Genomic DNA, 57671 nt, shown 5'->3' on the forward strand with positions numbered 1-57671 from the left:
CCCCTTGTAGAAGACAAGGTTGATAGGCTGGAGGTGGAAGCGCCGCGAGGCGTGCAGCTGACCAGTACTAATCGGTCGAGGGCTTATCCTAAGTATTCTTTGACTCACACTCGCTATTCAGTTTTTGAGGAACACAGCGGTAGATCGCCTAAAATCAGCGACGTCCTGTCGCAACGGCGATCGACTGTACATCCTGTATGTCTGGAATCGTAGCTCAGAGGGAGAGCACCACCTTGACACGGTGGGGGTCGGAGGTTCGATTCCTCTCGATTCCACCAGAAGCAAGACCGAAAGACCCGATCATTCGATCGGGTCTTTTTGCATGCGTATCATCAAAAAAGGCGATTCACACCGGTGATCCGCACAAGAGAGCACAGTGGAGACAAACATACAATATCCCAAACTGTTCTTTCAGGGGAGGATCTAACAGGTGCGAACAATCGTCTTCATTGGAAGCAACAAGTCAGGATCCAGTCGGGAAGCGATACGGGCGGCCGAAGGATTGGGATTTTTTACGGTGTTATTAATCGATCGGCGCTCGTTTGTCAATCAACGGCTGGAGTTTCCCGACGTCCATCGGATGATTCATTGTGACAGCTTATACGATCTGGAAGACTTGCAAAAAAAGATTGATATGCTAAAGGAACAAGGCAAAGTCATCGAAGCGATCGTTTCATTTCTGGAAGCCCATTCGCAAACGGCTGCCGTGATGGCCGAGCGCAACGACCTGCATTATGTCTCTCAGGAAGCGATCTTGCGCATGTCCGATAAGATCGCCACCCGTGAAGCGCTATCAGACACCCCTTACTGTCCCTACTACACCGTCTATGATGGGTCGTGCAAGCTTGCCGATTTCATCGATGATCTTACCCCGCACTTGCCGCTCGTCGTCAAATCCCCGCAATCGACAGGCTCCAAAGACGTGCTGAAAGCGAACACCTCAGACGAACTTCTTGTCCACCTGACGAAGCTCCGCGACAAATATCCGGAGAAGCCGGTGCTGGTTGAAGAATATCTGGACGGACCGCAATATCTGGTCGAAGTGCTTGTCGATGACCGCGGCATTCATCTGGTCGCCGTCATCGAGCAGGAGATCATGAAAAAGCGGCGTTTTATTGTGATCGGCTACATGGTGCTCGCTGAGATGCCGCGCTCCTTAGAAAGATCGCTCACTGAGGCCGTCTCTGAGATCGTGAAGCAGATCGGACTGGAAAAAGGCGCCTGCCATCTTGAACTGCGTCTCGTGCACGGCGAGTGGAAATTGATCGAAATCAACCCCCGCATCTCAGGTGGCGCGATGAATCGGATGATCGAAGTGGCGACCGGCATCAACCTGGTGCAAGAGACGATCCGCCTGATGGTCGGAGAGCGCCCGCGCTTAAAGCGGGAGCACAACCATTACGTCTACACCCACTATCTGACTGTACGGGAGACCGGCTATCTCGAACGCGTCACCGGCAAAAAAAGGGCCGCTCGCCTCGACGGCGTGCGTGAGGTGTTCGTCAAGCCGCGCAAAGGGCAGAAGCTCTATGTACCGGAATCGATGGGGCACCGCTATGCCTATATCATCGCCGTCGGGGACAGCAAAGAAGCAGCCAAAGCAACGGCCAAACGCGCCGGAGATGAGATCAAGTTCTCGCTGACAAGGAAGTGGAGCGGATGACACTGGTCGGATTTTTACACACGCGCAAGGACCCGCGCAAGATCTTAAAACTCTATGCCTTCGCTGCCGCAGCCAAAGCGGAAGGGGTCGAATTCTTCTACTTCACCGCCGGCCGCGTCAACTTGAACGAACGGACGGTCCGCGGACTCGTGCTGGAAAACGGCACCTGGGTGGAGCACAATTTTCCGTTACCCGATGTTGTGTACAACGACAGTTCGCCCAGCGGTCCGGGCGAGGACATCATCGACGAGCTGCGCGAGATCATCCCCTTCACCTCCCGCTCGGTCGGCGACAAAATGACCGTCTACGAACGCATTCAGGATGGCAGGCGCTTCGAGCAGTACTTGATTCCGTCGCTGGAGGTGCGAGACCCGCGGGAGGTGCTGCGCTATCTGAACAAGCACGAAACGGTGATCTTCAAGCCGGTCTGGGGGCACCAAGGCATCGGTGTGGTGCGCTTGGAGAAAAAAGGCGGCGATTATACGTGCCTGGAGAAGGGCGTATCCGTCACCTGCAACAAGCAGGAGCTCACACAGTTCCTGCAAGAGCGGCTTGATGAGGTCGTCCACCTCGTGCAGCCGTTTATCACCACAAAAACGCAGTCCGGCCATGCCTACGATTTTCGTCTGCACGTTCAAAAAAACGGCTCGGGCAACTGGGTGATCACCTCGATCTATCCCCGGGTCGCGCCGTCGGGAAGCATCATCGCAAACTTGAGCAGCGGCGGGTATGCGGCGATCCTGCACTCGTTTTTAGAGCGTGAGTTTGCAGAGCAGGCGTACGACATTCAGCGCGACTTGGAGCAGTTTGCGCTGGGGATGGCGGAGCATATGGATGAGATCTACGAGGAGTCGTTTGACGAATTGGGCATCGACATCGGGCTCGATGAAAAACAAAAGATCTGGCTGTTCGAGGTCAACTGGAAGCCAGGCGTGCCGCCCGTGTTTTATCTGGAGCTCGATGTGGCGAAAAACTCCATCGGCTACGCAGCATACCTCGCGAGAAGGAAGGGACGAAAGTGAAAAAACGTCAGCCCAAACCGGCCTCAAAATCCTTGCGAGCAACACCCGCCCAAAGCAAAAAGAAAACTGCTGCCCAGCCCCCAACCCAGTCCATGGCCCGCCTGCATTTTCGTCCGCGCACAGATGAAGACGACAGCTTCATCTCCAGCATCACCTTGCTCACCCTAAAAGACGTCTTCGAAGCGTCCACCAACCAGCCGCTCACCGAAGCGATCATCCTGCAACTGGTCAACCAGACCGACACCTGTGTGATCATCGAACAGCGTGGCAAACCGATCGGCTACTACTGCTATGACAAAACGTCGGCCGACCGCATCTACTGGGGATCGCTCGTCCTCGTGCCGTCCAAGCAGGCAAAGGGCCTTGGCAGAAAAGTCGTTGAGCATTTCGTCGCCGAAGCGAAAAAACAAGGCGTGCGCCGCATCGACGGCCATGTGCAGGTGAAAAATGAGGAAGCCTACCACTTCTGGATGAGCAACGGCTTCCAAGTCGCCGGCCGGGAGCAAAACGGCTCGGTGCCAATCCTGTTCCAAATCAACTAAAAATGTCGGTTGGAAGAAAATAATGCAAGATACACTATTGTCCTTTTCGAAGCCATCCATTAAAATCTTCTATAGATATAAGGGGGTGGCTTCACATGGCACAAATCGGCAACCCGAACCCGGTAACCGATAACACGGCGAAGCAAAAAGGTCTGCTGGACGTTGTTCTCGCACCTTTGCTCGTTGTTGGCGTATCGATCGGCCTCATCGCGATCTTCGCGCAAAACGTTTCGCACGTATCGACGACTGTCGGTCATTAATTCAAAAATCCCTGGTGGCAGATTGACAGGAACGTGCCAATTTGCCGCCAGGGATTTTTTTGTGAAAATTAGCCTTGCAGTTTGCGGGCGGTCGGGCTGAGCTCGACGCCTTTTTCTTGTTTGAACGTGCCGATCAGGTAGTCCATCGAAGGATTGCTCACGCCAAACCAATAGTTCTCGTTTTTGTAGTGGTGCCATTGATGCACTTTCTTCATCCACCGGCCCCATGCCGTCAACGGCTTGATCGGGCGATGTGCCACGAAGTGCACCCACTCGTAATACAGCAGCATGCCAATCGCTCCGCTCACCACGGCAAACGCGGACATCGGGTCGCTCGTCAGCAAATAGGTGATCACGCCGAGCAGCCCGTAGTTCGGAATGCTGTACCAGACCGGCAAGAACAGCAGGTTCAGGTCGTTCGGCAGCTCATGATGATCGTAATGCAGCTTCTTCATCATTTTCAAAAGAACGGGATGTTTCGGCGGCTTCATATGGAACAAAAAACGGTGTGTCAAATACTCGCTGATCAAAAAAAGCACGGCGCCGAGCGCAATCAGCAGCCAGACCGAACCGGCAGCCAGACCTCCTCGCCCGGCCACAAAAGCGAAACAGGAAAGAAAGAGAAGTCCCATGATCCAAACGCTGGAATGGCTGACAAAGTCTCGAAGATGTTTCATCTGCGCTGTCCCCCCTTGCTTTCATTATATTGGCTCCTATATTAAAATGGGAAGAGATAAAGGAGCGTGAGGGCAGGTGCAACAACAGGAAGAGATCGTGCAGGCAGCGACGGCTGTTTTTGTGCGGGACAGGCAGGCGGGCGGCGGTGTGGAGACGTATTTGACCAAGCGGCCGGACACGATGCGGTTCTTGCCGGGGCATTATGTGTTTCCGGGCGGCACGATGGACGAGAGCGATAACGATCCGCGTTTTGCGGCGCGCGCCGTTCCCGTCACGGCGGAGCAAAATCCGGCCGGGCTGCCCCTCGGCTACTGGGTGACCGCTTTGCGCGAGTCGTTTGAAGAAGCCGGGGTCCTGCTGGCGCGCGATGCGAACGGACGATTTCCTGCGCCGGATGAGCTGGCGGAACAGCGCGAGCAACTCTTGCGGGGCGACATGTCCTTTTACGACGTGATCGCAGCGGCGGGTCTGGTGCTGGCGACCGATCGCCTGCGCTATTTCGGCCATCGCATCACGCCGCGCCGCCTGTCCAAGCGGCGCTTTGAGACGCGCTTTTTCCTGCTGGTGCTGCCGGAGGGAATGGAGCCAGATCCGCACGCAGGCGAAATCGCCGAAGCAGGCTGGACCGATGCGGCTTCCGCTTTGGCCCAATACGACGCCGGCGCCTACGACATGGTGCCGCCGACGGTGAAAGCATTGCAGACGATCGGGAGTTTTTCGGACGCAGCGAGCCTCTTTCGCTCCACGGCAGGCGTCGGCACTCCGACGGCGATGGAACTGGAATAAGCAAAGGAACCGTGCGTGCAACAGGCACCCGGTTCCTTTTTTGCTGATCACAATCAGATCGCTTCGTACCGATCCCCGTCCGTTTTCCGCACGCGGCCGTCTCCGGCCAGCTTCAGCAGATGCCCTTGGATCGTCCGCTCCGCCACCCAGATCACGCTGGGATGCACCGTGTCGCGATAGACCGCCTGCACCAGATCGTCCACCGTCCGCGGGCACTCCGCGACCAGGGTGTAGATCTGCTCTTCACGCTCCAGGCGGCGGCCGATGAAGAAATCGATCTTCTCCTGCACCTCGGCGATCATCTCGCCATGCCCGGGAGCAATCAAGCGGGCCGGGTAGCTTTTCAGACGCTGAAGCGTATGCAGATACGCCCGCAGATCCCCGTCCGGGGGCCCGATCCACGTCGTGCCCTCACCGACGATGTTATCGGCGGTGAACAGCACCTCATCTTCCGGCAGCCAGAAGTTCAGGCAGCCGTGCGTATGCCCTGGCGCGTGCAGCACCTGCAGCGCGAGCCGTCCGACCTGCACCACATCACCGTCGAGCAGTGTATGTTCCACGCGCACAGGCGCGATCTCCTTTTCGATAAAAGCCGTTTCGGCCGGATGGGCGTAGACCGGGCAGTCAAAATGCGCCGTGAAAAATTTGGCACCCGGCGAGTGGTCGCGGTGGTAGTGAGTGAGCAGGATGGCTTCGACAGTTGGCGAGCCGATTTTTGCCAAGTAGTCGACCACCGTTTGATGTGCACCTTCGAATTCGTAGCCGGCGTCGATCAATACGGCCGAGCTCCCGTCGGTCACCACATAGACGTTGGTGGTGGTAGCCGGAAACAGCGTCGGCGTCGACACCGGCAGGCGGTGTACGTGCTGGGTCACTTTCATCTGAGCAGCCCCTTTCGATTCCCCGATTTCTGTTTTCCATTATATCGAAAACGTTCCATTTTCGTATATGATAAAAGGAGATGGAAGGAGAGTGGCAGTTGATGAAAATCTATACCCGTTCTGGCGATAAAGGGGAAACCAGCCTCATTTATGGGCACCGCATTCCGAAGGATTCGATCCGCGTGGAAACGTACGGCACGATCGACGAAGCCAATTCGATGATCGGGCTTGGCGTCTCGTACCTCCGCGACGCAACCTTTCAGGCGGACGACCTGATCGAGCAGCTGTTGATCATCCAACGCGAGCTGTTCGACCTCGGCCGCGACCTCGCGACACCGGTGGAAAAAGTGCAGGAGAGCGGCTACCATGTCGGCAGCGAGAAGACGGCGCGTCTGGAGACGTTTATCGACTCGTTTGACGCAGAAGTGCCGCCCTTGACCAAGTTCATCCTGCCAGGCGGTCACACCGCCGCGTCGGCTCTGCAGACGGCCCGCACGATCACCCGCCGCGCTGAGCGCATCGCCGTGTCGCTCAGCAAAGAGGAGCAGGTCAATCCGGAGATTCAGCGCTATCTCAACCGCCTGTCCGACTACCTGTTTGTCGCAGGCCGCGCGATCAACTATCGGGCAGGGATCGTGGAACCGGAGGTTGATTTTTCTTGAGCGACACCGCTTGGTTACAAGAGACGGAGGCGTTTCTGATCGATTTGGACGGGACGCTGTACCGGGGCAAAGACGTGATCCCCGATGCGCCCGCCTTCATCCGCTGGCTGGAAGCGACCGGCCGCAAGTACCTCTATGTCACCAACAACTCATCTCGCCGTCCGGAGCAAGTGGCCGAACATCTCCGCGCGCTGGGCATCCCGGCGGAGACGGAACACGTGTTCACTTCGAGCATGGTCGCCGCCCAGTACATCAAGGAGCATGGCGGTGCAGGCAAGAAGGCGTTTGTGATCGGGGAAGAAGGGCTTCGCGATGCGCTGACCGACGTGGGGATCGAGCTGACCGATCAGCACCCCGACTATGTGGTGCAGGGCATCGACCGCTCGTTTTCGTATGACAAATTGAAAACCGCTTCGCTCAGCATTCAGGCGGGCGCCGTCTATCTCGCCACCAATGTCGACAAAGCCCTGCCGACCGAACAGGGCTTGCTGCCCGGCGCCGGGTCGCTGCTTGCCGCTGTGAAAACAGCCTCGGGCGCCGACCCGGTCGTGATGGGCAAACCGGAGGCGCGGATGATCGACTACGCGGTGGAACTGCTAGGCGTGGCAAAGGAGCGCGCCGTCGTCGTCGGCGACAACCTGGAGACCGACATCCTCGCCGGTGTCAACGCCGGGGTGCGCACGGTGCTCGTCCTGTCCGGGTTTTCCAAACAGGAGCACGTGGGAGCCGCGGAAGGCAAGCCGACGGTGATCGTCGACAGTTTGACCGATTTGATGAGAGTGGCCGAGTAATGCAAACAACCGTCCCGTTCGCACTAGCGAATCAGGGACGGTTTTTGATTCACGTCGAGCGTGAGCAAGGTGCTGGCGGAGATTGAGCGCCATCTGCGGACCTGGCGACCGCGCTGTATGGACCGGGACTTTTGAAGAATGCCCATGCGGTCGATGAGCATTGCGATTTGCAGGAGATCGTGAGCACAGCTAAAGTTCTGGCGCATACCATTTCACAGTGGTGCAATCAAAAACGAGACCCGACCTGAATTGGCCGGGTTTTTGCGTGTAAATAGGGGATTTGGGACTTGTTTTTTGCCGTCTAGGTCTTTCTTCCTGAATTGCAATGTCGAAAAATTTTTCTCATTTGTCGAAACTGAGCCCTGATGCGGTCTCCTCTCCGTCAATTACCTCTACTAACCGCCACAGTCGAAATAGAGGATTTAAGGCGAGTCTGGCAAGGATACCTCCAATCTAGCACTCTCTCAGACGTTATTTCGCCGTATTTGGTTATCTTGACCAGCTCAAAATCTAGTGGGTATAATCACCTTTGTTGTCTACCGAGACACTATATATAGTGTTTGCTTAGGAGAAGGGAGTTGTCGGGCACCATGAATTGCCCCTACTGTTCGCATGACAGCACAAGGGTGATCGAATCCCGCTCGACAGACGAAGCGGTACGACGCCGCCGGGAATGCGACAATCCTGAGTGCCAGCGCCGCTTTACTACATACGAGAAAGTAGAGATGGCGCCGCTTTTGGTAGTAAAAAAAGATGGCAAGCGGGAGGAATTCTCCCGGGAGAAGCTCTTGCGGGGCATCATTCGCGCCTGCGAGAAGCGTCCGATTGCCGTCGAAGAGATGGACAGTCTGGTCGATGCGGTCGAGCGCGAAGTGCGCCGGGAATTTGAAAAAGAAGTCCCGGCCGATCGAATCGGCGAAAAAGCGATGGACAAGCTCCGCACGATCGACGGGGTCGCCTATGTGCGATTCGCCAGCGTATATCGTCAATTCAAAGACGTAGAAACTTTTGCACAAGAAGTGCTGGGGCTCTTAAACCATAAATCATAGAAATCGAGGGGATACGGTGATGACAGCAGAGATTCAAGGCAGCATACTTCCGTTTAACGAAGAGGACTACTTGGCGCCCACCGGGGAGCGTATCGTGTCGGACCGCTATTTGCTGAAAGACACCAAGAAAGAAACGCTTTCCGTCGGCTCGCTGGTAGTTGCGGTCATCGACAAGAAGCGCGCGTTCCATGAACTGGCGCGCGTGATCGAAGTCGATGCGGCCGGCAAAGAGGTCAAAGTGGAACTGCGCGACGGCTTCCAGTTGGAGCTGCCGGTCGATCAGATCGACGTGCTGCAGGAGACGGTGCCGCGCCAGATGTGGCAGCGCATCGCCCGCGGGGCGTCGGTGGTGACGAACGATCCCAAGCGTTGGGAAGAGCGTTTCTACAACCTGCAAGCCGGTTGGAAGTATGTGCCGGGCGGCCGCATCAACGCGTCGCTGGGTACGGGGGTGCAGACCACCTCGTACAACTGCTTTGTCATCCCGAACGTCGGGGCAACCCCGCGCGACTATGCGAACTCGTTCGGCCAGACGCTGGAGATTCAAGCGCGCTCCGGCGGCGTCGGCATGAACCTGTCGCAAGTGCCGCCGCAAGGGTCGCTGACGCCGGTCCGCGACGTGCGCAAAGCGGATCTGCAGCTGGTGCTGGACGTTTGGCATGCCGATCTGCTCGACTTTTTGAAGGAAGGCTATCAGAACTCGACCAAGGTCGTCCGCGTTTCCCGCGAGTTTTTGCGTGCCGTGGAAGAGGATGCGGAGTGGACGTTCGTCTTCCCGGACACGAGCGTCGAGAACTATGACGAGCTCTGGAACGGCAACCTGACCGAATGGCAGGAAAACGGCTACCCGGTGCAGATCGGCGAAACGGTGCAGGCCGAATACCTGTACGAGCAGATCTTGGAAAGCGGTGTCATGGTCGTGCAGGACGTGATCGGCATGACGCTGGTGCCGGGCGACCGCCGCGGCACGATCGCAGGCACCTTGGCCGACATGTGGGAAGCGCTGGAGCGCGGCAAGCGCGTCTCGGTCATCCTGTCTTCCTTGCGCCCGCGCTACAGCTATGTGCGCGGCGTCAATGGCCGTTCTTCCGGGGCGTACTCCTGGGGCAACCTGTTTGACAAAGGGAACTACGTGTTTGCGAACGGCTTTGGCCCGGTCGGCGTCGGCGAGATCATGAGCGTCGGCTGCCAGCTGACCCTGCAGGGCGGTTCCCGCCGCGGTGCGCTGATGCTGATCCTGAACGACCGCCACGCGGACATCAAGAAGTTCATCACCTGCAAGCAGGTCGACGGCGTGATCACCGGAGCGAACTTGTCGGTCGGCGTTTCGGAAGAGTTCATGGCGGCGAAGGCGAGCGGCAGCACGTGGCAGATCGGGTACCCGCATCTGGAGGAGATGTCCGGCTTCGACGGCGACTTCCACAAGTGGGAAGCGAATGGCCGCGAACTGAACGTAAGCGAAGAGATGAAAGCGGAAGACCTGTGGGATGAAATGATGGAATCGGCGTGGAAGTCGGCTGAGCCGGGCGTCGTGTTCCTGGGCCGCTACAATGCGATGTCCAACTCCAACTACTTCAACCCGATCATCGCGACCAACCCGTGCGGCGAGCAAGGCTTGCCGGCATACGGCATCTGCAACCTCGGCGCGGTGGTGCTCTCCCGATTTGCAGCGGGCTTCAAAGGGGCTTCCGCACCGGTGGCGTTCGGGAACCCGTTGCTGGAAGCGCAGATTCGCGACGAGCTGAAGAAGCAGTTTGCGGACGAACAGGCTGAATTTTTGCTGCATCACATCAAGTGGGAAGAGCTGGAGACGGCGATCCGCACCGGTCTGCGCTTCCAGGATGCGGTGATCGATGCGACCTACTATCCGTTTGAAGAGAACCGCGAGAACCAACTGGCTGAGCGCCGCGTGGGCCTGGGCATCATGGGTCTGCATGACCTGATGATCTTCAGCGGCATCACGTATGGTTCGGACGAGTCGACCCGCTTCATCGAGGTGCTGCTCGGCATGATCGCAGAGTGGACGTATCTGGAGTCGGTGGAACTGGCGAAGGAGAACGGTCCGTTCCCGATGTTTGATGCCGATCTGTACCTGCAATCCGGTTACATGCAGCAACTGGCGAAAGAGAAGCCGCATGTGACCGATGCGATCCGCAAATACGGCGTGCGCAACGTCACGACGATGACGATCGCCCCGACCGGGACGACCGGCACGATGGTCGGCTGCTCGACCGGCTGTGAGCCGTACTACGCGTGGTCGTACTACCGCAACTCGCGCCTCGGCATGTTTGAAGAGAACGCGAAGATTGTGGATGATTTCTACGGTGCGTTCCCGGGCGTGGAACAGCTGCCGGAGTACTTTGTGACGGCGATGGATCTGTCGCCGGTCGACCACGTTCGCGTGCAGGCGGCGCTGCAGAAGTGGATCGATTCGTCGATCTCCAAGACTTGCAACGCGCCGAACTCCTACACGGTGGAAGACACGAAGAAGCTGTACGACCTCGCCTACGAGCTCGGCTGCAAAGGCGTGACCATCTACCGCGACGGTTCCCGCTCGGAACAGGTGCTGTCGCTGAAAGAGGAAAAGGCGGACGAGCAGGAACAAGCGGGGGAAGAGCAGAACGTGCTGTCGCCGGAAGAGATCCTCGCGCTGACCAACCAGACCTACAAGCGCCAGCCGCGTCCGGACGTGCTGTACGGTGCGACGTATAAGAAAGACACGCCGCTCGGCTCGGCGTACATCACGATCAACGACGACCCGGAACTCGGCCTCGCGCGCGAAGTGTTCGTGAACATCGGCAAGGCCGGCTCCGACGTCTACGCGTCCAATGTGGCGCTGGGCCGCGCGATCACCTTGTATCTGCTCGACTCCCAAAACCCGAACAAAGAAGCCGAACTCGTCAAAACGTTCTCCGGCATTGGCGGTTCCTCTTCGGTCGGCTTTGGCGAGCGCCGCATTACGTCTGTCCCGGATGCGATCGCCAAATCGCTGATCGAGCACTCCGAGACCTTCCCGCTGCGCCATCTCGATGAGCTGCTGGCCGGGAAAGAAGTAGCATGCGGGCATGATCACCATGCGAACGGCAATGGCAAGTCGCTGCGCGAATACAACGTGGGCAAAGACTACTGCCCGCAATGCCACCAGCATACGTTGGTGCGTCAGGGTGGCTGTTCTGAGTGTGAGGCATGCGGGTTTAGCAAGTGTTAGGCTTTCGAAAATAGGTTGCAGGAATAGGGTTTAGGGCATATGCACATGCATATGCCCTTTTTATTTTGTAGTAGGGTGGATACAATCGAAGATGTCTCGTAGATCCGAGTTGTTGAAATAGACTTGCATTGGGTATGATTTACAAAGGAAGGATGTGCAGAACGATGGATCTCGAAATGGTGATGCAGGAATTGGAGTCGCTCGGCAAGGAACGTATCAAGAAGACGTATCTAAACAATGGTGCACACGAGCCGCTTTTTGGCGTGGCGACAGGCGAAATGAAGCCACTTGCAAAGAAAATCAAGAAAAATCAACCTTTAGCCGAACAGCTTTACGCCACCGGGAACTACGATGCCATGTATTTTGCTGGTATCATTGTGGACCCAATGGCAATGACGGAGGCAGATTTTGAGCGCTGGATGGATGCGGCGTATTTTTATATGTTGTCCGATTTTGTGGTTGCCGTAACTTTGGCAGAAACCGATATGGCGCAAGCTGTTGCCGATAAATGGATCGCAAGCGGTGAAGAACTTAGAATGTCCGCGGGCTGGAGCTGTTACTGCTGGCTGTTGGGGAATCGCCCGGATGGTGAATTTACCCTCAGTAAGTTGGCCCGTATGCTTGAGCAGGTGGAAAAAACGATTCACGATTCTCCTGATCGAACGAAGTCGGCGATGAATACTTTCATCTACACCGTCGGGATTTCATATGTACCGCTCCATGAGCAGGCAGTTGAAACCGCAAAGGCAGTAGGCCAAGTCGAAGTCAGGCGGGGCAAGAAAAAAAGCAGTCTCGCGCTCGCTTCTGAAAAAATTCAAAAGGATGTAGATCGCGGGCAGCTTGGTTTCAAACGCAAACATGTAAGGTGTTAGCTCGTTTGTAGTGGAGTCAGTAAGAACCTTAACGAAAGGTTGTTCGTGCAAAAGAGAGGCCGGGCAGATGACGCTCGGCCTCTTGTTATTGACAAATACAAACATGATCATATAATGTCTATATAAAACCAAACGAATTTGAGGTGCGTCTATTGGAGTCTGTTTCGGATTTGTTTTGGGAGGCCTCGGTGGAAGAGATGAAGCGGGGGTACAGGCACCGGGCGGCAGACAGCGAATACGTGTGCCTGATCTGCGGGGAGACGTTTGAGGAAGGCTTGATCTACCCGTCTGACGGGCGGCTGTACGAAGCGGGCAAATACGCCGGGGTGCATGTGGAGCGGGAGCATGGGTCGGTGTTTGAATTTCTGCTGGGACTTGGCAAGAAACTGACCGGCCTCACCGACTTGCAACGCAAGCTCCTGCACTATTTCTACTATGGCTACACCGACAGCGAGATTGTGGACGCGATGGATGGCGGGAGCACGTCGACGATTCGCAATCACCGCTTCTCGCTGCGGGAGAAAGAAAAACAGGCCAAAGTCTTTCTGGCCATCATGGCCGCGATTGACGGCAAATCGCAAAAAGAGAGGAAGGCGGAGCTGATGTCTCGGGAACGTCGCGCGAAATTGAAACAGGAATATTTGAACACACCGAAAAAGATGGGGATCTTCCAGATTCGCAATCTGGTCAACGGGAAAATTTTTCTCGGCAGCTCGCCGAACTTGCCCGGCAAGGAGAACTCGGTGCTGTTCCAGTTGCGCATGGGCAGCCATTACAACAAAGCCCTGCAGCAGGAATACCAAGAGTTTGGCGCGGACAATTTTGTCTTCGAAACGGTGGCTGAGATCAAACACCGCGAGGAGGCGACGCAGGAAGAGTATAAGCAGGAACTTGAAGACTTGCTGGAACTGTGGATGGAAGAACTCCAGCCGTACGGGGATCGCGGGTATCATAAAAAGTAAAATCCTTACAAAAAGACAGGTATTCCATGCTGAATACCTGTCTTTAATGATGTGAATATGCGATGTTGTGAAGGGCAAGCTACGTGTAGTTGGGCATGGTATTGGAGGTACATACAGGATGGCACATACTCATGTAAAACTCACTTCGGCTGAAATTTCGCTCTTATGGGGCAGTTACATAAGCGACAGCATGACCAGGCAGATGTTTGATTATTTTCTGGGGAATGTGGAAGACCCGGATGTGCAACAGCTTCTGCAACAGGCGCACACCCATTGTGAGGAAGATATGTGCGCGGTGGCAGCCCTTTTTCGCGAGGAAGGGATTCCGGAGCCGTTGGGGTTTACCGCAGCGGATGCACGCCGGGATGCGCCGCGGCTGTATTCGGATGTCACGCTGCTGTTCTTTTTGAAAAACAGGACGATGATCGTGCAGACGCTCAACGCGATGTCCGCCTCGCTGTCAGCCAGGGAAGATGTTCGGGAGTTCTTTTCGGAGCGGCTGCTGCGGTTCAATGAGATGAACAACCGGCAGATTTCGATGATGCTGGAAAAAGGTGTCTATACGCGCCCGCCGTTCGTCACGTTGCCGGAAAAGGTGGACATGGTGAAGGATGACAGCTTCTTGAGCGGCATCTGGGACAAGCGCCCGCTGCTCGCTCAGGAGGCTGCGAATCTGTTTTTGAATCAGGAGATCAATGCGCTGGGCGCAACGGTGCTGAAAGGGTATCTCCAGACCGCACAGGACAAGGACGTGCGCAAGTATCTGGAGCGCGGGTATGAGCTGGCGATGAAGTTTGCCTCGTTGTTTGCTGATGAACTGCGGCAGGCAGGAGTGGTCTTTGCGGTCAACCCTTATTTTGAAGTCACCAACTCAAACGTGCCGCCGTTTTCAGACAAGCTGATGCTCGCTCATGTGGACGCGCTGAACACGGCCGGGATCAGCAATTACGGGGTCGGGCTGTCGTCTTCGATGCGGCGGGACTTGGTGTCGATGTACACGAAATGCATCGCTCAGACGCTGGAGTTCGCTTCGGACGGTGCACAGCTGGTGATCGAAAAAGGCTGGCTGGAGCAGCCGCCGCAAGTGTGAAGCAAAAAGGCAATGTACATTATCGTACATTGCCTTGTTTTTTATGGAAGTAATAGGAGCTGACCAAGATCAGCAGCGAGCTGCCGAGGACGAGGATCAGCAGGAACGGGAACATCCACGCAGCGGGCAGGAACAGGCTGAGCAAAAGCAGCGCCCCGGTGATGACAAACACGCGGCCGGCGAAGATATGGGTCTTGCGCCAGACTTCCGGGCTGGACAGGGTCCACGGCGTTTTGATGCCAAAATAATAGTTCTGCTGGAAGCGCGGCATATAGTTGCCGAGGAGCAGGAACAGCAGGCCGATCAGCCCCGGGACAAAGCGCGCTATGTTGAAGTCGTAGCCGAGCCAGTTGGAGATCACGACCGCTTGGATGCCGAGGAAGAAGAGCATCAGCAAGTTGTTGACGAGGTACAGGCTCGAAGCGAAACGCGGGTAGTTGGCGCGTTTGGGGTCGATCTTCGGCATCAGTTGGAGCACGGCATAGACGATGATCATGAGCACCGGAGCCAGCCAGATGCCGGTCAATTTGGAGGAGTAGTCGTCCGGTTCTCCATTCACTCCCCAGTGCGTGGGAATCTGGTCGGGCAGCTGCGGGTAGACCCAGATGCTTGCTCCGATGGAGATGAGGATGATCAGAAACGGAAGAATGTGTTTTTTCATCACGGTATCAGTCCTTTCAGTCCTTGTCTGCAGAAAATTGGAGAACCCATTTGAGCAGGTCTTGGAAGACGGTGGTATTCAAGGAGTAGTAGATATGCTGGCCTTGGCGCTCATCCCAGACGAGGTCGGCCTGTTTGAGCAGGCTGAGGTGGTGGGAGATGCTCGGTTTGGTCATCCGAAACTGGTCGGCGATCTCGCCGGCCGTCATGTCCCGCTCTTTGAGCAGATCGAGGATCTTGCGGCGGGTCGGATCGGACAGAGCCTTGAAAGCTTGGTTTAAAGTCAATAGGTTCGCTTCCCTTCGAGATTTAGAAAAGTGTCTAAATGTCTAATTCCATAAAAACATATTTTCTGCAAAGTGTCAAGGCGGGAAGTGGCGAGGCGATCGTCGGTACGGGAGCAATTGCAAGGCTGTTCATAGGGAGCGGCCTGATGTGATGCCTATTTTGGGGGGACAGGTACAAGTGCCTTTCCGAAAAGGCGGGTTGACGCATTAGATAGCAGTGTGAAGTGATACACAAACATTTTTGATTGAAGGAGTGTTGTGAAATGTACGGTGCTTTTGGCGGTTACACCCGTTGGGCGGTTGTATTCCTGATCATCTTCGTTCTGTTCTTCCTGCTCGTACCTATCTGCTACCCGGTGCAAACTACGCAAGTTCGCTGCGACTAATCCATCCATCTTCCTGCGGGAGTCCCCGAGTGATCGGGGGCTCCTGTTGGTTTTTGGGAGTGATAAAGATTATCAATGTCAATTATCGACTGAAAATGACGATGACAATCATTCTCGGTTGAAAATATAGGGTCTACCTTTTGTTTTTGTGGAATTACGGCTGTTATCGTGGTAATATGATGATAATAAGGAGTTGGGATGAGGAGGTTGAGGCAGATGCAGCTGTCGGCAAGATCGGAGAAGTTGATTCGGTACGGAATGATTCTGACATTTATCGTGTTTTTGATTAAGATCATCGGGGGTTATATGACCGGCTCATTGGCCTTGATTTCGGACGGATGGCATCTGGCCGGGGATCTGGTCACACTTGCGCTGTCGTGGTGGGGGCTGAAGCAGTCGGTGAAGCCGGCGACCCGCAAGCAGTCGTTTGGCATGTATCGGGCGGAGATTGTGACGGCGTTTATGGCCAACCTGCTCTTGGTCGGTGTCGGAGTCTATATTGTGATCGAAGCGGTGCAGGCGTTCTTTCATCCGGTCGCGGTGCAAGGCGGCTGGGTGTTTGGGCTGACGGCGGTCGGGTTGGTGATCTATACGGCGCTGACCTGGCTGCTCGGTCAGGAGAAGGACAATATGAATGCGAAGTCGGCTTGGCTGCACTTTTTGGGCGATGCATTGGCTTCGGTGGCGATTCTGATCGGTGCGGCGGTGATCTATTTTACCGGCTGGTATTGGGTGGACGCCATTTTGGGCGGTCTGGTCGGCGTGGTGATCATGGCCGGAGCGGCGAAGATGGCGTGGGAAGGGGCTCATATTTTGCTGGAGTTCGCTCCGCAGCACATCGAACCGGAAGAGGTGGAACGGGAGCTGCTGGCGATTGAGGACGTGACGGCGGTGACCGACCTGCATCTGTGGAGCTTGACGCCGACGCAGCATTTTATGAGCGTGCATTTGGCGGTCGCTGTGGAAAGGATTTCCGAAGGGGAACTGGTGATCCGCAAGGCGCAGCAGATGATGCTGGAAAGGTTTGGCGTGCATCATGTGACGGTGCAGTTGGAGACGGGGTCTTGCCGAACTTGTTTCCATACGGTGGTGGAGATGAACGGGCACTGTGTGGCTTGTCCGGAGATGCGCGATGAATTGATTGTGATGCAGTAAACGGTCGCAGGAAGGGGTGAGGAGCTCCTCCCTGCGAGGGAGACCCCATGTGCTGCTGAGCGGGAAACGTCGCGCATGGGGTGCCGGGAGAGGGCAACTTCGTGCGTTGCTTATTTTTGATAAGTGAAGGTGGCGCCGTCATGTCGGGTGATGCCGGGGACTTGGGACAAGTCTTCAGCGAGCCGCATGGCGGCGTCGTCTTTTTGTTTGGCTTCGACCATGATGTCGAGGTCGCTGCCGCCGAGCTCGTGGACGAGGTCGAGGAAGGGCAGCAGGTCGCCTGGGTCGATGTAGTCGGCGTGATGTGTGGGCTTGTCCGCGTCCTTGGGGGAGGAAACGTGGATTTTCGGCGGCAGGCCGGTGTGTTCCCAGAGACGGAAAACGCGGGGGACGAGGTCGCGCAGGTCTTCGTTCCCCGGATTGCAGCGGTGGTGGTGGATGTCGAGCACCATCGGGATGTTGAGCTGCTCGCACAGCTGCAAGGTCTCCGCGGCCGTGTAGGTTTTGTCGTCGTTTTCGAGGGTGAGGCGGGCTTGGACGTGTGGCGGCACGAGCTGCCAGTTGGCGGCGAAGCGGGCCAGCGATTCGCTTTTGTCTTTGTAGCTGCCTCCGACGTGCATGACGAGCTTGGCCCGCTCGTCGAGGCCCATCATGGTGAACATGCGGACGTGGCGCTCGAGGTCGCGGACAGAATTGGCGACCACATCTTGGGACTTGGAGTTGAGCAAGGTGAAGTGGTCGGGGTGGAAGGAGACGCGCATCGCTTTGGCTTTGATATAATCGCCGACTTCGGCGAATTCGGGGCCGAGCTTGCCCCAGAAATCCCAGTCGGCCGTCAGCTCATGGCCGAGCAGCGGGATCAGCTTGGAGGTGAAGCGGTAGACGTGCAGACCGTGGGCATGGGCATGGCGCAGCACGCGCAGGGAGTTCTGGATGTTGGAGGCGGCGATGCGGGTGAGCTTGCGCAGGCCCGCTTCGCGGTTGATGATCTTTTGGAAGTTGGTCACCGTCATCGTCTGGGACGGCGAGGCATTTTTGAGATGCTGGGACATGGCGACAAAACCTAAGCGGATTTTCATAACGTTTCCCCCATTTTGGTTGTGAAAAAAGGAACATTCTGTGACAACGCTGTGTATATTGGTAGTGGGTGAATGATTTCACAAGTTGATACGGCATGACTTTTCTAGGATGATGCAACACTAGATGATAGAGAGTCTTGACGGATAGGAGTGGTGTGTGATGGCGAAGATCGTGATTCTGGGTGCCGGCTATGGCGGCATGGCCGCAGCGGTGGAGCTGGAGCAGGCCGGGCTGCCGTTTACGCTGGTCAACAAGCATGAGTATCACTATTTTACGACGCTTTTGCACGAGCCCGCGGGCGGGCGCAATGAGTTTGAGCAGTACTATGTCAATCTGCACGATGTGCTGCGCCGGGAGTCGTCGACTGTGCAGCTGGATGTGGTCAAAGAGCTGCGTCCCAAGGAGAACAAGGTGCTGACCGAACGGGGCGAGCTGACGTACGACTACGCAGTGGTCGCCCTGGGCAACGCGCCGGAGTTCTTTGGGATTCCCGGCATGAAGGAGCATGCGCTGCTGCTGCGCTCGCTGGAGACGGCGCGGCAGATCCACGATCATGTGGAGCGGGCGTTTGCAACGTATCATGAAGATCGGGACGAGAGCAAGCTGCGCGTTCTCGTCGGCGGCGCCGGCTTGACCGGTGTGGAGCTGTGCGGCGAGCTGGCCGAATGGCTGCCGGAGCTGGCCGGGCGGTACGGGGTGCCGTTTTCGAAGGTGGAGCTGGTGAACATTGAAGCGGCGCCGACGATTCTGCCGATGCTGTCTGACGAACTGCGCGCGGCGGCCGAAAGCGCGCTGCAGAAAAAGGGCGTCAAACTGCTGACCGGCGTGGCGATCACCAAGGTGCTCCGGGACCAGGTGGAACTGAAGACGGGCGAGGTGATCGACGCGAAGACGATCATCTGGACGGGCGGCGTCCGCGCCAACCCGCTGCTCGCCGCCGCCGGACTGCAGACCGACCCGCGGGGGCGGGCGGTGGTCAATGCGTACCTGCAGGCGGTCGAGCACGCCAACGTTTTTGTGATCGGCGACTCTGCTTCATTTCCCGGCGAGGACGGGCGTCCGCTGCCCCCGACCGGTCAGGCGGCAACACAGATGGGCGACCATGCGGCAAAGAATCTGGCGAACCTCTTGCATGGCCGAGCACTGGAGCCGTTCCGCTTTGTGAATCTGGGGACGCTCGCTTCGATCGGGCATGAGTTTGGCGTCGGCAGCGTCAAAGGCTTGCACGCGGTCGGCGTATCGGCGTCGCTGATGAAGGAAGCTTCAAAAGTGAAGTACCTGTGGAGCCTCGGCGGGCTGCGCATGGTGTCGTTGAAACGCGGCCAGTTGAAGCGCAAAGGCTCGTAGGCGAGAACAAGCTCTCTTTTGTCATTGGCAAAAGAGGGCTTTTTGCTGCCGTCCATTAGTTTGCTCACCTGTCGCAATTTATTACGCATGGTGTCTGATATTGTCCACTATAATTTGACAGAAGACCGGGAAGCGAGTGAGGAGGAGGAGAAGCATGTCTGTGATCAAGTTTGGCACCGACGGTTGGCGCGGTGTGATTGCGAAGGAGTTTACGTTTGCCAATATTGCGATTGTGACCCAAGCGGTCGCCAGCTATATCAAGGCGCACGGACTGGACGGGAAGCCGGTGGCGATCGGGTTTGACAACCGCTTTTTAGGCCATTTGTTTGCGGAGCGGGCGGCGGAGGTGCTGGCCGGGAACGGGATCGCAGTGCGGCTCTGCGACGCCCCTGCGCCGACGCCGGCGGTGGCGTCGATGATCGTCACAGCGGGCTTAGCGGGGGCGCTGATGGTGACGGCGAGCCACAACCCGCCGGAGTATAACGGGATCAAGTTCATCCCGCAGTATGCCGGGCCGGCGACGCCGGAGATCACAGATGAGATCACCCGCTATGTACGGGAGGTCGAATCGGGTCGCATCGACGTGCATGTAACACCGTATGCGCGGGCGTCGCGGACGGGTACGATTACGGCCGTTTCTCCGCGCGAAAGTTACGGGCAGTTGCTGAAACGGGCGGTCGACGGGGACCTGATCCGTAAGGCCTGCCTGAAGGTGGTGCTCGACCCGATGCACGGGGCGGGGATCGGGTATCTGGAGCCGATCTTGCAGGAGCTCGGCGTGCAGGTGCTGGCTGCGCTGCGCAACACGCCCGACCCGATGTTTGGCGGGGGCTTGCCGGAACCGTCGGCCGAGCGGTTGCAGGAGCTGGCCCGGCTGACGAGGGAGCAGGGCGCCGACCTCGGGCTGGCGTTGGACGGGGATGCGGACCGCTTTGGGATTCTCGACCCGAGCGGGGCGTATGTGACGCCCAATGAAGTGTTTGCGCTGCTGACCCACTCGCGTTTGGCGCGTCAGGGCATGATGAAAAAAGTGGCGCGGACGGTGGCGACGACGCATCTGATCGACCGGATCGCGGCGGCGCACGGGGTGCCGGTCGTGGAGACGCCGGTCGGGTTTAAGTACATCGGGCAGGAGATTTTGAGCGGAGCGGGCATCGGCGGCGAGGAGAGCGGCGGGCTGTCGGTGGCGGAGCATCTGCCGGAGAAGGACGGCCTGCTCGTGGCCCTGCTGATGCTGGAGCTCCGGGCGCGCACCGGGCGGTCGCCAAAAGAGCTGTTGACGGAGCTTGGTGCGCTGTACGGGTCGTTCGTCAATGAGCGCCTAGACGTCAAAACGACGCCGGATCAAAAGGAGCTGGTGCTGCAGGTGATGCAGGACTGGAGCGATGCGCGGCTCGGGCTGTGGGACGTGACGGGCAAGACGGCGACAGACGGAGTGAAGCTGACGTTCGCATCCGGGGCGTGGGTGTTGGTGCGCCCGTCGGGGACGGAGCCGCTGTTGCGGATTTATTTGGAGGCGCAGGATGCCAGGGAGCTTGCCGGGCTGAAAAGGGCGCTGCTGGAGGCGCTGGGGCTCTCCTTGTAAGCGGAGGGCTCGTTTGACGGAGGTGCTGTCTTCTCTTACAATTCTTCTATTGGGGTCTGTGAGAGGTGGAGAGAGATGGGCGCACTCAGTTTTCGCGATGTGATGGGGGAACTCAAGAAGGGTGTCTTGCGCGAGGTGTATCTGCTGTACGGCACCGAGGCGCTTTTGATCGATGATCTGGTGCAGGCGATCCAGCAGCAGGCGTTGCCGGGCGGGATCGACGATTTTAACTATACGCGGATTCATTATGATGAAACGCCGATACAGCTCGCCGTGCAGGAAGCGGAGACGATCCCGTTTCTGTCGGAGCAGAAAGTGGTGCATGTGCAGAACTGCCTGGCTTTTACGTCCGGCAAGTCGCCGCGGGTCGATCATGATCCGGATGCGCTGCAGCGCTATCTTGAGCATCCCGCTCCGTTCACGACGCTGATCCTGACGGTGAATGCGGAGAAGCTCGACGAGCGGAAAAAGCTGACCAAGGCGGCGCAGAAAAACGCCTGTGTGGTGCAGTTCACGGCGCTCAAGGAAACGGAATGCCGGGACTGGATCGGCGCGGAGGTGCGCCGCCAAGGCGTGGGGATCACGCCGGACGGGATCGCGCGGCTGATCTTGTCGGTCGGGACCAACCTGCGGCTCTTGCGCAGCGAGATCGAGAAGCTGGCGTTGTACGCGGGCGAAGGCGGCATGATCGAGGAAGCGTCGGTCGATGCGCTGGCGACGCGGACGATGGAGCAGAATATTTTTGTGTTCATCGACGAAGTGGTGCGCGTCCGCATCGACAAGGCGATGCGGATGATGTATGACCTGTTGAAAAACAAGGAAGAGCCGATCAAGCTGCTGTTCATGATCACGCGCCAAGTGCGGATCATGCATCAGGTGAAGGTGCAGAGCGGGCGCGGGTATTCCCTGCAGCAGATCGCCCAGCAGGTCGGCGCTCACCCGTACGCGACGAAAGTGGCGAAAGAGCAGGGCAACCGTTTTTCGGTGAAAGTGCTGGAGAGGCTGTTGCAGGAGCTGGCCGAGATCGACTACAAGATCAAGACCGGGCAGTTGAACGACCGGACGGCGCTGGAGATGTTTTTGCTGTCTTTGCCGCAAAAGGTGAGTTAAAGGCGGCGTTTCGGGGACACTACGGGTGGAGGTGACGGTGAATGGCACGTCGCAAACGCAGACGGCTTCTCGTACCGGAAGCCCGCAGTGCGCTCGATCAGCTCAAGGCGGATGTGATGAACACGATGACGCCGGAAGCTGCCAAGTTCGAATCGGCACAGCGTCAGCAGATCCCGCTGCAAAAGGACGGCGACAACGGCGAGCTCACCGCGCGTGAAGCGGGCAAAGTCGGCGGTCCGATCGGCGGGCAGATGGTGAAGAAGCTGATCGCCATGGCCCAGATGCAAATGATGAACGAACAGCAGCAAGATCGTTCGAACCAATAAAAAAACGACCCTTCCTCATGAAAGGGTCGTTTTCTTGTTACAGTAAAAGCCTCACTGCTTTGGCGCCAAAGCGATAAAGCCATCACTATCAATACGCCATTACGCGATGTTCGATTTGTTGAACTTCTTGGTCAGGCGGGACTTCTTGCGAGCTGCAGTGTTCTTGTGAACCAGGCCTTTGGTTACAGCCTTGTCCAGGGAACGCATTGCTTGCTTCAAGAATTCAGCGGTGTTCGCATCGTTGGAAGCCAGGGCTGCTTCGAACTTCTTGATGGAAGTGCGCAGAGCAGATTTAGCAGCAGCGTTGCGGAGCGTGCGGACGCTAGTGGTCTTTACGCGTTTTACAGCGGACTTGATGTTCGGCATCTATTTTCACCTCCATATCGAGTGCAATATCCATAAAAAGCACAAGTGATATTTTATCATGGGCATTGCTAGAATGCAACCGTTCTGCCGATTTGCATATTTTCGCAGGGGTTTTGTTACTCTACTGGATAAGTTTGTTGCATCGAATCTATCTGGATGATGAGGTGAAGTCTGTGGCAAGAGAGTTTCGTTTTCCAAGACAAGCGGAGCAGACGGAGATCGATTGGAATTCGTACAGCGTGAATACAGACCTGGCGCTGGAGGCGCATCAGATTTTTTCGCCGCAGCACGGCGGCACGATTCCCGGCGTCAAATCGTCGAGCGAAGAGCTTGACGGGATCACGATCACCCGGCTGTCGATCGAAGATGAGGTCGGCTCAAAGATTATGGGCAAGATGGTCGGCAACTACCTGACGTTTGAAGTGCCGGGGCTGCGCTATAAAGACCCCGATCTGCAAAAGCGGGTCGCAGAGCAGTTTGCCGAGGAGCTGAAAAAATTCGTCTCGCTGCCGGAGGAGGCGACCGTGCTGGTGATCGGGCTTGGCAACCGCAAGGTGACGCCCGACGCGCTGGGGCCGCTGGTGTGCGACAACCTGTTCGTGACCCGCCATCTGTTCGACCACATGCCGGAGCTGGTCGAGCAGGGCGGCTACCGTCCCGTCGCAGCGGTGGCGCCCGGCGTGCTCGGCATCACCGGGATCGAGACGAGCGAGATCGTGCACGGGATCGTCAAGAAAATCAAGCCGGATCTGGTGATCGCCGTCGATGCGCTGGCCGCCCGGTCGCTGGAGCGGGTGAACACGACGATCCAGGTCGCCGATGTTGGGATCTCGCCCGGTGCCGGTGTCGGCAACAAGCGCAAAGGATTGAACAAAAAATCGCTCGGGGTGCCGGTGATCGCGGTGGGCGTGCCGACGGTGGTCGATGCGGTCACGATCACGTCCGATGCGATGGACCTCCTGGTGCAGCGTCTGGAGCGTGACGTGCCGGGGAACGGGATGACCAAGCTGCTCGGCGGCTTTGACGAAGGGGAGAAGAAGCAGCTGATCTTCGAACTGCTCCAGCCGCTCGGGCAGAACCTGATGGTGACGCCAAAGGAAGTCGATACGTTTGTGGAAGATATCGCCAACGTGTTGGCCAACGGGCTGAATGTCGCGCTGCACGACGCGATCTCGATGGATGATGCGAGTCTGTTCACACATTAGAATTTTTCGAGTCCGCCCTGTAACCGAACGCCGGCTCTGCGCGTCAGATCAGGCAGGAGGTGTAAAAAAATGAGAAAGATGGTTGTAGCGCTGGCGTTTGCCGTGGTGCTGAGCGGATGCTTTGATGAAGAATTGGGGCTGAAGGAACCGCAGGCTGCTGTGACCGACAGTGACGGATGGACGGAGAGCCCTGTGTTTACGGCAGGGAATTATAAAATGCGCGGCATTGAAGGCAAGGTCGCGTACATAGATGCGACGATAACTTCGGACGGGCAGAAGCTGATGTGGCATTTCTGGGGCGATCCGAAGGCGCTGACCGGGTCGTTTCGCGTCGTGGCGGTGAGCAAGGAGACCGGCGCGCAGACGGAGGTCTTCCAAGGGCTCTTGGGCGGCCCGCTGAACGGCGCGACGGCGCACGCCCCGTCGCTGGTGAAATTGCCGGGGAAAGGGATCTGGCGGCTCGATGTGTACGTTGGGGAAAAAGCGGATACTCACTATGGGAGCATTGTGATCCATGTATAACTGAACAGGAGGAGGTGAGAGCAGCGCTCTCGCCTCCTCCTTTTCTTGCGGGCTTGTCATATCTAGCAAGCAAAGTTCATAGAGTAGGGATAAGAACAAGCCAAAAGGAGGCCGGCCGAGATGAAACGGGACGAAGACCGCAAGCGGCGCTTTCGCTACTATACGCTGAATTTTTCCGGGCACAAGGCCCGGACGACGATCGTGACGATGACGCTGGCTGTGGCCGCGTTTGCGATCATCACCGGGATTCTGTCGGTGCAGCTGATCGCGGGCGGCGGGCAGAAGGGCATCGCCGGTCGCATCCTGCACAGCATCTCCGGGCAGTCGCTCGGGACGATGCTCTCCCAGGAGATCCCGATGTTTGCCGCCTCGGTGCCGATGGCGGCGGAGGGCGCTCCCTATCCGAAAAGCATCGCCAGCATGCTGCTCTATGTGTTTACCGATATCGACACCTCCAATCCGCTGACCTTGCTCGGCTATCAGATTCCGGGCATGGCGGTCGCAGATTTCAAACTTTTGACACCCGACCCGGCGTACGACACGCCGCCGTCCGATCATGACTTCGGCGAACTGCCGCCGAACTTGAACCCGAAACCGCGTGAAAAAGTGGAGCCGGTGCAAAGCGACAAGCCCCAGGTGTATGTCTACCATTCGCACAACCGCGAGTCGTTCTTGCCGGACATCGGCAAGACCAACCCGAACCTCGCATACGACGGGGTGAAGAACATCGAGCAGGCCGGCAAATGGCTGCTTGGCGAACTGCAGACCGCCGGGATTCAAGGGATGCAGACGACGGAGGACTATTGGCAGTTCCCGTTTGATGATGCGTATGACTACTCGCGCAAAACGGTGCAACAGGTGCTTGGCGAGCAGAAAGACCTCAAGCTGGTCTATGACATTCACCGCGACGCGGGCGAGCGCGAAGCGACAACGCGCAAAGTGAACGGCGAAGAGTACGCGGCGGTGTACTGGATCGTCGGCGGCGGCAACCCGAACTACAAACAGAATGCGGAAGTCGCCGCCAAGCTGGACGGCTACCTGAAAACGATGTACCCGGGGCTGTCCCGCGGGGTCTGGGCGCGGCCGTACAATGCGAATTTTGACACGCGCTACAACCAGGACCTCAGCCCGAACATGGTGCTGATCGAAATCGGCGGTCCGTACAACACGCTGGCCGAAGTGGAGCGCACGTCCAAAGCGCTGGCCAAGGTGACCGAAGCGTATCTGAAAGATTTGCAAGAATCGGACTCCGGCGTGACGGTGGAGGAAGCACCGGCGCAGAAGTAGGCCGGGAAGCAGGGTATAGAGGCAGCTTTTGACTGGGGATACTGATGTACCAAGGGATGAGAGAGGAGCTGAGCAGACGTTGAAAAACGCAATCGAACAAACCGCGCTGTACGGCGTGCTGCTGGTGCTGCTGGCACTGATGGTGCTGTTTGGCATTGCGACGGCGGAAAAAGGCGTAAACTCGCTCGTCGGTACGGACGATCCTCAGGCCTTGGCGGTGCAAAGCACGAAGAGCGGCGAGGTCGACCTGAAGATCTTGGGCAAAAACGTCACCGGCACAAAAGTGCCGTGGGCCGATGAGTTGAGCAACTCGCTGGAAGGCCGTGAAAGCGCGGTCGCCGACTCGCTGGACGAACTGTCGATGAACATCGGTAACTGGATGCAGTCCGGGGCGAAGTCGGTGCTCGGGAAGCTGGAAGAGTGGGTGTTGAAGTAGAAGTGAAAACCGGAAGCCAGACAAGCTCTGCAGATCGCTGCGGGGCTTTTTTTCCCGTCTTCAAAAGTTCCCAACATTGTGCTGGTACAGTAGGGGCAAAGGAGGCGAAAAGAATGACAAAACGACTGACGCTGCAGCAGAAAAACTGGCTCTTGACGCTGCACCTCTTGTTTATCGTCGCCTGGATGGGCGGCGCGATGTGCATGCTGGTGCTGGGGATCTACGGATTGAATGTGGAGGAAGGGGAACGGCTGGCCTTTACGTATGAAATCATGCATGTGGTGGATGAGGCGATGCTGAAATACTCGGCGCTGGGGACGCTGCTGACCGGCGTGATCTTGTCGGTGAAAACGCACTGGGGGCTGACCAAGCATTACTGGATCATCGTCAAAGAAGTCGTGACGGCGGGGCTGATATTGCTTGGCATCTTCGGGCTGTCGAACTGGCTCGGGGATGCGGTGCTGATCTCAGGCGCGGAAAAAGCGGGGGCGCTGCAGAACGACGATTTCGTGCTGAACAGCAGACGGCTGGTCGGCGGGGCGGCGATCAACATTCTCTGGATGTTCGCGCTGATCCTCATCTCCTATTTCAAGCCGTGGGGCAAGCGGAAGCAAGGCTGACTTTGACCAGTGGTGCTACCCTGACTTATCGTGTATAATGATGTGCAGTATTCTTTGACACGAATGAAGGAGTGCACTCGATGGACGCCAAGAAACGCCAGGAGAAAATCCGCAATTTCTCGATTATTGCACATATCGACCACGGGAAGTCCACGCTGGCTGACCGTATATTGGAATATACCGGCGCGATCACATCTCGCGAGATGCAAGATCAGCTGCTCGATAACATGGACATTGAGCGCGAGCGCGGCATCACGATCAAATTGCAATCGGTACGCTTGAACTACAAGGCGAAAGACGGGGAAGAGTATATTCTTCACCTGATCGACACGCCGGGACACGTCGACTTCACCTATGAAGTCTCGCGCTCCCTCGCCGCCTGCGAAGGCGCTCTGCTCGTCGTCGACGCGGCGCAGGGCATCGAAGCGCAGACGCTGGCTAACGTCTATCTGGCGCTGGACAACGATCTGGAGATCGTGCCGGTCGTCAACAAGATCGACCTGCCGTCCGCCGAGCCGGACCGCGTGAAGCAGGAGATCGAAGACGTGATCGGCCTCGACGCCTCGGACGCGGTGCTCGCATCGGCGAAGGCAGGCATCGGCATCGCAGAGATCCTCGAGCAGATCGTGGAGAAAGTCCCGGCTCCGCAAGGCGACCCGGACGCGCCGCTGCAGGCGCTGATCTTCGACTCGCATTTTGACCCGTACAAAGGCGTCATCGTGCAAATCCGGATCGTAAGCGGCACCTTGAAGGCGGGCATGAAAGTCCGGATGATGGCGACCGGCGCCGAGTACGAAGTGGTGGAGTGCGGCATGCTGTCGCCGCGTGCGACGCCGGTTGACGCCCTGATGGTCGGCGATGTCGGCTACTTCCACGCCTCGATCAAAAACGTGCGCGACACCCGTGTCGGCGACACGGTCACCCTGGTCGAAGCACCGGCGAGCGAAGCATTGCCGGGCTACCGCGGGATCAACCCGATGGTGTTCTGCGGCCTCTATCCGGTCGACACCGGCGAATACAACGACCTGCGCGACGCGCTGGAGAAGATGGAGCTGAACGACGCGGCGCTGAAATACGAGCCGGAGACGTCGACAGCGCTCGGCTTTGGCTTCCGCTGCGGCTTCCTCGGCCTGCTGCACATGGAAGTCATCCAAGAGCGTCTGGAGCGCGAGTTCGACCTGACGCTGATCACGACGGCACCGTCTGTCGTCTACCACGTCTACACCACCAGCGGCGAGAAGATCGACATCGACAACCCGTCGAAAATGCCGGATGTGCAGCGCATCGAACGCATCGAAGAGCCGTACGTGAAAGCATCGGTCATCGTGCCGAAAGACTTTGTCGGCACCGTGATGGAGCTCTGTCAGGAGAAGCGCGGCAACTTCATCGACATGACCTACCTCGACGCGACCCGCGTCACGCTGGTCTACGAAGTGCCGCTGACCGAGATCGTCTATGACTTCTTCGACCGTCTGAAGTCGAGCACGAAAGGCTATGCGTCGTTCGATTACGAGCTGATCGGCTACCGAGAGTCGCAGCTGGTGAAGATGGACGTGCTCCTGAACGGCGAATCGATCGACGCCCTGTCGATCATCGTCCACAAGGACAAAGCATACGGCCGCGGCCGCTCACTGTGCGAGAAGCTGAAAGAACTGATCCCGCGCCAGATGTTCGAAGTGCCGATCCAAGCGGCGATCGGGCAGAAGGTCATCGCCCGGGAAACGATCAAAGCGATCCGCAAGAACGTTCTTGCCAAGTGTTACGGCGGCGACATCTCGCGCAAACGCAAGCTGCTGGAGAAACAAAAAGAAGGTAAAAAACGCATGAAGCAAGTCGGCTCTGTCGAAGTACCGCAAGAAGCATTTATGGCGGTCTTGAAGATCGACTAGCTTTGTAGGCAAGAGACGCTCCTTAAGCGGAGCGTCTTTTTGTCTGAAATGCGGGGAATCTTCTGAAAATTACCGTCCGGCAGCCGCCGGCAGAACTGGATTCTGGCTGCGATGTGCCCTATAATATTCCGTAACGGTTAGGGAAAGGGGATCACCCACGATGGCTGAACAAGAAAAACGCGTGATGGACAAGCAGCAGATTGATGAGATGTTGCGTTACATAGAGGACTTGATGGCGGAAGAAAATTACGAGAAAGCGCAGGACGTGCTGCACACGGCGATGCGCTCCGACTTTTATGACATCCGCATCTACGAGCGCTATTCGTTTGTCCTGCGCATGATGGATCTGGACAAAGGCGCCGAAGTGTTCGAATACTGCGTGATGAATCCGGGCGACCCGGAAGCGTTTTACAAAGTGGCGCACACGCTGATGGCCGACCAGCAGTTTGGTCCGGCGCTGAACCCGCTGTCCCGCGTCATCGAGCTGGTGCCGATGGCGGCGAACGCGATCTTCGAGCTGGGCTACTGCCTGATGAAGGAGTTCCATCTGGAAGCTGCTGTGGAGCATTTCAAACACGCGCACGAGATGGCGCCGTCGCCGAACACGGCGTTTTACGTCGGCTACATCTCCATGCTGCTCAAAGACATCGACGCGACGAAAGCGGTCGTGCCGTTTATCGAAGAGGAGTATCAAAAAGCGGCGCAGGAGCCGGTCACGCTGAACATCCTCAAAGGCATGATCGAGCGCTATGAAGCGTTCCCGCCGCGCGACAACAATTTGCGCGACTGGCACTTTGTACAGTACGGCACGCCGTTGTTGCGCCTGTCTGACGAAGATCTGGAGAAGCAGACCGACCTGAACGGCCGCTATGTGTTTATCAACTACGGTTTCCTGAACGTGGCGATCGTGCTGGAGACGTTCCGCCGCATGGTACAGGAAGTGCCGGGCTTCACGAAATTTGACTACATCGTGCCGACTTCGATGACGGCCGCCCCGGTCGCATTTGCGCTGTCCGAGATGCTCGGCGTGCAGCTCGCCAACCCGCAAGCGCTGGAATCGCCGATGAAAGGGCTCGTCGTCGCGACGTGGACGAACGAAGTGGACATGATCGCGCCGCGCATCGCTGGCAACCCCAATGTCACCTTGTTCTCATTTGCGCTTGGCTTCACCCAGCAGGCAGGCTTGTGCCCGGAAATGGTCGGCTACCTCGACCAGGCGCACCGCATGCCGTGGGAAGAGACGGTACAGGTGACGGAGGAGGGCGAACGCAAGCATCGCCCGGCGATGACGGCGCCGCCGGAAGTGATCGGACATGCGATCCTCGACCGCCTGGAAGCGGTCAATCAGGCGGAGCTCGACCGCGTGATCACGTACTACAAAGAGCGCGCCCATCTCCTGAAGGTCGGCGAGAACATCAACGCGCCGCGCCTCGGCTTCCAGATCGAGTCGCCGGTGCAGTCGCTGCGGATGTTTGTGTAAGGTGCAGAAGCAGATGCGCGTTTCTTCTTTGTACGTACACATTCCGTTTTGCGCGTCGAAATGCTACTACTGCGATTTCAACTCCTATGTCTCGACGTCCGACGTGATGGACCGCTATCTGGACGGTCTGGATCGCGAGATGGAGCTGGTCGCCGCCGCCTATGATCATGAGCCGCTGCAAACGGTGTTTTTCGGCGGGGGGACGCCGACGATGTTTGACGCCCGGCAGACTGAGCGGATGATGCAGATGCTGCACCGCCACTTTCCGCTGCGCGAGGGCGTGGAGATCTCCGTCGAAGCCAATCCGGGCACGGTCGATCCCGACAAGCTGAGCGTGCTGAAAGACCACGGCGCGAACCGGCTGAGCTTCGGTGTGCAGAGCTTCGAGAACGACCTGCTGGTCAAGCTCGGGCGGCTGCACGACCGCGATGCCGTCTACCGGTCGTGGGAACTGGCCCGCCAGGCCGGGTTCAACTCGATCAACCTCGATCTGATGTTCGGCCTGCCCGGACAGACGCTGGAAGCGCTCGACCGCACGCTGCGGGCGCTGATCGATCTCGGGCCGGAACACGTGTCGTCCTATTCGCTCAAAGTCGAGGAAGGCACTCCGTTCTACACGTGGCACAACCGGGGGCAACTGATCCTGCCGCCGGAGGAGGAAGAGACGCAGATGTACCAGATGGTGATCGACGGCTTCCGCGGCGCGGGCTATGAGATGTATGAGATCTCCAACTTCGCCAAGCCGGGGCACCGCTCGCGCCACAATCAGGTCTACTGGCGCAACGAGCCGTACATGGCGGTCGGCTCGGGCGCACACGGCTATGTCGGCGGCCTGCGCTACATCAATCAGAAAAATGTGCCGGAGTACATCGAGACCACCGTGCAAGGCGGCCGCCCCGTCGTCGAGCAGGAAGTGATCGACGAGCGGATGCAGCAGGAAGACACGATGATCCTCGGCCTGCGCCTGATGGAAGGCGTCTCCTTCGCCCGCTTCCGGGACAAGCACGGCGTGGCGATGCAAGACGTGTTCGGGGACATCCTCCTCCGCTTTGAAAAATTGGGCCTGCTGCAGGTCGACGCCGCCGGGGTGCGCCTGACGCAGCAGGGCATCTTTTTGGCGAACGAGGTGTACGCGGCGTTTTTGGAATAAGGGGAGAAGCGCTCGGCACGGGAGAGGGGAAGCAACATGGCATTCGGGAAGTTTCCGGAAAAATCGTGGTCGCACTCGCGCGATCAGTTTTTTCAGGAATGTCCGCGCAAGTATTACTATCACTACTACGGCTCGCACAACGGGTGGCGGGCCGATGCGCCGCTGGAAGCGCAGACGCTGTACCGGCTGAAAAACCTGCTCAACCTCTATCTCTACTTTGGCGAAACGCTGCACGGCGTCGCCGAGATGTACATCAACCATTGGGAGCAAAAAGGCGTCGGCTTTCTGCGCGACGAGCTGTACCACCGCATCCGCAATCTGCTCAACCAGGCGTTTGTGGAATCGCGCGATGAAGCGCAGTGGTGGGAAGCGCCGAAACGGCGGAAGATGTTTGCGGAGATGTATTACTCGGAGGACAAGCAGCTGCCGAAGCATGGGGTCGGGGAGATCAAGAAGCGGATGGACATCTGCCTCGATCACTTTCTGCAGTGCGCAAGCCTGTATGAGGTGATCCGTAACCCGGAGTACCGGCTGGTCGAGTCGGAGCGTCTGAACACCTTTTTTGTGCAGGGAAACAAGGTCTATGTCAAACTCGACGCCTTGTATCGGCATGAGGGCGGGCAGTACGTGATCATCGACTGGAAGACGGGGCTTGAAGATGAGCGCATCGACGAACAGTTGCAGCTCTACGCCTACTACCTGCACCGGGAGCTGGGTGCTCCGTTGGAGCAGATCGAGATCCGCACGGAGTATTTGCTGCAGGGCAAGTGCCAGAAGGACACGGTCGACGCAGCGGGGCTGGAAGCGATCGAACAGAAGATCGTCGACAGCGCGCTGGAGATGGACTTGATGCTGCTCGACGTTCAAGCCAACCAGCCGCGGCCGGAGCAGGATTTCCGTCCGGCGCTGGAGCCGCGCAGCTGCCGGTATTGCAACTATCGCAAAGTGTGCACCGTTCGCCACAAATAAAAGCAGACAGGCTGTCTAGGCGGCCTGTCTGCTTCTTTGTTTGCCGCGCCCGATCCACCATTTGAGCAGAGGCGGGACGGCGAACATGATGAAGAAAATGCGGAACAGCTGGTAGGCCGTGACCATCGACAGGTCGGCATGCACCAGCGCTGCGGTGATGCCCATCTCGGCGATGCCGCCGGGGGCGGTGGCGAGGAAGCCGGTCGTCACGCCCATGCCGGTCAGCTGTGACAAGACGATGCCGAGCAGCAGAGAGAACAGGACGAGCACGACAGACGACAGCACGGTGAACGCGGTCAGGCGCTTGATGTTGCCGAGGCTCTGCACGTTCATCTGCAGGCCGATGTGCACGCCGATCAGCAGCTGGGCGACGGTGATCGCGCCGCCGGGCAGCTGCGGTGCAGGCAGGCCGATCAGCACGATGAGGGCGGTAAAGATCAGCGGCCCGGTCAGCACGGCGGCAGGCAGCTTGATCTGTTTGCCCGCCCAGGCCCCAAACAGGGCGACCAGCACATAGCACGGATAGGCGTACCACGGGATGGCAGGCAGGACCGGCAAGCTCTGGGTCAGCATGGCGTTGAGCGGCATGTCGAGATCGTCAGCCAGCCCGTGCACGGCGAGAAACGGCACGATGAAGATCACGCCGAGCAAGCGGATCATCTGCATGAACGTGACCACCGTCGCGTCGACGTCTTCGATTTCCTCCGAGACGAGCACCATCTGGGTCAGCCCGCCCGGCACGTTGCCGAACACGCCGCTGTATACGCCGACCCCTGCACCTTTGGCAACCCAATAGCCGAGCGTGCAGGAGAAAAAGACGGTCAGGGCGGTGACCACCGCCATCGACGGCAGGTGATGGAGGATCTGCCAGCCCGTCTCCCGCGTGATCGAAGCGCCGAGCATGTAGCCGAGCACAAGCGACGACAGATCGCGGAAAAAGGGCGGCCAGTAGAGCTGGCGTTTGCTGATCAGCTGCCAGATCATCACGAACGACAGCGGGCCGAGCATCCACGGCAGCGGGATCTGGATCAAAGTGAACAATGCGCCGCCGGCAAGAGCAATGGCCAGCGTTTCGAAAAAGGAGACGGCCCGCGGCTGTGCAGAGTTGGTCATAGGCGGCACCTCCCCGGAACGGTGTTGTATCTTCTTACTGTACATGATCTCACAAAAAATTACACCGTCTCCGTTGACAACGGAAGCGCGTTTTTGCTACATTCATTATAGAAATTAGCACTCGGTCACTCTGAGTGCTAACAACAAAGGAGACTGGGCCATCATGTTGACGGACCGCCAGAAAATCATTTTACAAATACTCGTAGATGATTACATTCTTACGGCTGAACCGGTTGGCTCCCGTACCATCTCCAAACGGCCGGATGTGTCGATTTCTCCTGCCACCATTCGCAACGAAATGGCAGACCTGGAGGAATTGGGGTACTTGGAACAGCCGCATACGTCAGCCGGGCGCATTCCTTCGCAAAAAGGATACCGCTTTTATGTGGATCATCTGCTCACGCCGTCAGATGCGGAGCCTGCGTACAGCTCGAACGATCTGCGCATGGAATTCCTGCAGAAGATCGATCAGATGGAGCAGGTGGTGCAGCAGTCGGCCACGATCTTGTCGTCGCTGACCAATTATACATCGATCGTGCTCGGTCCGAAGCTGATGTCCGCCAAGCTGCGCCAGATTCAGTTGGTGCCCTTGCAGGACCGCAAGGCGGTCGCGATCATCGTCATGGACAACGGGCATGTGGAGAACCGCATGGTCTCGATCCCGGACGGGATCGCCGTCGAGTCGATCACCAATTACATCGAGCTCTTGAACCGCAAGCTGGTCGGTGTTCCGATGCCGGAGCTGAAGGCCCGCCTGCACACAGAGATCGCGCAGGAGCTGCAGCGCTACTCGCAGCAGTTTGACTCGGCGATGATGCTGTTCGATCAGATGACCGAAGTGCAGGACACCGAACAGTCCAAACTGTATCTGGGCGGCACGACGATGATCATGAACCAGCCGGAGTTCCGCACGGTGGAGAAGCTGAAGCCGCTGCTCGACATGTTTGAGCAGACGGAAGATCTGGTGCGCCTCGTCGACCCGGCCCATCACAAACCGGGGATACAGATCCGCATCGGTGCGGAAAATGACCACGAGACGTTCCACAACTGCTCGCTGATCACCGCCGCCTACACATTAGACGGCAAGCCGGTCGGCACGATCGGCGTCGTCGGACCTACGCGGATGGACTACGCGCGGACGATTATGGTGATGCAGGGCTTGGCGAACAATCTATCCGCCTTGCTTCAGCATCTGTATAAATAGATGTCGCGTGTCCATACTTGATACGTGCCGTTTTGCTAGTTGTTGTTGCAAATCAATAGGGAAGGCCAACCGCTTTCCCTTCTTTTAAATAAGGAGATGTCCCGATGAGTCAGACCCCTGGCAGTCCGAAAGCAAGCGAACAAGACGAGCGCTTATCCGCACTCTATTCGAACACCACGGCTGTTCGGGCGATTGCATCGGCTGTCGAAGGCACGATCGGCCCTAAAGGGCTCGATACGATGCTCGTCGACACGCAAGGCAACGTGATCATCACCAATGACGGCGTGACCATCTTAAACAAGATGGAGGTCGTCCACCCCGCCGCGAAAATGCTGATCAACGTCGCATCCGCCCAGCAGGAGGAGATCGGCGACGGAACGACCACGGCGACGCTGCTCGCTGCCGCCCTGCTGCAGGAAGGCGTAGCTCAGGTTGAGCGCGGCGTGCCGGTGACACGGGTGATCGAAGGCATTCAAGAAGGCGTGCAGGTAGCGCTGGAACGGATGCAAAGCCGGGCCCGGACGCTCGAAGAGCTGGACGGGGATGTGCTGTATCAGGTGGCGATGGTGGCAGGGCGCGAGCATCAGGATATCGCGCGCCTCGTCACCGAATCGGCCGGCCTGATCGGATACGACAAGCTGCGCAGAAGCGAGTTTCGCCTCGCCGACAGCGTGATGGCTGCCGTCGGCGCACAGTCGCAAGTGTTTCAAGGCGCGGTGATCGACAAGCAGCGCATGTCGCCGCAGATGCCCGACCGCGTGGAACGCGCGCAAGTGCTGATCATCGATGATGAGCTGGACGCGGAAGAGCTGGACAGCGAAGCGTTGGGCACCGAAGCCGGTTTTCTCTTGTACCGGCAATATAAAGATCAGTTCAGAGCCAACTTGGAACGGCTGGTCGCAGCGGGCGTGACCGCTGTGTTTACCGACCGGGGAGTGTCTCCTGTCGCGGAAGAAGTGCTGGGCGAAGCGGGCGTGATGATCGTGCAGCGCGTGGCCTCAAAAGACCTGCGCAAGATCGCCGAACATACGGGCGCACGACCGGTCAAACGCACCGGGATCGCCAAGGAGACAACGGAACTACATAAGTTTTTGGGCTTTGCAGAACTGATCTACGAAGATGAGCGCATGGAGAACATCCGCATCGTCGGAGGCGCGGGCAAGCCGATGGCGACGATCCTGATCGGCGCTTCCACCGAAGAGGTGGTCGGCGAGCGGCTGCGCATCGCCAAAGATGCCGCAGCGTCCGTCCAGGCGGCCGTGCGCGGCGGCGTGGTGCCGGGCGGCGGCGCGATCGAGCTGTGGGCGGCGCGCGAAGTGGAGAAGCGGCGGGAGACGGTGCGCGGCATGACCGGATTCGGCGTCGAAGCGGTGGCGCGCGCCTTGCGCCGCCCGATGACGCAGATCGTGCAGAACGCCGGCTTCAACCCGCTGGAAAAAGTGGAAGAAGCGAACGTGGCGCAGATCGAGCAGAGTTCGGACGCGTTGGCGATCGACTGCGAAGACGGCTCGGTGGCCGATATGCTGCACAGCGGCGTCTATGACCCGACGCCGGTCAAACTGCATGCCTTGCAGGCGGCCGGCGAAGTGACGGTGGCGATCATGCGCATCCACACGATCATCCGGATGAAGGATGAATCGGCACAAGAAGACTAACGCCGTGTTTACCACGTGAAGGAGGATGAAAATGGAGCAAGAGAACCAGAACCTGCAGGATGATGCGGTGGAAACCGAATCTTCGCAAGCAGCACATGCAGATGAGAACGCAGCAGCGCCGGAAACGGATGCGCGCACCCGCGAAGAGCTGATCGCCGAAGTGGCGCGGCTGACGACGGAAGCGGAGGACTTTAAGACCCGCTACCTGCGCGCCCAAGCCGATTTTGACAACTTCCGCCGCAGAAGCCGTCAGGAAAAAGACGAGTTTGCCGCCTATGCCAACGTGAAGCTGATCGAGGAGCTGCTCCCCGTGCTCGACACGTTTGAGATGGCGATGAAAACGAACGCGGAGACCGATGTCAAGTCGCTGCTCACCGGCGTCGAGATGGTCTTCCGCCAGCTGACCGGCGCGCTGGAGAAACAAGGCTTGTCTGCGATCGAAGCGGTCGGCCAGCCGTTTGACCCCAACCTGCACGAAGGCATCATGCAGGTCGCGTCTGACGAATATCCGTCCAACACCGTCGTCCAGGAACTGCGCAAAGGCTACAAAGTCAAAGACAAAGTCGTGCGCCCGTCGATGGTGCAAGTCAGCCAATAACACCGTGCACCCATTCCTTTTCATACACCAAACAACAAACGAACTTAACTCACAGGAGGTCTTTTGAATATGAGTAAAGTAATCGGTATCGACCTTGGCACCACCAACTCTTGCGTTGCAGTTATGGAAGGCGGCGAACCGGTCGTCATCCCGAATGCGGAAGGCAACCGCACCACCCCGTCCGTGCTGTCGATGAAAAACGGCGAGCGCATGGTCGGCGACGTGGCGAAGCGCCAAGCGGTGACCAACCCGGACACCGTCATGTCTGTCAAGCGTCACATGGGCACCGCCCACAAAGAGACGGTGGAAGGCAAGGACTACACCCCGCAAGAGATCTCCGCGATGATCCTGCAGAAGCTGAAGTCGGATGCAGAAGCGTACCTCGGCGAAAAAGTGACCCAAGCGGTGATCACCGTTCCGGCCTACTTCAACGATTCTCAGCGCCAAGCGACCAAAGACGCCGGTCGCATTGCAGGTCTTGACGTGCTGCGCATCGTCAACGAACCGACCGCAGCAGCGCTGGCGTACGGCCTGGATAAAGAAGACGACCAAACGATCCTGATCTACGACCTCGGCGGCGGCACTTTCGACGTCTCGATCCTCGAACTGGGCGACGGCGTCTTCGAAGTAAAAGCGACTTCCGGCAACAACCAACTGGGCGGCGACGACTTCGACCAGAAGATCATCGACTTCCTCGTCGACGGTTTCAAGAAGGAACACGGCATCGATCTCTCGAAAGACAAGATGGCACTGCAACGCCTGAAAGACGCTGCGGAAAAAGCGAAGAAAGAGCTGTCCGGCGTGGCGCAAACCACGATCTCCCTGCCGTTCATCACTGCAGACGCGAGCGGTCCGAAGCACTTGGAAGTCAACCTGACCCGCGCGAAGTTCGACGAACTGACCGCCGACCTCGTCGAAGCGACGATGGTTCCGACCCGTCAGGCGCTGAAAGACTCCGGCCTGTCTGCTAACCAGATCGACAAAGTCGTGCTCGTCGGCGGTTCCACCCGCATCCCGGCCGTTGTCGAAGCGGTGAAGAAGTTCATCGGCAAAGAGCCGTCCAAAGGCGTCAACCCGGACGAAGTCGTTGCGATCGGCGCAGCGATCCAAGGCGGCGTCCTGACCGGCGAAGTCAAAGACGTGGTACTGCTCGACGTCACTCCGCTGTCGCTCGGCATCGAGACCCAGGGCGGCGTGATGACCCGCATGATCGACCGCAACACCACGATCCCGACCTCCAAGACGCAAGTGTACTCCACGGCGGCCGACAACCAGACCTCCGTTGAGATCCACGTGCTGCAAGGCGAGCGCGAATTCGCACGCGATAACAAGACGCTCGGCCGCTTCATGCTGGGCGACATCCCGCCGGCACCGCGCGGCATCCCGCAGATCGAAGTCACCTTCGACATCGACGCGAACGGCATCGTCAACGTGTCTGCGAAAGACCTCGGCACCGGCAAGATCCAGAAGATCACCATCACTTCGAACACCGGCCTGTCCGATGATGAGATCAACCGCATGGTGAAAGAAGCGGAAGCGAACGCTGACGAAGACAAGAAGCGCCGCGAAGAAGTGGACATCCGCAACAACGCCGACTCCCTCGTCTACCAGACGGAGAAGACGCTGAAAGACCTGGAAGGCAAAGTCGACCAAGCGGACATCGACAACGCCAACGCTGCGAAAGACAAAGTCAAAGCGGCGCTCGAAGGCACCGACACCGAAGCGATCAAATCGGCTTCCGAAGAGCTCGGCAACATCGTGCAGCAGCTGTCGGTGAAACTGTATGAGCAGGCGGCACAGGCACAACAGGCGCAAGGCGGCGGCGCACAAGGCGGCGCAGCTCAGAACGACAACGTGGTTGACGCCGACTACGAAGTTGTTGACGAAGATAAGAAATGAGTGAGTGCTCGTGAGTAAACGAGATTTTTACGAAGTGTTGGGCGTCGGCAAAGAAGCGACGCCCGATGAGATCAAGAAAGCATACCGCAAAGCGGCCAGGCAATACCACCCGGACGTCAACAAAGACGATCCGAGCGCAGCCGACAAGTTCAAAGAAGTGACCGAAGCGTACGAAGTGCTGTCCGACAGCGACAAGCGCGCCCGTTATGACCGCTTTGGTCATCAGGACCCGAATGCGTTTGGCGGCGGCGGTGCAGACGGCTTCGGCGGCGGCTTTGGCGACATTTTTGACATGTTCTTCGGCGGCGGTGGCGGCGGGCGGCAGAGAGGCGGCCCGCAGCGCGGCCAGGACCTGCAGTTCCAGATGCAGATCGACTTCAAAGAAGCGGCGTTTGGCGCAGATAAAGAAGTCGAGATCCCGCGCTGGGAAGAGTGCGACACCTGCCAAGGCTCCGGCGCCAAGCCGGGCACGAACGTCTCGCAGTGCGGCACCTGCCACGGCTCCGGCCAGCAGGAGCAGGTGATCTCCACGCCGCTCGGCCGGATGGTCAACCGCACGACCTGCCGCACCTGCGGCGGTTCGGGGAAAAAGATCGAGCAGCGCTGCGGCACCTGCCACGGCGAAGGGAAAGTCCGCAAGCGCCGCAAGATCAAAGTCAACATTCCGGCCGGCGTCGATTCCGGCAACCGCATCCGCATTCCGGGCGCGGGCGAGATGGGGCAAAAAGGCGGCCCGCAAGGCGACCTGTTCATCGTCTTCGTGGTGCGCGACCATGACTTCTTCGAGCGCGACGGCGAAGATGTGCACTGCCAGGTGCCGGTGACCTTTGTGCAAGCGGCGCTCGGCGATGAGATCGAAGTGCCGACGATCGACGGCAAGGTGAAGATGAAGATCCCGCCGGGCACCCAGTCTGGCAAAGTGTTCCGCCTGCGCGGGCACGGGATTCCGTATCTGAACCGCAACAACACGCGCGGTGACCAGCATGTGCATGTGGTCGTGGTTACCCCGACCAACCTGAACGACAAGCAAAAGGACCTCTTGCGCGAACTGGCCGCCTCGATGGGCGAAGAGACGCACGAGCAGGAACGCTCGCTGTTCGAACGGTTGAAATCAGCTTTTTTAGGCGACTGATCTTTCCATCCACAGGAGAGGAGGATGCTCCGATTTTGGGGCATCCTATCACCTGTGGATTTTCACATGAGGAGGACGTTTTTATGAAGTGGGCTGAAGTACAAGTCTCCACCACGCAAGAGGTGATCGAAGCGGTTTCGGCGATTCTGGAGCGATACGGCGCGACGGGCGTCGTCATCGAGGACAGCAGCGACTTGACCCGCACGTGGGAAGATCGCTATGGCGAAATCTACGGGCTGAACCCGGCCGATTTTCCGGAATCGGGCGTGCGTGTGAAGGCGTATGTCTCGCTGGAGACGTGGCAGGAAGCGATGCTTGCGGAGATTCAGGCGGAAGTGACCGCCTTGGCCGAACTCGGGCTCGACCCGGCGCCGGGTCTCGTGACAGTTCGCATCGCCGATGAGGAAGAATGGGCGGATGAGTGGAAAAAATACTACCATCCGGTGCGCGTGACCGAGCGCTTGACGATCAAGCCGACGTGGGAGGAATATGTGCCGGAGCGCGAGGATGAGATCATCATCGAGCTCGACCCGGGCATGGCGTTTGGCACCGGCACGCACCCGACGACCGCGCTGTGCATGCGCACGCTGGAGCGCGTCCTCAAGCCGGGCGACACCGTCGTCGATGTCGGCGCCGGAACGGGCATCCTTTCCATCGCCTGCGCGAAGCTGGGGGCAGAGCGGGTGCTGGCGCTCGACCTCGACCCGGTGGCGGTGCAAGTCGCCGGCGAAAACATCGAGCTGAACGGCGAGAGCGGGAAAGTCACCGTCCGCGCCAACGACCTGCTGCAAGGCGTGACCGAGCGATTCGACGTGGTCGTCGCGAACATCCTGGCCGAGATCATCCTGCTGATGATCCCAAGTGCCGCCGCCGTGATGAAAGAGAACGCCACCTTGATCACGTCGGGCATCATCAAGGAGAAGGCCGAACTGGTGCGCACCGCCTTGCAGGAGCACGGCTTTGCCATCACCGATACGATCACCGAAGAAGACTGGGTTGCGCTCGTGGCCAAACTCGAGAGGAGCTGAGCAAACGTGCAGCGCTATTTTGTGGAGCCGGAAGGAATTCAAGGGGATAGGGTGACGATCACCGGTGATGATGTCAAACACATCGTCCGCGTCATGCGCATGGAGCCGGGCGATGAAGTGATCGTCTGTGACGGGGTCGGACACGCCTACCGCGTGGAGCTGACCGGGCTTGGCAGCGAGCAGGTCACCGGCCGCATCGCGGAACGGCTGGCGGGCACTTCGGAAGCGCGCGTAAAAATTACCTTGGCGCAAGGCTTGCCAAAAGGTGATAAAATGGATTTGATTGTCCAAAAAGGCACAGAAGCGGGCATTTCCCGCTTCCTGCCCGTGGAGATGGCGCGCTGCATCGTGCAGTACGACAACAAAAAGGAACAAAAGCGCCGTGAGCGCTGGCAGAAGATCGCCAAAGAAGCGGCAGAGCAGGCGCACCGCACGATCATCCCATCGGTCGGGGTCGGGATGACGTTCAAGCAGCTCTTGAATCATCTCGATGGATTTGACCTGGTGATCGTGCCGTACGAAGGGGAAAAAGCGCGCGGACTGCGCGACGTGCTGCAGGAACATGGGCAGCCGGAGCACATCTGCGTGGTGATCGGACCGGAAGGCGGGATCGCCGACGGCGAGATCGAAGCGGCGCTGGCGGCGGGAGCGATTCCCGTGACGCTGGGTCCGCGCATCATGCGCACCGAAACGGCCGGCCTCGTCGCCGCAGCTTGTATCTGCTATCAATTTGGCGAGATGGGAGGGTAAGCCATGAGCACAGTAGCTTTTCATACGCTGGGATGCAAAGTAAACTCGTACGACACAGAAGCGATCTGGCATCTGTTTCGCGAGAAAGGATATGCGCAAGTCGAATTTGATGACATGGCAGACGTCTATGTGATCAACACCTGCACCGTCACCAACACCGGAGACAAGAAATCGCGTCAGATGATTCGCCGCGCGATCCGCAAGAACCCGGAGGCGACCGTCGTCGTCACCGGCTGTTATGCGCAGGTGGCGCCAGATGAGATTTTGGAGATTCCGGGTGTGGACCTCGTCATCGGCACGCAGGGGCGCGAGCAGATCATCGAGTACGTGGAGCAGGCGCAGTCGGAGAAGAACCCGTTTAAAGTGGTCGCGTCCGTCCGCAAGCAACGTCATTTCGAGGAGCTCGACGTGCCGTCGTTCAATGACCGAACGCGGGCGTCGCTGAAGATTCAGGAAGGATGTAACAATTTCTGCACCTTCTGTATTATCCCGTATTCCCGCGGCTTCATTCGTTCCCGCGATCCGCAAAACGTGATCAAGCAGGCGAAGAAACTGGTCGAGGCGGGGTACTACGAGATCGTGCTGACCGGTATCCACACCGGCGGCTACGGCGACGATCTGGAGAACTACAACCTGGCCGACCTGCTGGTCGACCTCGAGCGCGAGGTGCCGGAGATCCGCCGCATCCGCATCTCTTCGATCGAAGCCTCGGAGCTCGATGACAAGATGATCGACGTGCTGACCCGTTCGAAGAAAGTCGTCCGCCATCTGCACATTCCGCTGCAGTCCGGCTCGAATCGCGTGCTGGACCGTATGAACCGCAAGTACACCGTCGAGCAGTTCGCCGAGCGCCTGCAAGCGGTGCGCGTGGCGCTGCCGGAGCTGGCGGTCACGTCTGACGTCATCGTCGGCTTCCCCGGCGAGACGGCGGAAGACTTCGAGAACACGTATCATTTTATTCAAGATCAGCATTTTGCCGACCTGCATGTGTTCCCGTACTCGGCGCGCAATTTCACGCCGGCGGCGAAATACAAAGATCAGGTGCCGGAGCGGGAGAAAGAGGCGCGGGTGACCCGTTTGATTCAACTGGCCAACTCCCTGCAGGTGCAGTATTCGGCCAAGTTCATCGGGCAGACGCTGGAAGTGATCCCGGAAGAGCGCGATGAGACGGGCAAGCTGATCGGCTACACCGACAACTACATCAAAGTCCAGTTCGACGGTGATGACGAGCTGCTCGGCGAGATCTGCGCGATCCGCCTTGATGCGGCCGGCCCGGAGCTTTCGCAAGGCACGTTCGTGGAACGCCTGACCTTCACGGAGCGTGAGGAGCCGGAAGTTCCGGCCAACCCGTTTGCCGGTGCGATGGAGCTGGAGATGATCTAAATCTGCAGCAACAGCCCTCGTCTTGATTGAGGGCTGTTTTTCTTGGAACATGGAAATGATATAATAACGATCGAGTTTGCCAGAGGAGGTAAAATAATGAACGAGATCCTTTCCCAAGCAAAAGCAGCGGTTGAAGCTGCGATTGGTTCTGTACATATCGAAACAGGCGCGTACACGCCGGTGCCGGCGTCGGAAGCGACGATGATCATCGACCACACGCTGCTCAAGGCGGACGCATCCCCGGAGGCGATCGACAAGCTGTGCGAAGAAGCACGCACCTACCACTTCTTCTCGGTCTGCGTCAATCCGGTCTATGTGCCGCGGGCAGCCAAAAACCTTGCCGGCAGCAAGGTCAAAGTCTGCACCGTCATCGGCTTCCCGCTGGGCGCGAACACGACGGAGGTCAAAGCGTTCGAAGCGCAGGACGCTGTGGCTAAAGGCGCGCATGAAGTGGACATGGTCATCTCCGTCGGCCTGCTCAAAGCGGGCGAACTGAAAGCGGTCTACGAAGACATCAAAGCGGTGGTCGACGCGGTCGGCGATCAGGCGCTGACCAAAGTGATCATCGAAACATCCCTGCTCACCGATCTGGAAAAAGCGATCGCTTCGCTGCTGACGGCAGCGGCCGGCGCTGATTTTGTGAAAACGTCGACCGGCTTCTCCACCGGCGGCGCGACTCCGGAAGACGTGTCGCTGATGCGCGCGGCTGTCGGCCCGCACGTCGGCGTCAAAGCTTCCGGCGGCGTGCGCTCGCTGGAAGATGCGGTCAGCGTGATGAACGCCGGCGCCAACCGCCTCGGCTGCTCGGCCGGCGTGGCGATCGCTCAAGGCCAGACCGCCAAGTCCAGCTACTGATCGCTACGGTTTCACCGTGCGGTCGGGCATCAGCCAGACCACGAGATCGGCGTACCATTTCGTAAACGGCCAGACCGCAAGCGACGAGATCACGTTAAACAGCAGGTGTGACGTTGCGACCTGCACGCCGATGTTGTCGGAGAACAGCCGGCACAGATCGGCGAGCGCGGAGATGAACGGCAGGAAGATCAGCACGCCGAGCACATTTAAGATCACATGCGCCAGCGCCACCCGCTTCGCATTCAGCGGTTGGCCGATCGCGGCGAGCACCGACGTGATGCAGGTGCCGATGTTGTTGCCGAGGATGATCGCGATCGCCCCTTCGAGGCCGATCAGCCCTTGTCCGGCCAAAACGATCGTCAGCATCGTCGTCGCCGTCGAGGACGTGATGATCGCCGTCAGCACACACCCGGCGAGCACACCGAGCAGCGGGTGATGTGAAGACTCGGCGAGGATGTCTTTAAACCACGGCATCTGGCTGAGCGGGGCCAGCGCCCGTTCGATCAGCTCCAGCGCGAGGAAGATCGCCGCAAAGCCGAGCACGGCGAGCCCGATGTACTTGTAGGTGCCGCGCAGTACCAGCGACAGGATGACGCCGATGACCACCGACGGAATGATCAGCATGTCGAGGTCGAAGGACAGCATCTGCGTGGTAAAGGTCGTCCCGATGTTGGTGCCGAGGATGACGCCAAGCGAGTCGGCAAACGTCATCACCCCGGCGGAGACGAGGCCGATCGAGATGATGCTGACCCCGGCGCTGGAGTGGATCAGCGCCGACAGCGCCGTGCCGGTGACGAGGCCGCGGGTCGGAGTTTTGACAAAGCGGGAGATGATCTGCGGCAGGCGGTCGATCGCCATGCGCTCCATCCCGGTGCGCATGATCCACATCCCCGCCAAAAAGCCGGACATGCCGAGCACAAACAGCAAAAGAGACTTCCAAATCATATCGATTCCCTCCAGGACGCAGATGTTCTACATGATGCTTATGCAGACTCGTCCACAGACTTGTACGATTTAAAGGAGATCTGTCACTATGGCCAGCGTTTATCTGAACAAAAAGCGCAAAAAGCGCTTAGAAGCAGGGCACCCCTGGGTGTTCAAAGGCGAGATCGCCCGCATCGAAGGCGAGCCGAATCCGGGCGACATCGTCACCGTCCACGCCAACAACGGCATGTTTTTGGCGAAAGGGTATTTCAACCCGCGCTCGCAAATCCAAGTGCGCGTGATGACCTACAACCCGGACGAGGTGATCGACCGGGCCTATTTCGTCCGCCGCATCCAAGAGGCGTACGACTTCCGCAAGCGCATGCTGCACGACACGGGCGGCTGCCGTCTCGTCTACGGGGAAGCCGACTTTCTGCCGGGGCTGGTCGTCGATAAATTCGGCGACACGCTCGTCGTGCAGATCCTCTCGCTCGGCATGGAAGTGCGCAAGCAGGAGATCATCGACGCCCTGCTGCAGGTCGTCCAGCCCAAAGCGATCTATGAGCGCAGCGATGTCGGCGTGCGCGAACTGGAAGGCCTGGAGCAGACGACCGGGCTTCTGCACGGCGAATTGGACGAGACGATCGTGATTCAGGAAAACGGCCTGAAGATGATCGTCGACGTCGTCGGCGGACAGAAGACCGGCTACTTTTTCGACCAGCAGGAGAACCGCGCCGCGATCAAAGACTACGTGCAGACCGGCGTGGACGGCCAGCCGGGCGCTGCGGTGCTGGAATGCTTCTCGCACACCGGCTCGTTTACCGTACACGCTGCGGCGTTCGGCGCGAAGCAGATCACCTGCCTCGACATCTCCGAGCACGCGATCGACACGGCGATTCGCAACGTCGAGATCAACGGGATGGAGGACGACGCCGATTTTGAATTTGTCGTCGCCGATGCATTTGAGCAACTGCGTGAGTGGGAGCGGGAAGGGCGCCAGTGGGACACGGTGATCCTCGACCCGCCGGCGTTCGCCAAATCGAAGCATGCGGTGGCCGGCGCGGTGCGCGGCTACAAGGAGATCAACCTGCGCGGGATGAAGCTGGTCAAAGAGCGCGGCTTTTTGATCACCGCGTCGTGCTCCTACCACATGCACCCGGATCTGTTCCTCGAAACGATTCAGGAGGCGGCGATCGATGCGAAGAAAATTCTGCGCCTCGTCGAGTTCCGCACCGCCGGCCGCGACCATCCGAAAATTCACGGCATGGATGAAAATAATTACCTGAAATTCGCCGTTTTTGAAGTGAGAAGCCGAAAATAGTTTACTTCTACAGGGCGATGCCCTATAATTGTAGGGCAACGAGCCTGCCGTCAGTTGACATTGTTTTTGCCGCTATACTATAATGTTTTTTGACGGACTATTGTCTGCTCTCTTGTCTACCGGATGTAGATTCGGTATGTAGTTGCTTGGCGGAGGGAGGGAAATCAAGGTGTCAGAAGTCAAGGTTCGCAAAAATGAATCTTTGGATAGCGCACTTCGTAGATTTAAGCGTGCGACCGCAAAAGACGGTATTCTCGCGGAAGTCAAGAAGCGCAAACATTACGAAAAGCCCAGCGTTGCCCGTAAGAAAAAATCCGAGGCTGCTCGCAAGAAGAAGAAATACTAAGGAGGCAGTTTTACCATGAGTCTAACCGAACGCCTTACCAATGAGATGAAACAAGCGATGAAGGATAAAGACAAAGTCCGCTTGTCGGTTATTCGCATGGTTCGGACGGCTATCAAGAACGCTGAGATCGATAGTAAAACGACGCTTTCAGACGATGATGTGATCGCCGTATTGAATCGCGAACTCAAACAACGTCGTGATTCCCTCCAAGCATTTGAATCTGCAGGCCGCCAGGATTTGATTGATGATGTTAACCAGGAGATCGCAGTCCTGATGGATTATCTTCCGGCGCAAATGTCCGAAGATGAGGTCCGTGCTATCGTCAAGGAAGTCATCGCGGAGACCGGCGCTGCTGGAAAGAAGGACATGGGGAAAGTCATGTCCGCGCTGATGCCCAAAGTGAAAGGGCGTGCCGATGGCAAGCTCGTGAACCAAGTGGTGCAAGCAGAACTCCAATAACGATTCGTGCAAAAGCCATGTGCCCGATTGGGCATATGGCTTTTTGTGTTTTTCTTGCGAGGTTAGCAACTTTTTGCCAATTGGATCGTATAAAGAGATGCAGATGCTCAAGAGGAAGGAGGCGCGAATATGAAACGGCGATTTCGATGTCTGATCATTTGTTTGCTGATGCTGCTGCCGTTTGCGGGACTTTCCGCACCGGACGCCAAGGCGGCAGCGGAAGGCAGCGTTTTTGTGATCCCGGTGGAAAATGAGATTGAGACCGGCCTGACCGCTTCGCTGCGCCGGGCGTTCAGTCTGGCGGAAGAAGAGCAGGCGCGGGCGATCGTGCTCGACATCGACACGCTGGGCGGCCGGGTCGACGCGGCAATGGAGATCGGCGAACTGATCCGCAGCACCGAGATCCCGGTGATCGCCTTCGTGCAGAGCAAAGCGATCTCCGCCGGGTCGTACATCGCGATCAACGCGCCGCAGCTGGCGATGGCGCCGGGCGCGACGATCGGCGCGGCCGAAGTCAGGCAGAGCGACGGCGAGCAGGCCGACCCGAAAGTGGTCGCTTTCTGGCGGGCGGAGATGATCGCCGCCGCCGAGCATACCGGGCGTGACACGAAGATCGTCTCCGGCATGGTCGACCGCAACGTCGAGATTCCCGGCGTGAAAGCAAAAGGCGAACTGGTCTCCTTGTCGGCGGAGCAAGCGGTGGCGCACAAACTGGTCGACGGCATTTTCCCCGATCTGAAAGCGGCGCTTGTTCATTACGGCTACGGGGATGTGGCGATGCATGTCTATCAGCCGACGCTGTCCGAGCAGATCGGCCGTTTCGTCACCCAGCCGCTGGTGATCCCGCTCTTGCTGGTGATCGGGCTAATGGGCTTGACCTGGGAGATCGTCGTGCCGGGCAAACTGTTCCCGGGCGTGATCGGCGGGGCGAGTCTGGCGCTGTATTTCTGGGGGCACATGGCGGCCGGCTTTGCGGGCTGGGAGTCGGTGATCCTGTTTGCGGCCGGCTTGGTGCTGATGATCGCGGAGATCTTCGTCGCCGGGTTCGGCATCGTCGGGGCGCTCGGCGTGATCGCGCTCGGTTCCGGCGTCGTGCTGGCGGCGCATGACACGTCCTATGGGCTGAAAGCGATGCTGCTGGCGATCATCCTGTCGGTGGTGCTGGGCGCGGTGCTCTTTAAGTATTTCGGCCATCTCGGGATGTGGAAGAAGATCATCCTCACCGATCAGCAGGAAAAAGCGGACGGCTACGTGCCGGCGAAGAGCAACCGCCACATGCTATACCAGACCGGGCGCACCGTCACGCCGCTGCGGCCGTCAGGAACGGCTGTGTTCCAAGGGCAGCGCTTCGACGTGGTCAGCGAAGGCAGTTGGCTGCCGGTCGATGCGGAGGTGCAGATCGTGCTGATCGAAGGCACGCGGATCGTCGTGCGGCCAGCCTCCGGGGAGTCGAACAAAGTCATTCCGGTACTGCAAGACGAAGAGAAAGAGCAAAAGTAGAATCAGCGTTTCGCAAGCCAAGCTTGCAGGCTGTAGCTTGAAGGAGGAGATGTGTGATGGATGCAACGCTCGTCGGGATGTTAGTCCTGGTTGCGATCGGCGTCATTTTATTGGCAGTTATTTTTACGTTTGTTCCTGTTATGCTGTATATTTCCGCCTGGGCATCCGGGGTGCGGGTGTCGATATTCACCTTGATCGGGATGCGCTTGCGCCGGGTCATTCCGTCGCGGATCGTCAACCCGCTGATCAAAGCGCACAAGGCAGGTCTGAACCTGACCACCAACCAGTTGGAAAGCCATTTTCTCGCCGGCGGCAACGTCGACCGCGTCGTCAATGCGCTGATCGCAGCGGAGCGCGCCGACATCAACCTGGCGTTTGAACGGGCGGCTGCGATCGACCTCGCCGGGCGCGACGTGTTGGAAGCGGTGCAGATGTCGGTCAACCCGCGCGTCATCGAAACGCCGATCGTCGCTGCGGTCGCCAAGAACGGGATCGAAGTAAAAGTCAGCGCCCGCGTCACCGTGCGCGCAAACATCGATCGCCTCGTCGGCGGCGCCGGGGAAGAGACGATTCTCGCCCGCGTCGGCGAAGGCATCGTCACGACGATCGGTTCGGCCGAGTCGCACAAGCAGGTGTTGGAGAACCCGGATGCGATCTCGCAGACCGTTTTGTCCAAAGGTCTGGACGCAGGCACGGCGTTTGAAATCCTGTCGATCGACATCGCTGACGTCGATGTCGGCAAAAACATCGGGGCGGAGCTGCAGACCGACCAGGCGGAAGCGGACAAGCGCATCGCCCAGGCGAAAGCGGAAGAGCGCCGCGCGATGGCGGTCGCCCGTGAGCAGGAGATGCGGGCGTACGTGGAAGAGATGCGCGCGAAAGTCGTGGAAGCCGAATCGGAAGTCCCGCGCGCGATGGCCGAAGCGCTGCGCTCCGGCAAGCTCGGCGCGGTCGACTATCTCAACCTGCAGAACCTGATGGCCGACACAGAAATGCGCTCATCCTTCTCCAACCTGAACGATGATGACAAATCTGGAGGCGGAGACCTCACCAAGAAGTAGGTGAAGCAGGATGGATTTTCTCGAATATGGCTGGGTGATCATCGTCGCTTCCGGCGTGATCTGGAACATCTTGAAGCGGATCAAGGAGGAGGCCGGCAAAAGCGAAGCGTCCAAGCAGCAGCAGAAACAGCGGCCCTGGCAGGAGAAACTGGAGGAGCTGATTCAGGCGGCCACCGGCGACCAGCAGCAAGCGGCACCGGTGCCGGCGGCTGCAGCTCCGTCCGAGCCTGTTCCTGCGCCGGCCGCTGCGCTTGCTCCGGAACCCGCTCCGGAACCAGAACCGGTCCCGCCGATGAGCAGCGGCACGCCCGGCCCGGCCGCGCCGTCCCAGCGCGCGAAGCACCTGCCCGCGCCTGCGTCAGAGCCTGCTTCCGCGCAGCTGACGAGCAGGAAGAACCTGCGCAACGCCTTGATCCTGCGCGAGGTGCTCAGCGAGCCGCGCGCGAAGCAGCCGTGGCGTCCGGGAGGGCGCAAGTAAGACCAGGAGAGACCTTCTTTTCTCAGGAAAAGGGGGTCTCTCCTTTTGTTTGTACACGTACTAGGCAGTGTGTTTCGAGCATATGTACATAGAAAAGGAGGGTGACCGCTGTGCGCACCAAGTGGCGTCAACGAGTACAACAACTGGCAGCTGAAATGTTAGACGTGCCAAAAGACTCAGTCCTCGATCTGCCCCGCATCACCCTCATCGGTGGACTGCAATTGTATGTGGAGAACTATCGCGGTGTCAAAGAGTTTCGAGATGACTTGCTTCGCCTGGCGCTGAACCAAGGCGAACTGTACGTGCATGGCAAGGAATTGACGATCAAAGCGATCTTTCCTGCCGAAGTGGTGATCGAAGGAAACATCTCTGGCATCCAATACAAAGATTAAGCCGTAACAGGAGGAACGCTCATGGTAGGAAGGTGGCTGCTTGATTTTTGGCGGGGCTACGTCGTCGTGACCCTGCGGGGCGAACGCATCCCGGAACTGCTCAACCGGGCGACCGAACAGGGCATTCTGTTCTGGGAGATCAGACAGGTGCGCGAACACGTTTATCGCCTGCGGATGCACCGGGAGGATGTCAAAGCGCTGCGCGGGCTGCTCAGCCGGACGCGGACGCGCATTCATTTTGAACGCAAACTGGGGGTGCCTTTCCTTGCGTGGCGGGCGTGGCGGCGGAAATTTTTCGTCGCAGGCGCCCTGACCTTCCTCGTCGCGCTCTACACGTTGACCGCGTTCGTCTGGGAGGTGCAGGTGACCGGCGAGTTGAAAGAGGTGCAGGAAGAGCGCATTTTGCAGGCGGCATCGGAGATCGGAATTCACCCGGGCGTCTTGATCGGCAGACTGCCCGACACCGACATTTTGCAGAATCAAATTTTGGACAAAGTCCCCGAGCTCGTCTGGACGGGAATCCAGATCCAAGGCACGAAGATCACGATCCAAGTGGTCGAAAAGGTCCCCGGCGTCGCACCGCCGTCGAACCGGCCGCAGAACATCGTCGCCGCCAAGCAAGGCGTGGTCAAGACGATCCAGGCGCACCGCGGCGTGGCGGCCGTCAAGCGCGAGACGTTCGTCAAACCGGGGCAGGTGCTGATCTCCGGCGCCTTGACGGACGGTAAGACCAACGTGCACGCCGACGGCATCGTCAAAGCGGCCGTCTGGTACACCTCCAAGCTCACCGTGCCGCTGAACACGACCCGCAAAGCGTATACCGGGGAAAAGGTGGAGAAGCATTTCCTGACCTTCTGGGGGCATCCGGTGCAGATCTGGGGCTACGGCAAGATCCCGTATCAGCAGATCGAGGAGCTCTCCGAGGACAAGGCGCTGAATATCGGTGACTTTGTCTTCCCGATCCAGTACCGCCATTCGACGTATCACGAAGTCAAAGAAGAAAAAGTGACGCTGACCAAGGAGCAGGCGGAAAAAGAAGCGCTTCGCCTGGCAAGAATGGATCTTCAGGGCAAAATCGGCGAGGACGGCACGTTCACCACACAAAAAGTTTTGCGGAGCACCATAAAAGATGGTAATTTAGAGGTAGAAGTATTCAGTGAAGTGCTTGAAAACATTGGCAAACCGCAAGGGTATGCGCCGGCAGCTCCGCCGGCCGATCCGACCAAATAGAAGCCCACATCAAAGGAGTGGAATCCTGGATTGGACAACCAACCGATCGTAAAAAAGCTGGCTTTGCAAGATAACCATGAGGCGACGCAGCTGTTCGGCCCTCATGATGCCCATCTGAAGCAAATCGAAGGCGCATTCGCCACGAAGATTCATGTGCGCGGCGTCGAGATCACCATGACCGGAGCCGCAGAAGAGATCGAAGTGCTGGAGAGCCTGTTCTCCGTGCTGCTCAAGCTGATCCGCAAAGGACAGGTGATCAAAGAGCGCGATGTGGCCTATGCGATCAAGCTGGCAGGCACGGGTTCTGCTGAACAGCTCCTCGAGCTGTACAACGAAGAGATCGCCGTCACCTACAAGGGCAAATCGATCCGCATCAAAACGCTCGGCCAACGCGACTACATCCGCTCGATCAAGAAGCGCGACATCGTCTTCGGGATCGGCCCGGCCGGGACGGGCAAGACGTACCTCGCCGTCGTCATGGCGGTGACCGCCTTGAAAAAGGGCGAGGTGAAAAAGCTCGTCCTGACCCGTCCGGCGGTGGAAGCGGGCGAAAATCTCGGCTTTTTGCCAGGCGATCTGCAGGAGAAAGTCGATCCCTACCTCCGTCCGCTCTACGATGCGCTGTATGACGTGCTCGGGCCGGAGAACACCGCGAAGTACATGGAGCGCGGCATCATCGAAGTCGCACCGCTCGCCTACATGCGCGGGCGGACGCTGGAGGATTCGTTCGTGATCATGGACGAAGCGCAGAACACCACGCCGGAGCAGATGAAAATGTTCTTGACGCGGCTTGGTTTTGGGTCGAAAATGGTCGTCACAGGGGATGTGACCCAGATCGACCTGCCGCGTGGCAAACTGTCAGGTTTGAACGAAGCAGTTCGCATCTTGAAAAAAGTCGAGGACATTTCGTTCATCTTCTTGACCGAGCAGGACGTTGTGCGCCATCACCTGGTGCAGAAGATCATCGCGGCTTACGACGTCGAGCAAGGTTGAGCGTTTGACCCGGCAAGGAAAAGGTAAGGAGAAGAAGCCATGATGAGGAGCAACCTGCTGAGGCACATTCGACAGATCACACTGAGTCCGGAAACCAAAAAAAGCCGCTCCCTGCGGGTGACGATCTATGTCGTTCTCACGGTGCTCCTTTATTTTCTTTTTATCGGCAACGTGCTGCCGGAACGATTTGACTACCGTGTCGGTTCGATTGCGGAAAAGCAGATCAAGGCGCCGACAGACGCCGTCGACAAGCGGGCGACCGAACTGGCCCGCAAAGAGGCGGCGGGCAAGATCACCCGTCAGTACAACCGGGACACCGCCGTGGAGCAGCGGGCGGTCGAGAACCTGAACAAATTTTTCGAGACGGTGAAGCGGGTGCAGGACGACCCGGCCTTCACCGAAGCGGACAAGCTGGAAGCGATCCGCAAAGCCAACCTGCAGGCGATGGTCAAGGAGGAGCCGTTGAAAAGCTTCCTTGCCGCCCCTGTCGAAAGCTTGCCCGGCATGAACAGAGAAGCGGTGCGCATCGTCGAAAATATCTACTCGGAAGAGATCTATGAAGAGACGATGCCGGTGATCGACCAGAAGCTTGACGCCCAGCTCGGCTATTCGGAGCTCGGGCGGGATCAGCGGATGATCGTCCGCGAACTGGTCAAGACGGTGACCCGGCCGAACATGATCTACGACAAGGAAGAGACGGAGAGCAAGCGCCAGGAAGCGATGCAGAACGTCCCGCCAACGATGATCAACATGGGCGAGGTCATCGTCAAGGAAGGGGAGCGCATCGACGAAGCGTCCTACTCCAAGCTGAAAGACCTCAAGCTGACCGACGAAGAGCCGAACTACCTGATGTACTTCGGATTCGCCGGGTTCCTCGTGCTGTCGGTGCTCGTGCTGGCCTTCTATCTGGAGATGACCGGCTCGAAAGTCGGCAAAAACAACCTGCTCCTGCTCTGCCTCGCGATCATCATCGTGCTGACCGCAGCGGGGATGAAGGTGTTGTCGCTCGGCGAGTCGCTCGGATTCGCCACGATCGGCTACCTGACGCCGGTGGCGATGGGCACGATGCTGGTGACGATCCTGTTCGACGCCCAGCTCGGCATCCTGCTCGCGTTCCTGTTTGCGATGTTCACAGGCGCCGCGTTCGACTCGAAGTTCCAGTTTGTATTCGTGTCGTTCATCGCAGGCCTCGTCGGGGCGTTTGCCGTCTCCCGCGTCAAGCACCGCATGGTGATCATGCGCGCCGGCTTTATCATCGCCGGGATCAACCTGATCACGATCACGGTGATGCAGGCGCTCGGCTCCTCGGGCACGGAAGTCAGCCAATACTTGCAGTCGCTGCTCTTTGGCATCATCTCCGGCGTCTTTACGGCGGTCGTCACGATCGGCGTGCTGCCGTTTTTGGAAAGCTCGTTCGGCATCCTGACGCCGATCTCGCTCTTGGAGCTGTCCAACCCCAATCACCCGCTGCTCAAGAAGCTGCTGATGGAAGCACCCGGCACATATCACCACTCGCTGATCGTCGGCAACCTCGCCGAAGCGGCGGCGGAGATGGTCGGCGCCGATCCGCTGCTCTGCCGGGTCGGGGCGTACTACCATGATGTGGGCAAGATGAAGCGGCCTTTGTTCTTCATCGAGAACCAGCTGTCCAAAGACAACCCGCACGACAAAGTCGCGCCGAGCCTGTCGCATCTGATCATCACCTCGCACGTGCGCGACGGGCTGGAGATGCAGGAGGAGCACCGTCTGCCCAAGCCGATCCGCGACATCTGCGAGCAGCACCACGGGACGACGATCCTCATGTACTTCTACAACAAAGCGTTGGAACAGGACAAGAGCGGGTCGATCAACGTTGATGATTTCCGCTATGACGGGCCGAAGCCGCAGTTCAAAGAAGCGGCGATCGTCATGCTCTGCGACGCGGTCGAAGCGGCCGTGCGCTCGATGAACCGCCCGACGCCCAACCGCATCGAGTCGGTGATTCACAAGATTTTCAAAGACCGTTTGAACGACGGGCAGCTCGACGAATGCGACCTGACGCTGAAAGATCTCGACAAGATCGCCGATGCATTCCTGCGCACGCTGAACGGCATCTATCACGCGCGGATTGAATATCCGGAACTGCCCAAGACAAACTAAACCCGATCAGCCTCGTTTCTCAAGTCGCAAGTGAAGGAGTCACAGCTATGGAACCTGTCAATATCACGCTCGAAATCCTTGATGAGTACGGAGAACAGTTCGAATTTGCGCTCACCGAAGTGCTGACCAGAGCGATCGAGCACGCGGCGCGACATGAGAACATCCTGACCGGCGAAGTGGTGATCTCGCTGGTCGACGATGAAGCGATCCATGAACTCAACCGCACGTACCGCGGCAAAGACGCGCCGACCGACGTGCTGTCGTTTGCGATGATGGAGGAAGGGAATGGCGAGCCGGAGATCTTCTTCGATCCGGAAGATGCAGAGGGTCTGGAGACGGACGACATGCTCGGCGACATCATCATCTCCGTGCCGACCGCCAAGCGCCAGGCGGCCGAGTACGGGCACAGTGTGGAGCGCGAACTGGCGTTTCTCGCCGTGCACGGTTTCCTGCACCTCGTCGGCTATGACCACGGCACAGAAGAAGAGGAGAAAGAGATGTTCTCCCGTCAGGATGCGATCATGGAGGCGGCAGGAATCACGCGGGGGTGAAGCCCGGATGTGGAATGAGAACAAGCTCCTCAAGAGCTTTGCATACGCGATTGAAGGCATGACGCTTGCCTTGACCACCCAGCGCAACATGCGCATCCATTTTGTGGTTGCGCTGGGGGCCATGATTTTGAGTCTGGTGCTTGATCTCAGCAAATTAGAGATCGTGCTGGTATTCTTTTCGATCATCGCCGTCGTAGCCGCCGAGCTGTTCAACACGGCGATCGAAGCGGTAGTCGACCTTGCGACCAGCGACTATCATCCGCTCGCCAAAATTGCCAAAGATGTGGCGGCAGCTGCCGTCCTGCTGACGGCAGTGCACGCGGTGATAGTCGGCTTTTTTGTCTTCTTTGACAAATTGTTCCCGCTGCGGCTGCGCGATTTGGATGACACGGGGGAGATGGCGGTGTACGTCGCCTTCATACCGCTTGGCATGCTCGTGCTGCTCTTGATCTCATGGCGGGCGTATTCACGATCTAAAAAACAGGGGTGAGCCGAAATGGAACACTTGGAATTGGTAAAATTGGCGAAAGCAGCACGGGAGAAAGCGTACGTCCCGTACTCCAAATTCCCGGTCGGGGCAGCGCTTTTACTTGCCGACGGGGAAGTCGTCACCGGATGCAACATCGAAAATGCAGCCTTCCCGCTCTGCTGCTGCGCCGAGCGGACGGCGATCTTTAAAGCGGTGTCAGAAGGGAAAGCTAAGATTCAAAAGATCGCCGTCGTGGCAGACACGGACGGTCCGGTGTCCCCGTGCGGTTCGTGCCGCCAGGTGATGGCCGAGTTCTGCACGGCCGAGACGCCGGTCATCTTGTCCAACTTGAGCGATTCGCTTCGCGAGACGACCGTTGGCGAACTGCTGCCATTCGCATTTCAAAAGGAGGATTTTGTGGAGTGACCAATCAAGAGACGAAACAAAAAACACGCTCCGGCTTTGTTGCCATCGTCGGACGCCCCAATGTAGGGAAATCGACGCTGATGAACTACATGGTGGGCCAGAAGGTGGCGATCACCGCCGACAAGCCGCAAACGACGCGCAACCGGATTCACGGGGTGGTCACGCATGACAACAGCCAGATCATCTTCATGGATACCCCGGGTATACATAAACCGAAACACCGCTTAGGCGAACACATGGTGAAAGTGGCGGTGCAGACCCTGCGCGAAGTGGAGGCGGTCTTGTTCCTCGTCGACGCGACGATGCCCAAAGGCGCCGGGGATGAATACATCATCGAGATCTTGAAAGATGTCAAAAAAGATACGCCGATCTACCTGGTGATCAACAAGATCGACCTGATCGAAGACAAGCAGAAACTGCTCGAGATCATCGCCTCCTACAAAGACGCCTTCCCGTTTACTGAGATCATCCCGATCTCGGCGGTGAAAGGTGACAACGTGGTGCGGATGCGCGACATGATCCTCAAGCTGCTGCCGGAAGGGCCGTTTTACTACCCGCCCGATCAGCTGACCGACCATCCGGAGCGCTTTATCGTCGCGGAATTGATCCGCGAGAAAGTGCTGCACCTGACTCGCGAGGAAGTGCCGCATTCGGTGGCCGTGGAAGTTGAGCAGATGCAGATGAAAGAAGACCGCAACATGCTGTACATCCATGCGGCGATCTACACCGAGCGGGATTCGCAAAAAGCGATCATCATCGGCAAGCAAGGCTCCGTGCTGAAAAAAGTCGGGCAGATGGCCCGGCTGGACATTGAGAAACTGCTGGGTTCGAAAGTGTACTTGGAGCTGTGGGTAAAAGTGAAAGCAGACTGGCGCAATCGCGAACATATGCTGCGCAACTTCGGTTTTACCGAGGAGTAAGCGGTCATTCACACAATCATTTCTGACAGCAATTCCATAGTATAGGGGAAAGGTCGATTGCGAACTATAGAGTTACGATGCTTGGCAGAACCTCACTCTTGTAAGAAAGGATGAGCTGCATGAGAGATTTTTCGTGGCGATATTTCGAGAGTACAGGTGAGATTGATGCCTATCTTCTCTATAAAGCATGTCAGAACTTGAACCAGGACTGCGGCGCCGAAACAGCCGAACCGAGCTTCGAAACGGAGATGGAGGCACGCACGGAATAGCGCTTGCTTGACCAAACGAAAGAGGCTGTCCAATGAAAAAAGTGGAAGCGATTGTGCTGCGCACAGTCGATTACGGGGAGAGCAACAAGATTCTGACACTGCTGTCCGATACGCAAGGGAAAGTCGGGGCGATGGCACGCGGCGCGAAAAAGCCGCAGAGTCAGCTCAATCCGGTATCCCAACCTTTCGCTTATGGCACCTACATGATTGCGATCGGCGAAGGGCGCGGGATGGGCACCATTATACAAGC

The 57671-nt window shown here is 58.2% G+C and carries 60 protein-coding genes, 1 tRNA gene and 1 rRNA gene (1 of these 62 running past the window's edge); 54 read left to right on the forward strand and 8 right to left on the reverse strand.

Going from position 1 to position 57671, the window contains the following annotated elements; all coding sequences use genetic code 11:
• From EV586_RS15125 to EV586_RS21200, 6 genes are all read left to right on the forward strand, one after another.
• Positions 1–91, forward strand: a 23S ribosomal RNA gene (locus tag EV586_RS15125); the annotation flags it as partial.
• Between the two features lie 112 nt (positions 92–203).
• A tRNA-Val gene (locus EV586_RS15130) sits at positions 204–278 on the forward strand.
• Between the two features lie 239 nt (positions 279–517).
• Entirely contained in the window at positions 518–1663 is a 1146-nt protein-coding gene (locus EV586_RS15135) for an ATP-grasp domain-containing protein (RefSeq protein ID WP_243653052.1), read from the forward strand.
• A complete protein-coding gene (locus EV586_RS15140; protein ID WP_132945960.1) occupies positions 1660–2685 on the forward strand; it encodes a YheC/YheD family endospore coat-associated protein in 1026 nt (341 codons plus the stop codon). The genes EV586_RS15135 and EV586_RS15140 overlap by 4 nt, the downstream gene beginning before the upstream one ends.
• Positions 2682–3227, forward strand: a complete 546-nt coding sequence (locus EV586_RS15145; RefSeq protein WP_132945961.1) for a GNAT family N-acetyltransferase — start codon at positions 2682–2684, stop codon at positions 3225–3227. Before EV586_RS15140 ends, EV586_RS15145 begins: the two co-directional genes overlap by 4 nt.
• 95 nt (positions 3228–3322) lie before the next feature.
• The gene (locus EV586_RS21200; RefSeq protein ID WP_165898631.1) at positions 3323–3487 is read left to right on the forward strand and encodes a hypothetical protein; all 165 of its coding nucleotides are present in this window, start codon (positions 3323–3325) and stop codon (positions 3485–3487) included.
• Between the two features lie 68 nt (positions 3488–3555).
• Here the strand turns inward: EV586_RS21200 and EV586_RS15150 are convergent, their stop codons facing one another.
• Positions 3556–4164, reverse strand: coding sequence for a sterol desaturase family protein (locus EV586_RS15150; RefSeq protein WP_132945962.1), 609 nt, complete (start codon positions 4162–4164; stop codon positions 3556–3558).
• Positions 4165–4240: 76 nt separating this feature from the next.
• On the opposite strand from EV586_RS15150, the gene EV586_RS15155 reads away from it, so the two are divergent.
• Positions 4241–4951, forward strand: coding sequence for an NUDIX hydrolase (locus tag EV586_RS15155; RefSeq protein ID WP_132945963.1), 711 nt, complete (start codon positions 4241–4243; stop codon positions 4949–4951).
• A 53-nt stretch (positions 4952–5004) separates the two neighbouring features.
• Here the strand turns inward: EV586_RS15155 and EV586_RS15160 are convergent, their stop codons facing one another.
• Positions 5005–5832, reverse strand: coding sequence for an MBL fold metallo-hydrolase (locus EV586_RS15160; protein WP_132945964.1), 828 nt, complete (start codon positions 5830–5832; stop codon positions 5005–5007).
• Positions 5833–5933: 101 nt separating this feature from the next.
• On the opposite strand from EV586_RS15160, the gene EV586_RS15165 reads away from it, so the two are divergent.
• The 7 genes from EV586_RS15165 (at position 5934) to EV586_RS15195 (ending at position 14466) form a co-directional block, all read left to right on the forward strand.
• A complete protein-coding gene (locus EV586_RS15165; protein WP_132945965.1) occupies positions 5934–6494 on the forward strand; it encodes a cob(I)yrinic acid a,c-diamide adenosyltransferase in 561 nt (186 codons plus the stop codon).
• Entirely contained in the window at positions 6491–7285 is a 795-nt protein-coding gene (locus tag EV586_RS15170; protein WP_132945966.1) for a TIGR01457 family HAD-type hydrolase, read from the forward strand. The genes EV586_RS15165 and EV586_RS15170 overlap by 4 nt, the downstream gene beginning before the upstream one ends.
• A 590-nt stretch (positions 7286–7875) precedes the next feature.
• Positions 7876–8334: a transcriptional regulator NrdR gene (nrdR, locus tag EV586_RS15175; protein WP_132945967.1), complete on the forward strand. Its 459-nt coding sequence runs from the start codon at positions 7876–7878 to the stop codon at positions 8332–8334.
• Positions 8335–8353: 19 nt separating this feature from the next.
• A complete protein-coding gene (locus tag EV586_RS15180; RefSeq protein ID WP_132945968.1) occupies positions 8354–11542 on the forward strand; it encodes an adenosylcobalamin-dependent ribonucleoside-diphosphate reductase in 3189 nt (1062 codons plus the stop codon).
• Between the two features lie 164 nt (positions 11543–11706).
• Positions 11707–12414 (forward strand): DNA alkylation repair protein, encoded by a 708-nt coding sequence (locus EV586_RS15185; protein ID WP_132945969.1) that lies wholly within the window; start codon positions 11707–11709, stop codon positions 12412–12414.
• 188 nt (positions 12415–12602) lie between these two features.
• Complete coding sequence (locus EV586_RS15190; RefSeq protein WP_132945970.1) at positions 12603–13376, forward strand: GIY-YIG nuclease family protein; 774 nt, start codon at positions 12603–12605, stop codon at positions 13374–13376.
• A gap of 118 nt (positions 13377–13494) precedes the next feature.
• Entirely contained in the window at positions 13495–14466 is a 972-nt protein-coding gene (locus EV586_RS15195; RefSeq protein ID WP_132945971.1) for a DUF3231 family protein, read from the forward strand.
• Positions 14467–14485: 19 nt separating this feature from the next.
• Here EV586_RS15195 and EV586_RS15200 read toward each other — a convergent pair whose 3' ends face one another.
• A complete protein-coding gene (locus tag EV586_RS15200) occupies positions 14486–15127 on the reverse strand; it encodes an SdpI family protein (RefSeq protein ID WP_132945972.1) in 642 nt (213 codons plus the stop codon).
• A 16-nt stretch (positions 15128–15143) separates the two neighbouring features.
• Positions 15144–15413 carry an autorepressor SdpR family transcription factor gene (locus EV586_RS15205; RefSeq protein ID WP_132945973.1) on the reverse strand — a complete coding sequence of 90 codons (270 nt, stop codon included), beginning with the start codon at positions 15411–15413 and terminating at the stop codon, positions 15144–15146.
• A gap of 263 nt (positions 15414–15676) precedes the next feature.
• On the opposite strand from EV586_RS15205, the gene EV586_RS21645 reads away from it, so the two are divergent.
• Positions 15677–15799, forward strand: a complete 123-nt coding sequence (locus tag EV586_RS21645; protein ID WP_279388302.1) for a hypothetical protein — start codon at positions 15677–15679, stop codon at positions 15797–15799.
• Between the two features lie 216 nt (positions 15800–16015).
• Positions 16016–16954 (forward strand): cation diffusion facilitator family transporter, encoded by a 939-nt coding sequence (locus tag EV586_RS15210; RefSeq protein ID WP_165898632.1) that lies wholly within the window; start codon positions 16016–16018, stop codon positions 16952–16954.
• 110 nt (positions 16955–17064) lie between these two features.
• On the opposite strand, the gene uvsE is transcribed toward EV586_RS15210, so the two are convergent.
• On the reverse strand, positions 17065–18033 hold the full coding sequence (uvsE, locus tag EV586_RS15215; RefSeq protein WP_132945975.1) for a UV DNA damage repair endonuclease UvsE: 969 nt from the start codon (positions 18031–18033) through the stop codon (positions 17065–17067).
• A gap of 160 nt (positions 18034–18193) precedes the next feature.
• Between uvsE and EV586_RS15220 the strand changes: the two genes are divergently transcribed.
• From EV586_RS15220 to EV586_RS15235, 4 genes are all read left to right on the forward strand, one after another.
• Positions 18194–19381: an NAD(P)/FAD-dependent oxidoreductase gene (locus EV586_RS15220; protein WP_132945976.1), complete on the forward strand. Its 1188-nt coding sequence runs from the start codon at positions 18194–18196 to the stop codon at positions 19379–19381.
• Between the two features lie 154 nt (positions 19382–19535).
• A complete protein-coding gene (locus tag EV586_RS15225) occupies positions 19536–20966 on the forward strand; it encodes a phosphoglucomutase/phosphomannomutase family protein (RefSeq protein WP_132945977.1) in 1431 nt (476 codons plus the stop codon).
• A gap of 75 nt (positions 20967–21041) precedes the next feature.
• Positions 21042–22076 carry a DNA polymerase III subunit delta gene (gene holA / locus EV586_RS15230; RefSeq protein ID WP_132945978.1) on the forward strand — a complete coding sequence of 345 codons (1035 nt, stop codon included), beginning with the start codon at positions 21042–21044 and terminating at the stop codon, positions 22074–22076.
• Positions 22077–22117: 41 nt separating this feature from the next.
• On the forward strand, positions 22118–22402 hold the full coding sequence (locus tag EV586_RS15235; RefSeq protein WP_132945979.1) for an alpha/beta-type small acid-soluble spore protein: 285 nt from the start codon (positions 22118–22120) through the stop codon (positions 22400–22402).
• A 99-nt stretch (positions 22403–22501) separates the two neighbouring features.
• Here the strand turns inward: EV586_RS15235 and rpsT are convergent, their stop codons facing one another.
• Positions 22502–22768: a 30S ribosomal protein S20 gene (gene rpsT, locus EV586_RS15240; RefSeq protein WP_132945980.1), complete on the reverse strand. Its 267-nt coding sequence runs from the start codon at positions 22766–22768 to the stop codon at positions 22502–22504.
• Positions 22769–22941: 173 nt separating this feature from the next.
• On the opposite strand from rpsT, the gene gpr reads away from it, so the two are divergent.
• The 9 genes from gpr (at position 22942) to EV586_RS15285 (ending at position 32326) form a co-directional block, all read left to right on the forward strand.
• Positions 22942–23973 carry a GPR endopeptidase gene (gene gpr, locus EV586_RS15245; RefSeq protein ID WP_132945981.1) on the forward strand — a complete coding sequence of 344 codons (1032 nt, stop codon included), beginning with the start codon at positions 22942–22944 and terminating at the stop codon, positions 23971–23973.
• Between the two features lie 69 nt (positions 23974–24042).
• Positions 24043–24495 (forward strand): DUF4871 domain-containing protein, encoded by a 453-nt coding sequence (locus tag EV586_RS15250; RefSeq protein ID WP_132945982.1) that lies wholly within the window; start codon positions 24043–24045, stop codon positions 24493–24495.
• Positions 24496–24615: 120 nt separating this feature from the next.
• Positions 24616–25782, forward strand: a complete 1167-nt coding sequence (spoIIP, locus tag EV586_RS15255; RefSeq protein ID WP_132945983.1) for a stage II sporulation protein P — start codon at positions 24616–24618, stop codon at positions 25780–25782.
• Positions 25783–25861: 79 nt separating this feature from the next.
• Positions 25862–26218 carry a DUF3679 domain-containing protein gene (locus tag EV586_RS15260; protein ID WP_132945984.1) on the forward strand — a complete coding sequence of 119 codons (357 nt, stop codon included), beginning with the start codon at positions 25862–25864 and terminating at the stop codon, positions 26216–26218.
• A gap of 113 nt (positions 26219–26331) precedes the next feature.
• On the forward strand, positions 26332–26838 hold the full coding sequence (locus EV586_RS15265) for a hypothetical protein (RefSeq protein ID WP_132945985.1): 507 nt from the start codon (positions 26332–26334) through the stop codon (positions 26836–26838).
• Positions 26839–26918: 80 nt separating this feature from the next.
• Positions 26919–28727 (forward strand): translation elongation factor 4, encoded by a 1809-nt coding sequence (gene lepA, locus EV586_RS15270; protein ID WP_132945986.1) that lies wholly within the window; start codon positions 26919–26921, stop codon positions 28725–28727.
• A gap of 160 nt (positions 28728–28887) precedes the next feature.
• On the forward strand, positions 28888–30207 hold the full coding sequence (locus tag EV586_RS15275; RefSeq protein ID WP_132945987.1) for a tetratricopeptide repeat protein: 1320 nt from the start codon (positions 28888–28890) through the stop codon (positions 30205–30207).
• Between the two features lie 13 nt (positions 30208–30220).
• The gene (gene hemW / locus EV586_RS15280; RefSeq protein WP_132945988.1) at positions 30221–31357 is read left to right on the forward strand and encodes a radical SAM family heme chaperone HemW; all 1137 of its coding nucleotides are present in this window, start codon (positions 30221–30223) and stop codon (positions 31355–31357) included.
• 36 nt (positions 31358–31393) lie between these two features.
• Positions 31394–32326, forward strand: a complete 933-nt coding sequence (locus tag EV586_RS15285) for a PD-(D/E)XK nuclease family protein (RefSeq protein ID WP_132945989.1) — start codon at positions 31394–31396, stop codon at positions 32324–32326.
• A 15-nt stretch (positions 32327–32341) separates the two neighbouring features.
• Here EV586_RS15285 and EV586_RS15290 read toward each other — a convergent pair whose 3' ends face one another.
• Positions 32342–33439, reverse strand: coding sequence for an AbrB family transcriptional regulator (locus EV586_RS15290; protein ID WP_165898633.1), 1098 nt, complete (start codon positions 33437–33439; stop codon positions 32342–32344).
• Positions 33440–33602: 163 nt separating this feature from the next.
• Between EV586_RS15290 and hrcA the strand changes: the two genes are divergently transcribed.
• From hrcA to deoC, 9 genes are all read left to right on the forward strand, one after another.
• Complete coding sequence (hrcA, locus tag EV586_RS15295) at positions 33603–34643, forward strand: heat-inducible transcriptional repressor HrcA (protein ID WP_132945991.1); 1041 nt, start codon at positions 33603–33605, stop codon at positions 34641–34643.
• A gap of 104 nt (positions 34644–34747) precedes the next feature.
• Positions 34748–36298, forward strand: coding sequence for a TCP-1/cpn60 chaperonin family protein (locus EV586_RS15300; RefSeq protein WP_132945992.1), 1551 nt, complete (start codon positions 34748–34750; stop codon positions 36296–36298).
• Positions 36299–36329: 31 nt separating this feature from the next.
• Complete coding sequence (grpE, locus tag EV586_RS15305) at positions 36330–36896, forward strand: nucleotide exchange factor GrpE (RefSeq protein ID WP_243653053.1); 567 nt, start codon at positions 36330–36332, stop codon at positions 36894–36896.
• Positions 36897–36965: 69 nt separating this feature from the next.
• On the forward strand, positions 36966–38795 hold the full coding sequence (dnaK, locus tag EV586_RS15310; RefSeq protein WP_132945994.1) for a molecular chaperone DnaK: 1830 nt from the start codon (positions 36966–36968) through the stop codon (positions 38793–38795).
• A gap of 10 nt (positions 38796–38805) precedes the next feature.
• Complete coding sequence (dnaJ, locus tag EV586_RS15315; protein ID WP_132945995.1) at positions 38806–39927, forward strand: molecular chaperone DnaJ; 1122 nt, start codon at positions 38806–38808, stop codon at positions 39925–39927.
• 83 nt (positions 39928–40010) lie between these two features.
• A complete protein-coding gene (prmA, locus tag EV586_RS15320) occupies positions 40011–40955 on the forward strand; it encodes a 50S ribosomal protein L11 methyltransferase (protein ID WP_132945996.1) in 945 nt (314 codons plus the stop codon).
• Positions 40956–40961: 6 nt separating this feature from the next.
• The gene (locus tag EV586_RS15325) at positions 40962–41705 is read left to right on the forward strand and encodes a 16S rRNA (uracil(1498)-N(3))-methyltransferase (RefSeq protein ID WP_132945997.1); all 744 of its coding nucleotides are present in this window, start codon (positions 40962–40964) and stop codon (positions 41703–41705) included.
• Between the two features lie 3 nt (positions 41706–41708).
• Positions 41709–43088: a tRNA (N(6)-L-threonylcarbamoyladenosine(37)-C(2))-methylthiotransferase MtaB gene (gene mtaB, locus EV586_RS15330; RefSeq protein WP_132945998.1), complete on the forward strand. Its 1380-nt coding sequence runs from the start codon at positions 41709–41711 to the stop codon at positions 43086–43088.
• Positions 43089–43289: 201 nt separating this feature from the next.
• Positions 43290–43943, forward strand: coding sequence for a deoxyribose-phosphate aldolase (deoC, locus tag EV586_RS15335; protein WP_243653060.1), 654 nt, complete (start codon positions 43290–43292; stop codon positions 43941–43943).
• Positions 43944–43946: 3 nt separating this feature from the next.
• On the opposite strand, the gene EV586_RS15340 is transcribed toward deoC, so the two are convergent.
• A complete protein-coding gene (locus EV586_RS15340; protein ID WP_132946000.1) occupies positions 43947–44888 on the reverse strand; it encodes a Na/Pi cotransporter family protein in 942 nt (313 codons plus the stop codon).
• An 88-nt stretch (positions 44889–44976) separates the two neighbouring features.
• Here EV586_RS15340 and EV586_RS15345 point away from each other — a divergent pair, with 88 nt between their 5' ends.
• The 16 genes from EV586_RS15345 to recO all read left to right on the forward strand — a co-directional run.
• Entirely contained in the window at positions 44977–46188 is a 1212-nt protein-coding gene (locus EV586_RS15345; RefSeq protein WP_132946001.1) for a class I SAM-dependent rRNA methyltransferase, read from the forward strand.
• Positions 46189–46357: 169 nt separating this feature from the next.
• Positions 46358–46534 carry a 30S ribosomal protein S21 gene (rpsU, locus tag EV586_RS15350; RefSeq protein WP_038086206.1) on the forward strand — a complete coding sequence of 59 codons (177 nt, stop codon included), beginning with the start codon at positions 46358–46360 and terminating at the stop codon, positions 46532–46534.
• A 15-nt stretch (positions 46535–46549) separates the two neighbouring features.
• A complete protein-coding gene (locus EV586_RS15355) occupies positions 46550–46993 on the forward strand; it encodes a GatB/YqeY domain-containing protein (RefSeq protein ID WP_132946002.1) in 444 nt (147 codons plus the stop codon).
• A gap of 129 nt (positions 46994–47122) precedes the next feature.
• Complete coding sequence (locus EV586_RS15360; RefSeq protein WP_132946003.1) at positions 47123–48493, forward strand: NfeD family protein; 1371 nt, start codon at positions 47123–47125, stop codon at positions 48491–48493.
• Between the two features lie 56 nt (positions 48494–48549).
• A complete protein-coding gene (gene floA / locus EV586_RS15365; protein WP_165898634.1) occupies positions 48550–49554 on the forward strand; it encodes a flotillin-like protein FloA in 1005 nt (334 codons plus the stop codon).
• 10 nt (positions 49555–49564) lie between these two features.
• Positions 49565–50032 carry a hypothetical protein gene (locus tag EV586_RS15370; protein ID WP_132946005.1) on the forward strand — a complete coding sequence of 156 codons (468 nt, stop codon included), beginning with the start codon at positions 49565–49567 and terminating at the stop codon, positions 50030–50032.
• 110 nt (positions 50033–50142) lie between these two features.
• On the forward strand, positions 50143–50424 hold the full coding sequence (yqfC, locus tag EV586_RS15375; RefSeq protein ID WP_132946006.1) for a sporulation protein YqfC: 282 nt from the start codon (positions 50143–50145) through the stop codon (positions 50422–50424).
• Positions 50425–50445: 21 nt separating this feature from the next.
• Positions 50446–51654, forward strand: a complete 1209-nt coding sequence (yqfD, locus tag EV586_RS15380) for a sporulation protein YqfD (RefSeq protein WP_132946007.1) — start codon at positions 50446–50448, stop codon at positions 51652–51654.
• 30 nt (positions 51655–51684) lie between these two features.
• A complete protein-coding gene (locus EV586_RS15385) occupies positions 51685–52647 on the forward strand; it encodes a PhoH family protein (protein WP_132946008.1) in 963 nt (320 codons plus the stop codon).
• 39 nt (positions 52648–52686) lie between these two features.
• Positions 52687–54786: an HD family phosphohydrolase gene (locus EV586_RS15390; RefSeq protein WP_243653054.1), complete on the forward strand. Its 2100-nt coding sequence runs from the start codon at positions 52687–52689 to the stop codon at positions 54784–54786.
• Positions 54787–54833: 47 nt separating this feature from the next.
• A complete protein-coding gene (ybeY, locus tag EV586_RS15395) occupies positions 54834–55337 on the forward strand; it encodes an rRNA maturation RNase YbeY (RefSeq protein WP_132946009.1) in 504 nt (167 codons plus the stop codon).
• A 7-nt stretch (positions 55338–55344) separates the two neighbouring features.
• A complete protein-coding gene (locus tag EV586_RS15400; protein WP_165898635.1) occupies positions 55345–55827 on the forward strand; it encodes a diacylglycerol kinase in 483 nt (160 codons plus the stop codon).
• 6 nt (positions 55828–55833) lie between these two features.
• Positions 55834–56232, forward strand: coding sequence for a cytidine deaminase (locus tag EV586_RS15405; RefSeq protein WP_132946011.1), 399 nt, complete (start codon positions 55834–55836; stop codon positions 56230–56232).
• Positions 56229–57152, forward strand: coding sequence for a GTPase Era (era, locus tag EV586_RS15410; protein ID WP_132946012.1), 924 nt, complete (start codon positions 56229–56231; stop codon positions 57150–57152). The genes EV586_RS15405 and era overlap by 4 nt, the downstream gene beginning before the upstream one ends.
• 119 nt (positions 57153–57271) lie before the next feature.
• Positions 57272–57421, forward strand: coding sequence for a YqzL family protein (locus EV586_RS15415; RefSeq protein WP_132946013.1), 150 nt, complete (start codon positions 57272–57274; stop codon positions 57419–57421).
• 32 nt (positions 57422–57453) lie between these two features.
• Positions 57454–57671, forward strand: the 5' portion of a protein-coding gene (recO, locus tag EV586_RS15420) for a DNA repair protein RecO (protein ID WP_132946014.1). 535 nt of this gene lie beyond the right edge of the window; only the first 218 of its 753 coding nucleotides appear in the window; its start codon is at positions 57454–57456; the stop codon falls past the right edge of the window.

It is taken from the genome of Tumebacillus sp. BK434 (genome assembly GCF_004340785.1).
In the GTDB taxonomy this organism is placed as follows: Bacteria; Bacillota; Bacilli; order Tumebacillales; family Tumebacillaceae; genus Tumebacillus_A.

Bases quoted from the DNA above. Each gene is read 5' to 3' on its own strand.
- holA (WP_132945978.1), top strand. From the start codon at position 21,042: ATGGGCGCACTCAGTTTTCGCGATGTGATGGGGGAACTCAAGAAGGGT.
- EV586_RS21200 (WP_165898631.1), top strand. From the start codon at position 3,323: ATGGCACAAATCGGCAACCCGAACCCGGTAACCGATAACACGGCGAAG.
- spoIIP (WP_132945983.1), top strand. From the start codon at position 24,616: ATGAAACGGGACGAAGACCGCAAGCGGCGCTTTCGCTACTATACGCTG.
- EV586_RS15405 (WP_132946011.1), top strand. From the start codon at position 55,834: ATGGAACACTTGGAATTGGTAAAATTGGCGAAAGCAGCACGGGAGAAA.
- EV586_RS15185 (WP_132945969.1), top strand. From the start codon at position 11,707: ATGGATCTCGAAATGGTGATGCAGGAATTGGAGTCGCTCGGCAAGGAA.
- lepA (WP_132945986.1), top strand. From the start codon at position 26,919: ATGGACGCCAAGAAACGCCAGGAGAAAATCCGCAATTTCTCGATTATT.
- ybeY (WP_132946009.1), top strand. From the start codon at position 54,834: ATGGAACCTGTCAATATCACGCTCGAAATCCTTGATGAGTACGGAGAA.
- EV586_RS15275 (WP_132945987.1), top strand. From the start codon at position 28,888: ATGGCTGAACAAGAAAAACGCGTGATGGACAAGCAGCAGATTGATGAG.
- EV586_RS15340 (WP_132946000.1), bottom strand. From the start codon at position 44,888: ATGATTTGGAAGTCTCTTTTGCTGTTTGTGCTCGGCATGTCCGGCTTT.
- EV586_RS15415 (WP_132946013.1), top strand. From the start codon at position 57,272: ATGAGAGATTTTTCGTGGCGATATTTCGAGAGTACAGGTGAGATTGAT.
- EV586_RS15370 (WP_132946005.1), top strand. From the start codon at position 49,565: ATGGATTTTCTCGAATATGGCTGGGTGATCATCGTCGCTTCCGGCGTG.
- EV586_RS15235 (WP_132945979.1), top strand. From the start codon at position 22,118: ATGGCACGTCGCAAACGCAGACGGCTTCTCGTACCGGAAGCCCGCAGT.
- EV586_RS15195 (WP_132945971.1), top strand. From the start codon at position 13,495: ATGGCACATACTCATGTAAAACTCACTTCGGCTGAAATTTCGCTCTTA.
- EV586_RS15290 (WP_165898633.1), bottom strand. From the start codon at position 33,439: ATGACCAACTCTGCACAGCCGCGGGCCGTCTCCTTTTTCGAAACGCTG.
- EV586_RS21645 (WP_279388302.1), top strand. From the start codon at position 15,677: ATGTACGGTGCTTTTGGCGGTTACACCCGTTGGGCGGTTGTATTCCTG.
- dnaK (WP_132945994.1), top strand. From the start codon at position 36,966: ATGAGTAAAGTAATCGGTATCGACCTTGGCACCACCAACTCTTGCGTT.
- grpE (WP_243653053.1), top strand. From the start codon at position 36,330: ATGGAGCAAGAGAACCAGAACCTGCAGGATGATGCGGTGGAAACCGAA.
- nrdR (WP_132945967.1), top strand. From the start codon at position 7,876: ATGAATTGCCCCTACTGTTCGCATGACAGCACAAGGGTGATCGAATCC.
- EV586_RS15150 (WP_132945962.1), bottom strand. From the start codon at position 4,164: ATGAAACATCTTCGAGACTTTGTCAGCCATTCCAGCGTTTGGATCATG.
- EV586_RS15140 (WP_132945960.1), top strand. From the start codon at position 1,660: ATGACACTGGTCGGATTTTTACACACGCGCAAGGACCCGCGCAAGATC.
- deoC (WP_243653060.1), top strand. From the start codon at position 43,290: ATGATCATCGACCACACGCTGCTCAAGGCGGACGCATCCCCGGAGGCG.
- EV586_RS15220 (WP_132945976.1), top strand. From the start codon at position 18,194: ATGGCGAAGATCGTGATTCTGGGTGCCGGCTATGGCGGCATGGCCGCA.
- floA (WP_165898634.1), top strand. From the start codon at position 48,550: ATGGATGCAACGCTCGTCGGGATGTTAGTCCTGGTTGCGATCGGCGTC.
- EV586_RS15165 (WP_132945965.1), top strand. From the start codon at position 5,934: ATGAAAATCTATACCCGTTCTGGCGATAAAGGGGAAACCAGCCTCATT.
- EV586_RS15225 (WP_132945977.1), top strand. From the start codon at position 19,536: ATGTCTGTGATCAAGTTTGGCACCGACGGTTGGCGCGGTGTGATTGCG.
- uvsE (WP_132945975.1), bottom strand. From the start codon at position 18,033: ATGAAAATCCGCTTAGGTTTTGTCGCCATGTCCCAGCATCTCAAAAAT.
- EV586_RS15345 (WP_132946001.1), top strand. From the start codon at position 44,977: ATGGCCAGCGTTTATCTGAACAAAAAGCGCAAAAAGCGCTTAGAAGCA.
- EV586_RS15250 (WP_132945982.1), top strand. From the start codon at position 24,043: ATGAGAAAGATGGTTGTAGCGCTGGCGTTTGCCGTGGTGCTGAGCGGA.
- EV586_RS15400 (WP_165898635.1), top strand. From the start codon at position 55,345: ATGTGGAATGAGAACAAGCTCCTCAAGAGCTTTGCATACGCGATTGAA.
- prmA (WP_132945996.1), top strand. From the start codon at position 40,011: ATGAAGTGGGCTGAAGTACAAGTCTCCACCACGCAAGAGGTGATCGAA.
- EV586_RS15210 (WP_165898632.1), top strand. From the start codon at position 16,016: ATGCAGCTGTCGGCAAGATCGGAGAAGTTGATTCGGTACGGAATGATT.
- hrcA (WP_132945991.1), top strand. From the start codon at position 33,603: ATGTTGACGGACCGCCAGAAAATCATTTTACAAATACTCGTAGATGAT.
- EV586_RS15390 (WP_243653054.1), top strand. From the start codon at position 52,687: ATGATGAGGAGCAACCTGCTGAGGCACATTCGACAGATCACACTGAGT.
- hemW (WP_132945988.1), top strand. From the start codon at position 30,221: ATGCGCGTTTCTTCTTTGTACGTACACATTCCGTTTTGCGCGTCGAAA.
- EV586_RS15265 (WP_132945985.1), top strand. From the start codon at position 26,332: ATGACAAAACGACTGACGCTGCAGCAGAAAAACTGGCTCTTGACGCTG.
- mtaB (WP_132945998.1), top strand. From the start codon at position 41,709: ATGAGCACAGTAGCTTTTCATACGCTGGGATGCAAAGTAAACTCGTAC.
- EV586_RS15300 (WP_132945992.1), top strand. From the start codon at position 34,748: ATGAGTCAGACCCCTGGCAGTCCGAAAGCAAGCGAACAAGACGAGCGC.
- yqfD (WP_132946007.1), top strand. From the start codon at position 50,446: ATGGTAGGAAGGTGGCTGCTTGATTTTTGGCGGGGCTACGTCGTCGTG.
- EV586_RS15355 (WP_132946002.1), top strand. From the start codon at position 46,550: ATGAGTCTAACCGAACGCCTTACCAATGAGATGAAACAAGCGATGAAG.
- EV586_RS15160 (WP_132945964.1), bottom strand. From the start codon at position 5,832: ATGAAAGTGACCCAGCACGTACACCGCCTGCCGGTGTCGACGCCGACG.
- EV586_RS15200 (WP_132945972.1), bottom strand. From the start codon at position 15,127: ATGAAAAAACACATTCTTCCGTTTCTGATCATCCTCATCTCCATCGGA.
- EV586_RS15285 (WP_132945989.1), top strand. From the start codon at position 31,394: ATGGCATTCGGGAAGTTTCCGGAAAAATCGTGGTCGCACTCGCGCGAT.
- rpsT (WP_132945980.1), bottom strand. From the start codon at position 22,768: ATGCCGAACATCAAGTCCGCTGTAAAACGCGTAAAGACCACTAGCGTC.
- EV586_RS15360 (WP_132946003.1), top strand. From the start codon at position 47,123: ATGAAACGGCGATTTCGATGTCTGATCATTTGTTTGCTGATGCTGCTG.
- EV586_RS15180 (WP_132945968.1), top strand. From the start codon at position 8,354: ATGACAGCAGAGATTCAAGGCAGCATACTTCCGTTTAACGAAGAGGAC.